This window comes from Microbacterium testaceum StLB037 (assembly GCF_008763945.1).
GTDB lineage: Bacteria > Actinomycetota > Actinomycetes > Actinomycetales > Microbacteriaceae > Microbacterium > Microbacterium testaceum_G.
Genome location: NZ_VTQH01000003.1, coordinates 165,996 through 220,736, shown reverse-complemented (window position 1 = coordinate 220,736; position 54,741 = coordinate 165,996). Strand labels below are relative to the sequence as shown.

Genomic DNA, 54,741 nt, shown 5'->3' with positions numbered 1-54,741 from the left:
ATCGTCGGCATGAAGGCCGTCGAGGTCAACGTGACCGTGGTCGACGTCTTCATCCCGGGCGACGACGAGGACGAAGAGGCCCGCGTCCACTGACGCCCGCCCGGCCCGCGGGGTTCACCCCCGCGGGCCCTTCTCTGTGGCGGCTCGCCGACGCCAAGGGTCAACCCGTCCGCCGGATGTCGGTGGCCGCCGCTATCGTCGGCTCATCCCCGACCGAAGGACTCCCATGCGCATCGCCCTCACCGGTTCGTCCGGAAAACTCGGTACCGTTGTCGCCCGTGAACTGCGTGCCGCCGGTCACGACGTCTTCGGCCTCGACGTCCGCGGCGAACGCGGCCCCGGCTTCGTGCAGGTCGACCTCACCGACTACGGCCAGGTGGTCGACGCCCTGACCGCGGTGAACGACCAACACGACGGCTTCGACGCGCTCGTGCATCTCGCCGCGATCCCGGCGCCCGGCATCCGTTCCGACATCGCCACCTTCCACAACAACATGGCGAGCACCTTCAACGTCTTCTGGGCGGCCACGCGTCTCGGCATCCGCAGGATCGTCTACGCCTCGAGCGAGACGGTGCTGGGCCTGCCCTTCGACGTGCCGCCGCCGTACATCCCCGTCGACGAGGAGTACGCGCCGCGACCCGAGTCGGTCTACTCGCTCGTGAAGACCCTCGAGGAACGGTTGGCAGTCGAGCTGGTGCAGTGGAATCCTGAGCTGTCGATCACGGCGCTGCGATTCTCGAACGTGATGGTTCCCGAGGACTACGCGGACTTCCCCTTCGATGACGACGCCCGCGCCCGCAAGTGGAACCTGTGGGGCTACATCGACGCCCGGGACGGCGCTCAGGCGGTGCAGCGCGCCCTCGAGACGGCCCCGGCCGGGTTCGACGCGTTCATCATCGCGGCGGCCGACACCGTCATGACCCGGCCGAACGCCGAGCTGGTGGCCGAGGTGTTCCCGGGCGTCGCGACGCACGGCGACCTCGGCGAGAACACGACGCTGCTGTCGATCGACAAGGCCCGCCGCCTGCTCGGCTATGAGCCGGAGCACTCCTGGCGCGACGGGCGCTGAGGTATCGGCCCGGGTTCCGCAGAGCCCGGGCCATCGGCGCGTGACAGACTCGGCGGATGGACGCCGACGCACAGAACCCCGCTCCCTCACCGACGTCCGCACCCGACGAACCGGTCATCCCGCTTCCGAACGCCCGTGAGAAAGAGGTCAGTTTCGTCGCGCGCAGCGGCGCGGTCGTCACGCTCCGCCTCATCGACACGGGGCGCTTCGAACTCAAGCTCGACACGCGGGGCGACTACACGGCCGTCCTTCTGCACGACGGACACACCTTCGAGCTGCACCCCGCTCCCGGCGTCCACGCCCTCGGCGGTACCGGCCTCACCCCCACCCAGATCTACGAGGGGTTCTGACCCCCGGCGCAAGCCCCGCGGCGAGGTCGATCGCGCGGGATTGACTGGGGATCTCGACCCGGGAGGATCACCGTGACCCACGACGCCGACAGTTACGACATCGCCGTGATCGGAGCCGGGCCCGCCGGAACCGCCGCGGCCCTCCGCGCAGCCGAGCTCGGCGCGTCCGTGGTGGTTCTCGAGGCGGGCCGGGTCGGGGGCACCTGCGTCAACACCGGATGCGTCCCGACGCGCGTGCTCGCGAAAGCGGCTCGTCTCATGCGCGAGACCCGCTCGGCCGACGACTACGGCATCGTCGTCGACGAGCCCCGCGTCGACTGGTCGGCCGTGGTGTCGAGGGTTCACGAGCGGGTGGATGCCGTGCGCTCCATCAAGAGAGAGGCTGAGCGCTTCGCTGAGGCCGGGGTGGATCTCGTGCAGGAGGGGCGCGCGCGCTTCGCCGACGACCACACCCTCGTGCTCGACAGCGGGCGGCGGATCCGCGCGGAGTCGATCCTCGTGTGCGTCGGCGGTCACTCGCGACGCCTGCCGATCCCCGGGGCGGAACTCGCCACGGTCCCCGAGGACGTGCTCACCCTGACCGAACTCCCCCGCCGCGTCGTCGTCATCGGAGCGGGCAACACCGGTGCTCAGCTGGTGACGGTGTTCCGCTCCTTCGGGTCGGAGGTCACCCTCCTCGACGTCGCGCCGCGCGTGCTGATGGCATCCGACGCCTCCATCTCGCGCGTGATCGAGGAGTCGCTCACGGAGCACGGGGTTCAGGTGCGCACCGGCATCGAGACGGTGGAGCGCATCGACCGTACCGACGACGGGTCGCTCACCCTCACCTGGCGCGAGGACGGCTCGTCGCGCGCCGTCGACGCCGACGTCGTGATCACGGCGACCGGGTGGCCCGCCGACGTCGAGGACCTCGGCCTTGACAACGCCGGGGTCGCGGTCGAACGCTCGGCGATCCCCGTCGACCGGTATTTCCGCACGATCGTGCCGCACATCCTCGCCGTCGGCGACGCGAACGGGCGCGACATGCTCGTGCAGGCGGCGCAGTTCGAGGGCGAAGCAGCCGCCGAGAACGCGGTGCTCGGGGCGAATCGACGCACGCCGCACCACCTGCTCCCCGCGGGCGGGTTCACCGACCCCGACTACGCCGGCGTGGGCCTCACCGAGGAGCAGGCGCGCGACCGCGATCCCTCGTGCGTCGTGGCGACGGTGCGCTTCGCCGACCTCGACCGCGCGGTCATCGACGATCGGGAGCGCGGATTCCTCATGCTCATCGCCGACCGTCGCCGCGAGCTCGTGCTGGGCGCCCACGCGGTGGGCGAGAACGCCGTCGAGGTGATCCAGTCGGTCACCACCGCGATGGCGGCCGGCATCGACGTCTCGACCCTGGCCGGGGTGCGCTTCGCCTACCCCACCTACAGCGCGGTCATCGGCAACGCGGCGCGGGCCCTGCTGCACGCCGATGCCCCCGCCCTGTTGGAGTGACACACTGATTCCGTGACCGCCGATTCCGTGACGACACCTCGAACCGCCGTCGACACCGACGCCGCGGGAGACGCGCCCGCTCGCCGCGGGCGGCCGGGGTACGACCGCGAGGGGCTCCTCTCCGTCGCGGTGCAGCTGTTCAACGAGCAGGGGTACGACGCCACGAGCGTGGCCGATCTCGCCAAACGGCTCGGACTGACCAAGTCCGCGCTCTACCACCACTTCTCCTCGAAGGAGGAGCTGCTGGCCGTCGCCCTCGACGCCGCTCTCGACGGCCTCGAGGCTGTGCTCGATCAGCCCGGCGCCCGCGAGGGCGCGGCATCCGATCGCCTCCGCTTCGTGCTCACCGGGGCGACCGACGTGCTCGTGGCCCAGCTCCCGGCGGTCACGCTGCTGCTGCGCGTACGCGGCAACAGCGCGGTCGAGCAGGCCGCGCTCGAACGCCGCCGCGTCTTCGATCACCGGGTGACCAGCCTCGTCGCCGAAGCCCAGGCCGAGGGGAGCGTCCGCGACGACGTCGACGCCGCGGTCGCCGCGCGCCTGCTGTTCGGCATGATCAACTCGGTCGTGGAGTGGTACCGCCCCGGGGGCGGGGTCGACGGAGACCGCCTCGGCTCCGACATCGTGCGCATCGCCATCGACGGCCTCCGCACCGCCTGACCCGGCGGCGGTGCCCCGCGCCCCGCGCCCCGCGCCCCGCCGACATCACACGATCCGGCCGAGCGCACCCGATCCGGGGCCGGCGCACCGTGTGACCTCGAACCGTTCGTGTGTTCTCGCGCGCGAAGAAGGGGCCCGCGCCTGCGCAGGGGCCCCTTCTCGGCATCCGGGATCAGGCGTGCAGGTCGACGCCCTTCGTCTCTTTGATGAGCGAGACCGCGCCGAGCGACACGAGGGCGGCGATCGCGATGTACAGACCGATCGTCCACGAGGCGCCCGTCGAGCGCAGCAGCGCCTCGGCGATCATCGGCGCGAACGCCCCGCCCAGGATCGCGCCGAGCGCGTAGCCGATCGACACGCCCGAGTACCGCACGTTCGCGGGGAACATCTCGGCGTACAGCGCCGCCTGCGGGCCGTACGACAGGCCGAGACCGAGCGTCATGACGAACAGCGCGACGAAGTACCAGACGATGTTCGCAGTGTCGATGAGGAACCACATGGGCACGGCCCACACGGCCAGCAGCAGATAGCCGAGCTGGAAGGTGCGCACGCGTCCGAGTCGGTCCGAGAGCCGGCCGCCCCACAGGGTGAAGGCGAGCCAGCCGAAGGATGCCAGGGTCGTGGCCAACAGCACGGTCGGGCGCTCCATGCCGAGAGCCGACACGGCGTAGGTCGCGAAGAACGCGATGAGCAGGTAGCCCGCGGCGTTGTTGCCGATGAAGACGAAAGCCGTCAGCGCCACCTGGCGCCAGTTCTTGCGGAACAGCTGGCCCAGCGGAGCGGACGACTCCTTGCGACGGCGGACGAGGTCTTCGAAGACCGGGCTCTCCTCGACCGCGCGGCGGATGACGTACCCGACGACGATGAGCACGATCGAGAAGAGGAACGGCACGCGCCAGCCCCACGCGAGGAAGGCCTCGGCCGACATCGACGAGGTGAGGATCCACAGCGTCGCGGTGGCGAGGATCATGCCGACCGGCACGCCGATCTGCGGGTAGGCGCCGAAGTAGCCGCGACGGTGCACGGGCGCGTGCTCGACGGAGAGCAGCGCGGCACCGCCCCACTCGCCGCCCGCGGAGAAGCCCTGCAGCACCCGCAACAGGATCAGCAGGATGGGAGCGGCCACGCCGATCGCGGCGTAGGTCGGCAGCACGCCGATGAGCGCGGTCGACACGCCCATCATGATGAGGGTCAGCACGAGCATCTTCTTGCGCCCCAGGCGGTCGCCGAGCCAGCCGGCCACGACGGCGCCGAGGGGACGGAAGAGGAACGAGATGCCGATCGTGGCGAACGAGAGCACCTGGGCGATCGCCGGATCGCTCTGGGCGAGGGGTGCGAGGAACAGGGGCGCGAGCACGAGGCCCGCCGCCTGCGCGTAGATGAAGAAGTCGTACCACTCGATCGAGGTGCCCACGAGGGTCCCGGCGAGCACGCGCCGTTCCTCTCGTTTCATCCCGGTGGCAGGAGCGGATGCCGAGGTCAGCGAGGCCATGAGAACTCCGTCGTTCTGTGGGGCAGGGTGGATTCGCCGGGTCGGTGCTGTTACCGACCGAGCGTTCAGTAATAGTGTCAGAGGTGCGCGCCCACGACAAGAGGGCGGCGGAAGGAGACGCCATGGCGACCTGGACCATCACCCCCGGAGCCCTCGACGAACGCCTCGGCATCACGGTGACCGAGCAGTCCGCCGATCGCGTCTGCGCCTGGATGCCGGTGGCGGGGAACACGCAGTCCCTCGGCCGCCTGCACGGCGGCGCGACGGCGGCGCTCTCCGAGGCCGTGGGATCGTGGGCGGCCATGATCCACGCCTCCGCCTACGGCAAGGTGTGCGTCGGGGTCGATCTCAACATCACGCACCACCGCGGGGCGGAGAACGGCCGCATTCACGCCGTCGCTACGCCGGCGCACCGGGGCCGCCGCCTGGCCACGTACGACGTCCGCGTCGTAGACGACGAGGACCGACTGATCGCGACCGCGCGCATCACCAACCTCCTGGTCGATCCCTCCTGACGACGGTCGCCGTGTCACGGCATCCACCGACTCTGACAAGGTGGATCGCATGCAGAAGATCCGAGGGGTTGCGCCGCCCCCACGCGGCGCAACCCCTCGCCCGTCACCTTCTGACCCGAACATCGGACGACGGGCGTATGGGTACCTTCTCGAAGCCGGAGTCGGTACCCACCCCCGCATGTGCCGTGTTCGTCGGTCGCGATTCCTTACAGGCCCACCGGAAAATCTTTTCTTCCCCGCCCGCGTAAGGTTCGGCGACGCGGCGACACAATCCGGGTATACGCACGAGGAACGACAGCGGTGACGGACGACGCGGATTTCGCGGCGCTGTTCCGTGAGCACTACAACACCGTTCGGCGATTCATCGAACGGCGGGTGTCCGATCGCGAGGCCGCAGACGACCTCGCGATGGAATGCTTCGAAATCGCGTGGCGCAAGCGCGATCCGCGAGAGCCGTTCGGATTGCCGTGGCTGTACCGCACGGCGCGCAACCTCATCGCGAACGAGTACCGACGACGAGACCGTGAGGGGGCACTGTGGACGCACATCGAGGACCAGGTGCGCACCCTCTCGACCGAGTCGGGAAGCGAGATGATCGAACGGCTCGTGGAGGCGATCCGCGGGCTCTCGGACAAGGACCGCGAGATCCTCTGGCTCACCTACTGGGAGGATCTCTCGGCCGCCGAGGTCGGCGTGGTCGTCGGAGCGAGCGCCGGAACGGTGTGGACGCGCTTGAACCGCGTGCGCGTCAGACTCCGGCCGCTGCTGTCCGACACGGCACGCTCGAGCGAGGAGGTGTTCGATGAACGACGATGACCTCGCCCGTGCCCTGCGCCGACTCGACCCGGCGCGAACGCCCCTCGACGCCCCGATCCCCCTCGCCGCCGAACGCCGGGCTCGCGCGTTCGCGCAGACCGCTCAGCGACCGCGCCGTCGACCCGTCTACGCCGCCTGGGGCTCGGCCGCCGCGGTCGTCGTCCTGGTCCTCGCGATCGTCACCGGAGTCTTCTGGATGCCGAATACCCCGGCATCCGCCCTCACTCCTCAACCGCTGGTGTTCACCGCCGTCAGCGACGATGCGTCGCAGGTGATCGCGCAGGCGCAACGACGATTGACCGACGGTTCCGACCCCTCCGAACCCGAGCGACGATCACTGTCGCTCGGGTGGTACTTCAGCGGATCGCCCGACGAGGCCGAGGCGACGGTGTTCCGCCGCGAGTGGGTCGACGTGCGCTGGAACGAAGACCTGTCCGGATCCGTCGTGACGACCGTCGCCGAGGCGACCAACGCCGCGGGAGACGAGGTGCCCACGGGCGAGCCCACTCCCGGGACCGTGGTCGGTGACCTGCAGTTCGTGCGGAACCAGTTCTCCCCGCTCTCCCCCACCGCCCCCGAGCCCACCGTCGACGCGATGCGGGCCCTCGTGCTCACCTCGACCGGCGCCGGCGACCAGCTCACGGCGGGCGATGCGATGCTCGGCGCGCGGTCGCTGCTGGGCGAGTGGACCCTCACCGGTCCGCAGCAGGCGGCGTTGCTCGAGGTCGTCGCGAAGGCTCCGGGTCTGCGCGTCGTGGGGACCGCGTTCGATCGGGTGGGGCGTCCGGTGATCGGTCTGGCCGCCGTGCCCTCGGGGCTGACGACCTCCGAGGCGACGCTGCTGCTCTCGGCCGACACGGGGCGCATCGTCGGATACGAGTCGAAGCTGCTCGCCGACAATCCCAGCCTGAGGCTTCCCGCGGGCTCCATCACCGACTACACCCTCTGGGACGTCTCCGACAGAAAGGCGGACGCCGAATGACCACGACCGACGAACTGCACCCCGACATCGCCGCGGCCCTCGCCGAGATCCCCGGCGGGGTCGTCATCGACTCGCATCACGCGGAATGGCCCGAGCTCGGCATGACCGTCGACGTGCCCTCCGGCACCGAGCGCGCCGTCGGCAGCTGCGCCGACGGGAACGTGTGCGCCTTCAGCGGGTCGAGCCTGTCGGGAACGCGGGTGTCGTTCGCGTACTGCGGCACGTACTCCCCCGGCATCTCCGTGCGCTCGATCGCGAACGCGCGCTCCGCCGGCTACGTGCAGGCCCGCTCCTCGTCGGGGTCGGTGCTCGCGACCGCGATCGCGACGTCGTGGTCGAACGTCTCGGGCACCGTCGCCACCCTGAACTGCGTCCCCTGAGCCGGGCTCACCGCCAGGGGCGTTCCGACCGGCGGCGCCAGTAGTCGACCGGGTCGGTCGCAAGTTCCCCCGCGGTGGCGACCGGTCGCGCGCTCGCGCCACGGCGCAGGTGCGCGAGGGTGGTCGCGCCGCTGAGCACGATGTCGGCCCAGGGCTGCGCGAGCGCGGCGCCGAGAGCGAACACGTCGGAGGGCATTCCGGATGCCAGGGCCTCGAGGTGACTGCCCGATTCGGCGCGAGCGAGCTCGCCGTTGGCGAGCGCCTCTTTGACGACCACTATCCAGCCGGCGTCGTGGGCGTCCTGCAGGGCGGGGGCGACGGAGGGTTCGAGCAGGTTCCACGTCGACTGCACGACCGAGAACGGGGACTCCTCGACCGCGAGAGCGGCGCGGATCACCTCTGCCTGGTGCGGCCCGCTGGTCGAGAGACCGATGCGCACGCCCTCGTCTCGGAGGCCGCGCAACCGCGCCAGCAGGACCGCGTCGCCGAGCGCGGTGCTCTCGGGGGTCACGGAGTGGATCAGGTAGAAGTCCGGGGCCGAGCCCAGCGCCTCGAGCGTCTCGGGCCACTGCCGGTCGAACATGGCGACCGAGTGTTCCTTGCGCTCGTGCTCAGCGGCATCCATCCTCCACGCCCCGACGTAGGCGTAGCCCCACTTCGACCCCACGGTGAGGTGCTCGCGACGGCCCGGGTGAGCGGCGAGCCACGTCCCCAGGAACTCCTCGGCGAGACCGTACGAGCGGGCGGCGTCGATGTACCGGATGCCGAGAGCCCACGCCTCGTCGAGCAGCTTGTGCGCGCGCTCGCGCATCGCGTCGACCGAGCGCTCGGCGGGGTCGCCCAGGTCGCTGTCGCGCGCGGTCGTGATGTAGGCGGGGCGACCGACGGCGGCGAGGCCGAGCCCGAGGCGGGCGGAGGTGGCATGCATCCCTCGACGCTAGCGTCCGGGCGGACGGCTCGCGTCAGCTGCGCCGGTGCCGACGCACCTCGACGGCGCTGAGGACGATGGCCGACCCCGAGAACACCACGGACACCGCGAGGGCGAGGGTGAGAGCGTCGGCGAAAGCGCCGGGTTCCGGCGCGGGAGATCCGGGGGCCGCCGACCCGGCTGCACCCGCGATCGCGAGCGCGAAGGCGGTGCCCAGCACCGTCTGTCCGATCGACGACCCCACCCGCTGGGCCGTCTGCACGACTCCGCCGGCAACGCCTCCTCGGCGGGGATCGACGTCGGCGAGGGTGAGCGTCTGGTTGGGGGTGACGATCGCACCGCCCGCGATCCCGAGCACGAAGAGGGGCACGCACAGCCGCAGGATGACCCCCACCGGGTCGGTCGCTTCGGCTCCCGCCTGCACGAGAAGACCGAGGACGACCGTGACGCCGGTGAACACCGCGACCGCTCCGACGAGCAGCGGACGGCCCACCCGCGACACGAAGCGCCCCGCCACCGGGGCCCCGACGACCGAGCCGATCGCGTAGGCCGTGACGCCGAGGCCGGACTGCAGCGCCGAGAAGCCGAGGCCGTTCTGGTAGTACAGCGCGAGCACGAGCGGAATGCCGGTGTTGCTGCAGAAGAAGACGACCGCGAAGACGACACCCGTGACGAAGGAGCGGACGCGGAACAGGCGCAGGTCGAGAAGGGGCCCGGCATCCGCTCTCGTCAGTCGTGCCTCGTGGCGGACGAGGGCGAACAGGAATCCCGCGGCGGGAACGAGCAGGAGCAGCGTGAGAGGCCCGCCGCTCTGACCCGTCTCGACGATGGGGAACAGCAGGCACAGCACGCCCGCCCCGAGCAGCAGCGCGCCGAGGACGTCGATGTGGCGCGAGGATCCCGTCGAGGACGGTCCGTCTGCCGGGACCCACCTGCGGGCGAGCAGGACCGCGGCGATCCCGACGGGCACGTTGACGAAGAACACCAGGCGCCAGCCGATCTCGGGGCCGCCCGCAGCGATGAGCAGACCCGCGATCACCGGACCCAAGGCCGTGCCGGCGCCGACGGTCAGGCCCAACCGCCCGAAGGCGCGACCCCGTTCCCACGCGGGGAAGGCGTTCTGGATGAACCCCGAGACCTGCGGCCCCATCATTCCGCCGAACAGTCCCTGGACGACGCGCGCAGCGATCAGCAGCCCGGCGTTCGGGGCGAGGCCGACGGCGGCGCTCGCGCTCACGAAGCCGAGCACGGCGACCGTGAAGATGCGTCGGCGCCCCCGCTGGTCTCCCAGCCGCCCGCCGATCACCGGCACCAGGGCGAAGGCGAGCACGTACCCCGTCACGATCCACTGCAGCTCACTCGCCCCCGCGCCGGTGGATCGCCCGATCGAGGGCAGCGCGACGTTCGTGACGCTCACGTCGAGCAGGGCGGCGAACTGCCCCATCAACATCACCGAGAGCGCCCGCCACCGACGCGGGTCGGGAGCGGGGGCGGATGCCGTCATGCGGCGTCCCGTGCGGGAGCGGAGCCCGCAGCGGTCCAGGGGATCGGCATGCGCCGAGCCTATGCCTGCGGGGAGGGCCGGGCTCCGATGCAGGGTGGGGAACACCGCGACGGTGGATCGGGTTGATCCCCTGGACCGAAGACGAGCGGAACGGCTATGACCTACACAGACTCCTACGACGACACGGCGCAGCCGATCTGCCCCTCGTGCGGCGTGACGATGCACCCCCTGCTCGAGCAGGGCGGCGGCGCCGACGAGTGCCGCGAGTGCGGGTTCCAGCTGGAATGGTCGACGCCCGGGCCCCGCCGCGACCTTGACGACGACGACCGTCCGCGGGACCGCTGGGCCGACGAGTCATAGCCGCCGGGGCGGCGGGAGCGTCACGAGAACAGGAGGCGCGACGAGAACAGGCCGATCCGCGCCGGATCGGCCTGTTCTCGTGGCATCCCCTGTTCTGGGCGCGGGCGGGCCGGGCTCAGCGCTCGAGCACCACCGCGAGGCCCTGGCCCACGCCGATGCAGATCGCCGCGACCGCGACTCCGCCGCCTCGGCGCTTCAGCTCGTGAGCGGCGCGGGCGATGATGCGACCGCCCGAGGCACCGAGCGGGTGGCCGATGGCGATCGCGCCGCCGTTCTCGTTCAGGTTCGAGGGGTCGAGCTCGGTCCACAGCTTCGCGCACGCGAGGGTCTGCGAGGCGAAGGCCTCGTTGAGCTCGACGAAGGTCACGTCGTCCCACGTGCGGCCGGCACGCGCGAGGGCCCGATTCGCGGCTTCGACCGGGGCGACGCCGAACACGTCGGGGTCGTTGCCGAAGGCGGCCCGACCGGCGATGCGGGCGAGCGGCTCGGCGTCGAGCACTCCTTCCGCGCCCAGCAGCACCACCGAGGCCCCGTCGTTGATGGGCGAGGAGTTGCCGGCGGTGACCGTGCCGTCCTTCTGGAACGCGGGGCGAAGGCCCGCCAGCACCTCGGCGGTGGAGTCGTCGCGAATGCCCTCGTCACGGGTCAGCGCGTGCCCCTCGACCTGCACGATCTCGTCGTCGAAGCGTCCCTCGGCCCACGCGGCGGCGGCCAGGCGGTGGCTGCGGGCGGCGAAGGCGTCCTGCTCCTCGCGCGAGATGGCGTAGATCTGGGCGAGCTTCTCGGCGCTCTCGCCGTTCGAGATGGTCCAGTCCTTCCGCAGCCGCGGGTTGGTCATGCGCCAGCCGATCGAGGTGTTCCACATCGTCTGGTTCGCTGCGGGAAAGGGCCGCGGGCTCTTCTCCACGACGAAGGGGGCGCGGGTCATCGACTCGACACCGCCGGCGAGGATCACGTCGGCATCTCCGGCCTCGATCGCGCGCGAGCCCTGGATCACGGCATCCAGCGAGGATCCGCACAGGCGGTTGATCGTCGTCCCCGGTACCGAGGAGGGGAAGCCCGCGAGCAGCGCCCCGAAGCGCGCGACGTTGCGGTTGTCTTCTCCGGCCTGGTTCGCGTCGCCGAAGAGGACGTCTTCGATGCGGGCGGGGTCGATCCCGGTACGCTCGACGACGGATGCCATGACCGTGGCGGCCAGATCGTCGGGGCGGACGTCGGCGAAGGCTTTGCCGTGTCGCGCGAAGGGGGTGCGGACGGCGTCGTAGACGAAGGAAGCGGGCATGGGTCAGACCTCCAGTTCGAGACCGAGCAGCGCCTCGATCTCCGCGTGCGTGTTGTCGCCGAACAGCTCGCGCACGCGGAAGCCGGAGGCGGTGACGTCGAAGACGCCGTGGTCGGTGTACACCCGCGAGACGCAGCCGACGCCGGTGAGCGGGTAGGTGCAGGCGGCGACGAGCTTGGGCTCTCCGCCCTTGGTGAGCAGGTCGGTCATGACGTAGACGTCCTTCGCGCCGATGGCGAGGTCCATCGCGCCGCCGACCGCGGGGATCGCGCCGGGCTCGCCGGTCGACCAGTTCGCGAGGTCGCCGCCCTCCGACACCTGGAACGCGCCGAGCACGCACACGTCGAGGTGGCCGCCGCGCATCATCGCGAACGAGTCGGCGTGGTGGAAGTAGGCCGCGCCCGCGAGGGCGGTGACCGGCTGCTTGCCGGCGTTGATGAGGTCGGGGTCGATCCGGCCGCGCTCGGGCGCCGGGCCCATGCCGAGCATGCCGTTCTCGGTGTGCAGCACGATCTCGAGCCCCGCGGGCAGGTAGTCGGCGACCAGCGTCGGCGCTCCGATGCCGAGGTTCACCACGGCACCCTCGGGGATGTCGGATGCCACGCGGGCGGCGAGATCCGTGCGGGAGATGCGCGTGGTCACTGGGCTGCTCCTTCTTCGGCGAGGGCGCGGCCCTCGATGTCGACGCCGCCGACGAATTCCCCGTCGCGGAGCCACCGGCGCTCCCCCACCGCGATCACGCGATCGACGTAGAGGCCCGGGGTGACGATCGCCTCGGGATCGAGCGCGCCGAGCTCGACGATCTCGTCGACCTGCACGATCGTGGTGGCCGCGGCAGCGGCCATGATGGGCCCGAAGTTGCGCGCCGTCTCGCGGTAGACGAGGTTGCCCCAGCGGTCGGCCGCGCGAGCGCTGACGAGGGCGACGTCGGCGTGGATGGGGTACTCGAGCACGTAGTCGCGGCCGTCGATGCGCCGCGTCTCTTTGCCCTCGGCGAGCTGCGTGCCGAAGCCGGTGGGGGTGAAGAACCCGCCGATGCCGGCGCCGGCGGCGCGGATGCGCTCGGCGAGGTTGCCCTGCGGCACCAGCTCGAGCTCGAGCTCGCCCGCACGGTAGAGGCGGTCGAACACCCACGAGTCGCTCTGGCGAGGGAAGGAGCAGATCATCTTGCGCACCTGGCCTGCCGCCAGAAGAGCCGCCAGCCCCGTGTCGCCATTGCCGGCGTTGTTGTTGACGACGGTGAGGTCACCGGCGCCGTGCGCGATGAGCGCGTCGATGAGCTCGACGGGCTGACCGGCTCGGCCGAAGCCGCCGATCATCACGGTCGCGCCGTCGGCAATGCCCGCGATGGCCGCCTCGAGGTCGGGAACGGTCTTGTCGATCATGCGGAGGATCCCCCGTTGTTCGCTGTGCGTACACACGTACGATGTGCGAACAGAATACTCCCGTGAGGTCGCGCCGACAAGAGTCCCGGGCACACCGAACGTGCGGTCGCGCCGGGTCCCGGCATCCGGTCTCGGAAAAACCTGTCGACGCGTCAGACGAGCCGGATGTCGGCGTCGATCTCGGCGGTCGCGGCACGGAGGGCGGGAAGGCAGTCCCCGCGCCACGCATCGGCGTCACCGCGGGCACTCGCCGAGATGTTCACGGCCGCCACGACCGTCCCCTGCCGGTCGTGGAGGGGGGCCGCCAGGGAACGCAGGCCCTCTTCGAGCTCCCCATCCACGAGGGCCCACCCCTGTGCGCGCACTGCGTCGAGTTCGGCGACGATCGCGTCGACGTCGGTCCGCGTGCGCGGCGTCAGAGATGCCGGATGCGAGGCCTCGACGATCTCGCGCGCCCGATCCACCGGAAGGGCGGCGAGCAGCACCCGCCCCATACTGGTGGCGTAGGCGGGAAAGCGCGTGCCGATCGTGATGCCCACGCTCATGATGCGCCGGGTGGGAACGCGCGCGACGTAGACGATGTCGGCCCCGTCGAGCACGGCCGCCGAGACGCTCTCGCCGACCTCGCGCGACAGGCGCTCGAGGTGAGGCTGGGCGAGGGCTGGCAGCGACAGGGCCGAGAGGTAGCTGAAGCCGAGCTCCAGCACCCGCGGGGTGAGCGAGAACACGCGACCGTCGGCGCGCACGTACCCCAGCGTCTCGAGCGTCTGGAGGAACCGGCGGGCCGCGGCCCGGGTGAGATCGGCGCGACGCGCGACGTCGCTGAGGGTCAGCGCCGGGTTCTCGGCGTCGAAGGCTTTGATCACCTCGAGACCGCGAGCGAGGGATTGGACGAACTCTCCCGATTCACTCACGCGGCTCACCCTACCGGGGCGTCGGGCCGGCCCCGGAGCTGCTCGCCGTCGCCACGGCGCCCGGTCCACGGATTTCCGAGGGTCACTACATGTGTAGTCTTACGCGTGTGCAGAGTAAACCCGCAACGACCACCACGGCCCGCATCGCAGCCACCGCGGGCCTCGCCGCGTTGGGGCTCCTGCACGGAGCGTGGGCGGCGGGGTCCTCGTGGCCGGCCGACTCCCCGGAGGCCCTGGCCGAAGCCGTCGTGGGTGCCCCGTCGGCACCCGCTCGCCTCCCCACGATCGTGGTGGCGGCGGGCCTGACGGGCGCAGCGGTTCTGGTCTCGGGGCGCGTGGGGCGATCCCCCCTCGCGCGTATCTGGCTGCGCGTTCTGCAGGTGGCCCTGTTGACCAGGGGAGCCCTGGGTGGAACCGTCGCGGCCGAGGTCATCACCGGGACACCCCCGTCGGCGACCTTCCGTCGCCTCGACCGCGTCCTCTACCGCCCCCTCTGCCTCACGCTCGGGGTGGCCGTCGCGCTCAGCCGGTGACGACGGCGGGCCGCCCGCTCAGACCGGCCGCGGCCCGGACGAGACGGGCGACCGCCCCCTGGTCGTGGGCGAGGAACCCCAGCTTCCGAGAGAGAAGCTGGGTGGCGCGCACGACACTGTGGCGACGACCCCGATAACGGCGGAGCAGGGTCGAGGGGTCGCCGAGCGCCCCGGCGAGCACGGCGGCGTCGCCGACCGCGAGCGCCGCCCCCAGGCCCAGGTTCGGAGTCAATGCATGAGCCGCGTCCCCCAGCAGCAGAATCCGCCCCCTGCCCCACGACGGCCGGGTCAGCTCGCGCAGCTCATGACGAAGGAGGCGATCCTCCGGGAGTCGGCGCAGCAGTGACAGCGCCTCGCGCTCGCGCGCGGGAAGAGCCGAACGCTCGACCAACTGCTCGTCGGGGGCCGGATGCGAGCGCACCACGTAGACGTAGGTCCGCCCGCCGAGCAGGGGCACGACGCCGACGCGTTCCACGCCGTTCCAGAGCTCGGTCCCTGCCGACCCGGCATCCATCTCGACAATCCCGCGCCAGCACACCTGTCCCGACTCGCGCACGCGAGCGACGGGATCGACGGCGGCTCGCACGGTGGACAGCAATCCGTCGGCACCCACCACGAGATCCGCCCGCATCGCCCGCCCCGCAACGGTGCACCGTACGCGATCCCCCTCGTCCACGACGTCCCGCACCGGCGAGGCCACGCGGACGTGCGCGACGGCTTCCGCGTCGCGCGCCAACGCGGCCACGAGTTCTTCCCGGGCGAACGACGAGCGCCCACGCACCGCCCCGCGGGTCGCTGCGGTCGACGTCGTGATCGACATCGCCGTCAGCGGTCGCCCCAGACCTTCCAGACCGAATCCCGCCGAGGCGAGCAGCGTCAGCGCCGCGCCATCGAGGAGGATCCCCGCGCCGTCCGCCCGCACGCGCGGGGCCTTCTCCGCCACGACGACCTCATGCCCCGCGACGGCGGCCATGCGCGCCACGGTCAGTCCGCCGATTCCCGCACCCACGATCAGGATCTTCACATCGCGATACTACACATGTAGTGCCGATACGGTGAGAACATGACCGACCGCGCCACCCACGTCCTCGCGGCTGCCGTGAGGGTGTTGGCGTCTCAGGGAGCGCGCGGACTGACCCACCGCGCGGTCGACGCCGCGGCGGCGCTTCCCCTGGGGTCCACGTCCAACCTCTTCCGCACTCGGCGCGACCTCGTCGCCGCCGTCGTGGACGCGATGCTCGAGAGCGACCGTGCTCGCCTGCACGCCGCCGCCGCCGAACATCCCGCATCACTCGGAACACTGGCGTCCATCTTCGTGTCGGCGACGCTTCGCGAAGCCGCAGACGATGTGCGGGCCCGTGCGGCGCTCGCCATGGACCCGGATGCGGGCGTGTTGCGCTCCGCTCGCGAGGACTTCCTCACTGACGGGGGCGATCACATGACGCGGCTCGTCTCGGGAGAGGCGCAGCGCTTGGCCGTCGCCTTCATCGACGGCATCCTGTTCGACGCGGCGGTGAACGGCGCGACGCATGACCCCGCGAGGCTCGCGCGCATGATCGACCTCGCACTACAGGCCGACCGGGCCTGACCCACCGCGTCTCGGCCGGTTGTCGAGGACGCAGCGTGGTCGAGGGCTGACCACTGTCCCGCTCATCCTCGACCTCGATGCTTCACGAGGGCGCAATGCGCACCCGGCGGCTCACCGCGAACGCCCTCCCGCTTTCACCGGCTCGCCGGCCCACGCCGAACGGAGAGCGACTCAGTCCAGGAGCGCGCGGGTGCGCTGCCGCAGGAGGGAAGCGGCATCCTCGCGCGAACGAGCGGAGCCACCCTCTTGCGCGAGCTGCATCGCGAGCTCAGCAAGAATCGCGGTTGCGAGGAAGAGATCCGCCGCCCCTTCGACGCGCACCTCCCCGTCGTCGTCGTGCAGGACGCGGACGGCCGTGGCGGGTGTCCCGAGCAAAGCCGCGAGAGCGGTCCGGTCCTGGGGAGCCATCTCCCAGAACGGGCGGTCCGTCGCCGCTACCCGGTCGACCAGGTCGAGCAGGAATAGGCGCGCATTCTCCTGAGCCATGTGTCATCTCCTCCTGTCCGGTGTGGTGCCGGGCATACCGTCCACCGCCCCGGCATCCTTCTCACCGCGTCTTTCCCATTCGCGCAGCGCTCTCCGCTCCGCGGCGTTCGCCGGCCAATCTGCGATGACCGCGTTGACGTACCAGATCAATCCGATGCGGTAAGCCCACGTCCGACAGGGGCGACCGATGCTCCGCGCCACGCGCTGCGCCGCCTGACACCACGCGTCTGCGGCTGCCTGGGTGGCGAGGGTCGCGAAGGCCCGACCGGAAGTTCTCAGGTCGTGCACGCTCATCACGGAGTCCACACTTACACCGTAAGCCTAGATCACACCGTAGAGCGCGGTTCTCTCATTGGTGGTGCGAACTCATTGACTGCGCACCGAATGGAGCCCCGAATCCGACACTGATCGGATCGATGGACGAGTGGCGAATGCGCGCCGACGCCCACGGCATCCCCCGAGGTGCCAGCTGGATCAGTCGCGCACGCCCATGCGCACCCACCTCTGTGCGCGCCAGATGACGTTGTAGAGATTCCACGGCGCGAGGTTTCACGTGTCCCATTCCTGGCCGACGCGTGCGGTCCAGGCCGGGATGCGTCCGCAGCAGACACGGTGTCCGAACAGGCTTGTAATTGAGCGCGCCTGGAACTCAACGGCTATACGGACGAATCCACGATTCCTGAATATCGGAAACTGCCCGGCGTCCCGATCACAGTCGACTCGATAAGCGGGAACACCTGGACGCGGGGGCAGAATCACGCGTTGGCAGCTACCCGAAGTTGCGCGCGAGTACGTACCCGAATTGCTGGATCTCACCCAGCCGATCGAGGAGCTTGAGCGCCAGGCGCAAGAGAAAACGCTGCGCTTCGAGCCGCCAGGGCTGGCGGCCGCACAGGGGCGTTTGCGCCCGGGGGCTGGGGCCGTTTCAGTCCATTGTGAATATGTCGTACATCCTATCGGGGACGTCTGTTTCAGGTCTCATCGGGCAGATTCGCACGAAGCTGGTCGATGTGATCGCTGATCTGACGGTAGCCACACCGCTGACCGACCTGCCTCGACGTGAGGACGTTGACGCCGAGGATCCCCCACGGGAAGCGCTCCCCGGTCCGGCGGCGCACGGCGACGTCGGGGAGGAACCGCAACGCCGCGCCGGCGCCGCCGGCGAGGGCGACGACAGCGAACACGAGGGGATTACGTCGGCCAATCTACGCGGCCCGGCTCCGACGCCGTCATGGCGCAACCCTTGTTCCGGAAGACCCGCCGGCTCATCGCGATGCCGACCGCGCGCACGAGGTATCGGCGGTCAGGCCTCGAGCGCCTCGACCCGGCGTCGGAGTTCTGCGGCCTTCTCCGCGCCGAGCTGCGCGGCCGCCAGTTGCAGGGCCGCGCTCGCGGTGAGCGTCTTCGCCACGAGGTACGTCGGGCTCTTCTTCAGGTCGGGGATGACGTCGAGGATGATCGCCTCGGCATCCGGGTCCGTCATGAGTTTGCCGAGCTTCACCTTGGCGAGGTCGTATCGAGCGGCCATCGTGTCTCCTGATCCGGGCGCACCGTCGTCGCCCTGACGAGATTCTTGCACATATGTACAGCTAAATCACGACGCGTGACGGATCACGGGCGATCTCACCGGTCAGCGCGAACGCCGCACGAGCCTCGGGCGTCCAGAACGCTCCGACATAGACGTGAAAGCCGTCGGGGGCCGCCACCAGCCGCACCGCGGAACCCGCCTCCCGCGCCCGCGCGGCGAAAGACACCGCGTCGTCGTAGAAGATGTCGCGGCCCCCCTGGAAGATCACCGTGGGCGGCAGGCCCGCCGGGTCGGCGTGGATCGGGTTGAGCGTGGCATCCCGAAGCGGCCGGCCACGCGCCCACGCGACCGCACCCGCGCGCAGCCCCGGCACGCGCAGAGACGGGTCCCGCCGAACGCGGCGTGCGATCGCCGGGTTCCCGAGCTCGAGATCGAGCCAGGGAGAGAACAGCACGAGCGCGTCGGGGCGTCGCTCGGCGCGAGCCGCGAGCCCCAGGGCGACCGTCCCGCCCGCCGAGTCGCCCGCGACGAGCAGCCGCGACGAGCCCGCGCGGCGAGCCAGGCGCGCGTACTCGGCATCGACGAAGGCCGCGGTCGCCTCGGCGTCGTGCTCGGGAGCGAGCGGGTAGGTGACCACGGTGATCGCCGCTCCCGTGCTCCGCGCGAGGCGTTCGACGATCCACCAGTGCTCGGCGACGAGCGGGTTCACGAGTCCCCCGCCCGGGAGGTACATGAGCTCGACGCCCGCGGTCCGGGTCGCTGGTTCGTAGCGGACGACGGGCAGTCCGCCGGGCCTCGACACGACGACGCGGCCCGAACGGCGCAGGCGCGTCGGCGGGTCGGCGGGTCGGCGGTCGGGCGACAGCGTGGCGAGGTAGTCGTCGCGCGCGAGGGCTCGACGGATACTCGTGGCGTTCACCCGCATCGCCGCCGCCGTGAGCCTCATCGCGATCGACACGCGCTCAGCCCTCGGCGGCCATGTCGGCGAGCGCGTTCGTCGTGACGAGTCGCACGACGGCGGGCAGCCCCGCCGCGATCTTGCGCCCGACCAGCGGCCCGAACACCGCGGCGAGGGGTCCGGTGATCTCCACCGCGTGCGTCACCGACAGACCGTTGGCGGTCCGCCGCATGCTGTGAGGGAACGACAGGACCGCCCCCGGCAGACCGATGCGGAAGTTCATCGCGACCCCCGGCTGCAGTTCGGTGAAGGTGAAGCGCTGCGCGGGAGTCCCGTGGTTGACGACCCGCCCGGTGGCGCCCACTCGAGGGGGAACGGCGAAGGTCGCCTCGCGCAGGTCCGGGTCGTCGACGGCCCAGTCCGCGGGGGTCGTCCATCGCTTCCACACGGCCTCCGGGGTCGCGGTGGTCAGGTGAGTGTATTCGCGGCGCCAGGTCATCGGACGGCTCCCGTCTGCTCGTGATCGGTCGAAGAGGAGGCGAGGATGCTCCGCGCCTGGAGGGCTGCTCGTTCACCGGCGCGGACGGCCCCGTCCATGAAGCCGGTCCACTGCTCCGCGGTCTCGGTTCCCGCCCAGAGGATCGGACCGACGGGAGCACCGACGGCGGCGGCATAGGGCACGACGGCCCCCGCTCCGGGGGCGGCCGTCGGTCCTCCGCCGACCCACGGCTCCGCTCCCCAGCGCTGGTCGATGTAGCCGACGGCATCCAGAGCCCGCGGGCCGAACAGGTCGGCGAACGACGACAGCGCGCGTGCCCGCCGCTCGGGCTCGGGAAGCTCGTCCCACTCGCGGGCGTAGACCCCGCCGATGAACCCGAGCAGGACACCGGGAGCGTCTGCGCCCACGGGGCCGGCGTCGAAGGTGATGAAGACCGGGCCGGTGTCGGAGATCCCCTGACCCGACAGATCACCGTCGCGCCAGAACGGGCGCTCGTAGACCGCGTACGCCTTCGACAGCACCCCGGCGGGCCAGCGCTGGGCCATCTGCCTGTGGACCGACGGCAGAGCGGGCGAGAAGTCGATCCGTCCCCGCTGCGACGGCGGAACGGCGACCACGACGGCTTGGGCCGTGACCTGCTCATCGGCGGTCGAGACGCGGACCCCCTCGTCGATGACCTCGATCGACCGCACGGGCGCGTTCAGACGCAGCGCGGGCCCGAGCACCGCGGCAAGACGCACCGCGATCTCGTGCGACCCTTCGACGAAGTGCTCGTCCTGTGCACCCCCCTCGGTGTCCAGCATCGACGACAGTCCGCCGGCCTGGTGGATGTAGTGCAAGGCGTGCAGGAACGACAGCTCGTCCGGCTCGCACCCCCACGTCGTCCGAGCCGCGATGGCGATGAGATCGCGGGCCGCCGCCGACGCGTGCGAGCGACGGAGCCACGACCCCAGGCTCTCGGCATCCCATTCCGCCGCGTGTGCAGCTGCGGACGGGTTGCCGCACGGAACGGTCCGCGCCAGACGGTCGAGAGTGAGCTGGATGCGGCCGACGTCGAGCAGACTCGCCCCCACGGGGGGCACGGTACCGCGGTAGCGCCGGCGCTCCCCGCGCCAGCGGATGACGTTGCGGCCCGCGGAGTAGGTGGGGTAGCGCGAGACGCCCACCTCTTCGGCGAGCGCGAGGATGCGGTCCTGCCCCGGGCCGACGAAGGTGCCACCCAGGTCGACGTGGACGCCGTCGACTTCGGCCGACGAGACGCGCCCCCCGACGCGAGCGGCGGCTTCGAACACCGCCACGGTGGACCCGAACTGGCGCAGGCGATGGGCGGTGGTCAGGCCCGATAAACCGGCACCGACGACGATCACGTCGACATCGACGACGGGGGCGCGATCCGTGACGTTCGAGGAAGCGGTCATAGGCTTGCTCCGTTTCTGGTGTGGCACCGACCGGCGCGGTCGGCGAGGAGGGCAGTGTGAGCGAGACGACGAGTCGATCGATGCGAGCCCGTGGCCGCGCACGACGCGAGCTGCTGCTGGACGCGACGCTCCGCATCATCGCGGAGGGCGGGATCGCGGCCGTCACGCACCGCGCGGTGGCCGCGGCGGCGGGCGTTCCGCACTCGTCGACGACCTACTTCTTCGACTCCCTCGACGACATGATCGGCGAGGCCGTCGCGCACGCGATGGCCGCCGAGATGGATCGTCTGCAGCAATTCCGCTCGCTGCTGGAAACCGGCGGGAACCACCCGGGCGCGGCGATCGACGAGTTCGTCGAGATCGTGCGCAACCAGTCGCAGGAGAACACCGTCGCGCAGTTCGAGATCTACCTGTTCGCCTCGCGCCACCCGGCTCTCCGGGCGCACGTGGAGCGCATCCTCGATGAGACGAGGGCGCTGGCCGCGGCGGTCCTGCGCAGCAACGGCGTGACCGACCCGCATGCTGCGGCCGCGGTCGTCGCCCTGATCGATGGTTTCGCCCTGCATCGCATCGCCCGTTCTGAGGAGGTCCAGTTCCAGTCGCTGGCGCACGCTCTGCGCGCCGTCATCGTCGGGTTCGTGACCCTTGCTACGACGTCGTCGTTGAGCGACGACCGCCCCCTCGATTAATTGGCACAAATGTACATGTTTAGGAAGCCCAGTTTGGGCGGTGCGCGCTGAATTCACATGACGGATACAGAAAACAGTACTTCTGTGCAATAAAGTAACCCGATAGTCGATCCCATCGCCGTGATCGACAGAAGGGTTCCTCGATGAGCCGTCCCCGCCCCCAGGACCACCTGCTCCGCTGGGGTGCCCGCACCCTGGGCTCCATGCCACCCGCGGTCCTCCGCTCCGTGAACGGCAGCCCCATCGTCATCGACGGCAACACGCTGCATCCAGCGGTGCAGACCTCGCTCCGGGTGATGAACGACTCCCCGGGCGCCCACTTCGAGCGCCTCCCGCTCGACGAGGCGCGCGCTCACATCGAGCTCGAAGCGTGGACGTTCGCCGGCTCCATCCGCCTCGCGCAGCGCGAGGACATCACGATTCCGACGCGCGCGGGCGGCGTCCGCGGGCGCGTCTACCAGGCTCGGCTCGACCGACCGTCCCCCGGCACGATCGTGTACTTCCACGGCGGTGGATGGGTACTGGGCTCGATCGACAGTGCGGATGCCGCCTGCCGCACGCTCGCGAAGAGCACCGGCATGACGGTGGTATCCGTCGAGTACCGCCTGGCCCCCGAGAACCCTTTCCCCGAGGGGCTCGAGGACTGCATCGACGCCTTCCGCTGGGTGCGCGACACCGCCTCGCGTCACGGCGGCATGGCGGCCACCGTGGGTGTGGGAGGCGAGAGCGCCGGCGGCAACGTCGCGGCGGTCACCTCGATCGTCACGCGCGATGACGCCGAGGGCGCGCCCGCGTTCCAGATCCTGTTCTGCCCCGTCACCGATCTCTCGCGCAAGCACCGCTCGTACGAGCTGTTCGCCGACGGCTTCTTCCTCACCGAGGCGCAGATGGACTGGTACGCCGCCCACTACCTCCGAGGCGGCGGACGAGCCGACGACCCGCTCGTCTCGCCCCTGCTCACCGAAGACCTCGCCGGGCTCGCCCCGGCCTACGTCGCCGTCTCGGGCTTCGACGTCCTCCGCGACGAGGGCATCGCCTACGCGCGACGCCTCGAAGACGCCGGGGTCGACACGACCCTCGTGACCCACACGGGCCAGATCCACGGCTTCTTCAACGCGTGCGGAGCTCTGAAAGATGCTCGGGATGCCGTGACCGAGGCCGGCACGTGGGCGCTGGGCCGCCTGTCCGCCCGCGCCGACGGAGCGCGTCGATGACGTCCGACGGCCGGACGGTCCCGGTCGCGGTGTACGCCGAACCCACCCGACCGGTCCGCGCCGGGTGGATCGCCGCCTTCGCCGGCGCGTGGCTCGGCCTCTGGATGGCGCAGCTCGTGCCGGTCCAGGTGCTCCTCCCCCTGCAGATCGCGGCCCAGCACTCCTCGGACGAGTGGCTCGCTTCGCTCGTCTCCTACGGTCTGGTCAGCGCTGTCGCCGGGGCGTTCGTCGTGGTGGCCTACCCGATCGTGGGGGCGCTCAGCGACCGCACTCGATCGCGCTCCGGGCGGCGGCGACCGTGGATCCTCGGCGGATCGCTGACGGCCGGCGTCGGCCTCGCGCTCCTCGGCATCCAGACCGGGACCGTCGGCACGATCGTGATGTGGACCGTCGTCATGCTGGGCTTCTGCATGGCCTCGGCCGCGCTGACCGCCGTGATGGCCGACCAGGTCCCGGAGAACCAGCGAGGGCTCGTGTCGGGGTGGATCTCGGCGCCGAACGCGCTGGGGATCCTGCTCGGGATCGTGCTGGTGACGGCGGTGTTCACCACGATCCCCTCCGGTTACCTCGCGCTCGCCGTGAGCGTGGTCGTGCTCGCCGTGCCGTTCGTGCTGCGCCTGCGCGACGCTCCGCTGAACCCCGTGGATGCCGCCCGCCTGGGGCCGCTTACGGCGCGGTCGGTGCTGGCATCCATCTGGGTGGACCCGCGTCGCCACCCCGACTTCGCCTGGACGGTAGCGAGCCGCGTGCTCATCAACCTCGGCAATGCGATCGCGACGACGATGCTGCTGTACTTCTTCACCTTCGCTCTCGGCGTGGCCGATCCCACCGGGTTCCTCGTGTTCACGACGGTGATCTACATGGTCGTCACGATCGTGGCATCCATCGCCCTCGGCAAGCTCAGCGACGTGCTGGGGCGACGGCGGGTGTTCGTCCTGGCATCCGGAGTCGCCCAGGCGCTGGCGGCGCTGCTGCTGGCCGTCGCTCCCGCCGAGAGCACCTCGATCGTGGGGGCCGTGCTGCTCGGGCTCGGGCAGGGGTGCTTCTTCGCCGTCGACCAGGCCCTGGCGACCCAGGTGCTCCCGTCCGCCGAGACGCGGGGCAAGGACGTCGGCATCATGAACATCGCGATGGCCGGCCCCCAGGCCTTCGGACCGCTCCTCGGCGCCGGGGCCGTCGTGGCCTTCGGGGGTTTCCCGGGCCTGTTCATCGCGAGCGGCGTGACCGGACTGCTCGGCGCGGCGGTCGTCATGCGGGTGCGCTCGGTGCGGTGAGGCGCGGGGCGCACGCAGGGCGCTGACGCTCCGAGGCGCCGCGCGCGCTCACCCGTACAGCAGGCGGATGATCCGCTGCACGAGCGCGTCGACGCGGGGCGTGCGCCGCATCGTCGTGAGCGTGAGCAGACGGAAGCGCTGCCGGGTGATGGCCTTGGCATACGCGAACTCGCGCAGGCCGTCCGCCCCGTGGATGCGCCCGAACCCGGAATCGCCCACACCCCCGAAGGGCAGCGACGGCACCGCGGCGAACGAGATGACCGAGTTGACCGCGATCATGCCTCCGCGCAGGCGCTCGGCCAATGCGCGCCCCCGCCGTCGCGAGAACACCGCGCCGGACAGCCCGTATCGCACGGCGTTCGCCTTCGCGACGGCTTCGTCCATGGATGCCACGCGGTTGACGACGAGCGTCGGGCCGAACGTCTCTTCACGCACCGCCAACGACGACTCGGGGACGTCGACCAGGAGGACCGGCGCGAGCGTCTGCCCGCTCTCGACGACCGCTCCCTCTCGGAGAACGCCCCCGGCCGCGAGGGCATCCGCGACGTGCTCGCGCACCACGTCGGCCTGGCGGGGCATCGTGAGCGGACCCAGCCCCGCCGCGTCGTCGGTTCCTGCGCGCAGCTCGCGCACGCGCTCGGCGATGGCGGCGACGACGCGGTCATACACGAGGGTGTGGGCGTAGACCCGTTCGATGCCGATGCACGTCTGACCGGCGTTTGAGAACGCGCCCCACACCGCCGCTTCCGCGGCGGCCTCGATGTCGGCATCTGCGTCCACGAGGAGGGCGTCCTTTCCGCCCGCCTCGATCACGACGGGAGTGAGGGTCTCGGCGCACGCGGCCATGACCCGCTTGCCGGTCGCGGTCGAACCGGTGAAAGCGACCTTGTCGACACCGGCCCGACACAGCGCCGCACCCGTGTCACCCAAGCCGGTCACGATCTCGAAGACCTCGGGCGGTCCCCCGGCCCGCACGAAGGAGCGGCGGAGCCAGTGACCCACGGCCGGGGTGTACTCGCTCGGCTTGAACACGACCGCGTTGCCCGCGGCGAGTGCGTACGCGAGGGAGCCCATCGGGGTGAAGACGGGGTAGTTCCAAGGACCGATGACGCCGACCACTCCGAAGGGGAGGTAGCCGAGGCTTGCGGACTGGTTGATCATGAGCAGTCCCGCGCGCACCCGTCGGCGCCGCAGCGTGCGTTCCGCGTTCGCTGCGGCCCAGGCCAGGTGGTCCAGGGCGAGCATGATCTCGAGACGTGCGTCGCCGGCGGGCTTGCCCGTCTCGGCCCGCACGACGGCGATCAGTTCGTCGAGGTGGGCGACGATGTCGCGCCGCCACGCGTCGAGAATGCGACGCCTGCCGCGGAACCCCTGGGTCCGCCATCCGCGCGCGCCTTGACGGGCGCGGGCCACGGCCGCACGGACGTCGTCGTCATCCACAGGGAACGTCCCGACGACACGACCGTCGAGCGGACTCAGGGAGTCAAACGTCATCTCAGGCCTCGCGCTTCTGTCCGTATCCGGTGGCAGCTGCCGCGGCGACCACGTCGGCCTGCTGCTCCGGGCTCAGCTCTGCGGGGTCGCCGGCGGAGCGGGCGCGCAAGTAGATGTCGCACGCCCACTCCAGCAGTGCGGTGTGGGCGACGGCGTCGGCGAGGTCGCGACCGGTCGTGACCGCACCGTGATGCGCGAGGATCACGGCATTCGCGCTCGAAAGTGCCTCGCCCGTGGTCTGGGCGAGCTCCGGCGAACCGAACACCGAGAACGGAACGACCTCGATCTCACCGCCCAGAGCGAGTTGCTGGTAATGCACACAGGGCAGACGGTCCGAAACGAGCGACAGGGCGATGGCGGCCGAAGCGTGCGTGTGCACCACGGCGCCCACCGCGTCGTCGGCGTACGCGGCGAAATGCAGTTCGAGCTCCGAGCTGGGGGCGAGCGCGCCGCACAGCAGGCGCCGGTCGTCGCTGACGATCACGACGTCGTCGTCCACCGCCTCGGCAAAGACCACGCCGGTCGCGGTGATGGCGATACCCCCGTCGACTCGCACGCTCACGTTGCCGGCGGTCCCCTTGACCAGCCCGTCTGCGGCCAGCGCGCGGCACACCGCTGCGACCCGAGTGCGGACGCCGGCAGCCGCGTGATCGAGCCCCGCAATGTCGGGCGTCGGGTCCATCTCGGGCCGACTCATTCCCACACCCGTCATCGCGTCACCGCCGCAAGGACAGCGTCGATGGATGCTGCGTCGTACGTGCCGTAGGAGGTACCGACGCCGGCGACCACCTGCGCGGCCGTCGCCGAGCCGAAGCGCGCCGCGTCGGCGGAGCTTCGCCCCAGGAGCTTCGCGAAGACGAAGCCGGCGGAGAACGCATCCCCGCCGCCGCTCGTGTCGACGGGTTCGGCCGGCACGATGGGGATCTCGCGAAGCTCCCCGCCTTCGACGAGCACGATGTCGCGCCCACCGTCGGTGATCGCCACGACGCGGGCACCCGCGGACGCCATCGCATGCGCCGCCGCGTGCAGATCTGCGGCTCCGGTCCATCCGAGCGCCTGTTCGGCGTTGGGCAATACGTAGTCGGTGTGCGCGAGCAACGGCTCGATGAGGGCGTAGAACGCCTGCTCGCCGCCGATGAGGAAGTCGAGCGAAGTCGTGGCACCGTGGTCGCGCGCGTAGTCGAGGATCTCGATGACGTTCTCGGGACCGAGCAGCTCCGGTGCCCCGACGTGGACGTGATCGGCCGCGGCGAGCGCGTCCCACGGAACGGCGTCGGCCGCGAGCGCGTTGGCGCCGACGACGTGCAGAGCGGGACGCGACCCGTCGGAGCGGATCGGCAACACGGAAGCCGAGGTCGGAAGCTCTCCCACGCGCAGATTCTCGACGTCGATGCCCTCGTCCTCGAGAAGACCCACCAGCACACGCCCGGTCACGTCCGGACCGACAGATCCACTCGTGACGACGCGGGCGCCAAGTCTCGAGAGCACGAGCGCGGTGCCCCCCGCGGGGCCGGCGGCCGACATGACGATCTCGTCGACGAGAAGGGAACCTTGCCCATCGGGAATCTCGTCGACTGGTTGCACGATCGTATCGAGGACGTGGGCACCGAGAGTGACGATGCGAGGAGCTGCGGTCATCGCGAACCTCCGGGTCGGGTCACCGCTCGGACGGCCCGCGCGGAGTAAGTGGCACATTTGTACCATTTTCTTGACCCGGCGACAAGGATGAGCTCCCTCAGGGTGTGCGAGAACCCCGGCGGCGACCGAGGACGACGCCACCGGATGCCGACGACGTGCCGACGACGGCCGTCGCCGCACCCCACCCGGTGACCGTTCCATCCTGCGCCCGCCCAGAAACCGGTCGGAAGGCAGTTGACTGGCGCTCACGATTCACCGGTCGGTGCGAGTCGGTGGCAACCGGCAACAACCGCGCCAGTAATCCCTACTTGCGGCGGGCGCGAGAATAAATGGTCAATAAGTGGCCAACGCGATCAGCTGGATGCAATCGACATTGCGGCGCCAGCGCCAGTTCATCGCGTGATTTTGCGCCGAACTGTCGAGCTATCGGTAGCGGGAGCGGGGCTTGAACCCGCGACCTCACGATTGCGGTCCGGAAGCTATTTGAATCGATAAATACCTGTTCAGAGGCAATTCATTACCGGTCATCTCCGGTCGTTACCGTCGCCAAACAGGACCGAAACGGCCCAACGTGGCCTTTTTCCGTCCACGAACAGACCCGTCTGGCGAAGGTATCGGTCTGCACCTGTGGGGCCGCGCCCAGGAAGATCGCCTCGCCGTCGCGCGAGTGTTGTGCGTCCTTGGTGATAAATCCAGGGGGCACTTCGGTTCCCGCCTGCAAGCCACTGTGTCGCCTTGCCGTCGCCGAGGACGCCCCTCAGCGCCAACTCGGCACCTGCCAAGCACGCGCGACACATGGGCGTCGGGCTCTGCTCGCCAAACAGTGCCGCGAGTCTGGCGGATAGGACCTCGGCGGTGGCGCGAACCTCAGACCATGGCGTCACCACGGGCCTTCCATTCACCGCCGACCAGATCCGTCACGCTTTCCTCGCGCCTGCGACTGAGCGAAAGGATCGCGGACCCCGCTTGACCGACACGGCCCAGCTCAAAGCGCAGGGCGAGCGGGTCGAAGCGGACCGTCGTCAGGAGCTTGCCCCATTCATACTCGTGAGATGACTGCACCTCTTGTTCTGGGCGTCACTCACTCCGGGCTTACCGTGGCTGATCTCGACGATGCAATAGCACTGTGGTGCTCTGAGCTCGGCTTCGCGCTTGAACGCACCTTCGCACTGGACACGCAGACCACGGTCGCGACCACCGGCGTGAGCGGGGCGACGATTCGAGGAGCGGTGGTCGACCTCGGAGGCCAGAAAATTGAGTTGCTGCAGTACGACCCGCCTCGGCCAGCACCAGAAAGCATCTCCCCTGCGCACATTGGCATGATTCACATTGCGCTCACGGTGTCGAATCTCGAACGATCCATCGGCCTCTTCGCAGAGCATGGGTGGGTTCCGGTCGGCACGCCCCATCAAATGGTCAGCGGCGTCCGGGAGGGAACGCGCATCGTCTATCTGAATCTTCAAAGTCGTGAGCTACAGCGTCGAGAGGCCTGATCGCTGCCGCACCCTTCATCCGCTTGGTGCAGCAGCAATCAGACTGTGTGCGGGGCGCGGTCACGCCTTAGCCTTTCTGGGAGAACGCGGCGTCGAACAGCTGGTGCGGAGGGGTGATCCCGCCGAGCGTGCGCACGAACGCGAGGGCCTCGGGGCCGCCGACGAGGCGATCCATCCCGGCGTCCTCCCACTCCACGCTGGTGGGTCCGTCGTAGCCGATCGCGTTCAGCGCGCGGAAGAGCGGCTCCCACGGCACGTCGCCGTGGCCGGTCGAGACGAAGGTCCAGCCGCGGCGGGGGTTGTCCCATGACAGGTGCGAGCCGAGCACGCCGTTGCGCCCGTCGAGGTTCGTGGTCGATTCCTTGCAGTGCACGTGAAAGATGTGGTCGGCGAAATCGAGCACGAAGGCGACGGAGTCCAGCTGCTGCCACACGAAGTGCGAGGGGTCGAAGTTGAACCCGAAGCTCTCGCGATGACCGATCGCCTCGAGCGTCTTCTTCGCGGTCCAGTAGTCGTACGCGATCTCGGACGGGTGCACCTCGAGCGCGAACCGCACGCCGACCTCTTCGAACACGTCGAGGATCGGATGCCACCGCTCGGCGAAATCCGCGTATCCCCGCTCGATCATGGCGTCGGAGGCGGGCGGGAACATCGCCACGTACTTCCAGATGCTCGACCCGGTGAACCCGGTGACGGTCTTCACGCCGAGCTTGGCCGCGAAGCGCGCCGTGTCCTTGAGGTCTTCGGCGGCGCGCCGGCGCACGCCCTCGGCATCCCCGTCGCCCCAGACCCGGGGCGGGACGATGTCGTGGTGGCGCTCGTCGATGGGGTCGTCGCACACGGCCTGGCCGACGAGGTGGTTCGAGATCGTCCACACCTTCAGGCCGTGGCGCTCGAGGATGTCCCGGCGCGACTGGACGTAGTCGGCGTCGTCCCAGCGCGAGACGTCGATGTGGTCGCCCCAACAGGCGATCTCGAGACCGTCGTAGCCCCACTCCCCGGCGAGGCGCGCGACCTCTTCGAAGGGCAGGTCGGCCCACTGGCCGGTGAACAGGGTGATCGGGCGGGCCATGATGCTCCTTCGCGTCAAACGACCGGGACGCCGGCGGCGACGCCGGTCCAGGCCGAATCATTGTCACTGCTGCGCTCGACCGCGTCGAGGACGCGCTGCACCGCCAGACCCTCGTCGAAAGAGGGGTGCGGGTCGCTGCCGGCGTGGATCGCCGCGACCAGGTCGACGACCTGGTGACTGAAGCCGTGCTCGTAGCCGAGCAGGTGACCCGCGGGCCACCACGCCGAGACGTACGGGTGCTGCGCCTCGGTCACGAGCACCTGCGTGAAGCCCTGGCGCCCTTCGGGGGCGGTGCGATCGTAGAAGCGCAGGCTGTTGAGGTCCTCGAGGTCGAAGGCCAGCGCGCCCCGATCGCCGGACACCTCGATGGTGAGGGCGTTCTTGCGGCCGGTCGCGAAACGCGTCGCCTCGAACGACGCCAGCGCGCCGTTCGAGAGGCGACCGGTGAACAGTGCGACGTCGTCGACGGTGACCGCGCCCGTCTCTCCGGCGCCGGCCCCCTTCGTCAGCCCCATCAAGCCGTCCGCCGGAAGGGGGCGTTCCTTCACGATCGTGTCGATCGTGCCCGAGACCCGCTCCACGCCGAGGCCCGTGACGAACTGGGTCATGTCGATGATGTGCGCCCCGATGTCGCCCAGCGCCCCCGAGCCCGCGTTCTCCTTCTGCAGACGCCACGCCAGCGGCATCCCGGGATCGACGAGCCAATCCTGCCGGTACGCCGCGCGCACCTGCTGCACCGTGCCGACCGCTCCCTCGGCGATCATGTCGCGCAGCAGCGTGACGGCCGGCACGCGCCGGTAGGTGAAGCCCACCATCGAACGGATGCCGCGATCCCGGGCCCGCGCGGCCGCCTCGGCCATCGCCTCGGCTTCAGCGACCGTGTTGGCCAGCGGCTTCTCGCACAACACGTGCTTGCCCGCCTCCAGCGCCGCGATCGCGATCTCGGCGTGCGAATCCCCCGGGGTCACGATGTCGACGACATCGATGTCGTCCCGCGCGATCACCTCCCGCCACTCGGTGGCCGACTCCGCCCAACCCCACTTCGCGGCAGCGGATGCCACGGCATCCGCGTTCCGACCCACCACGACCGTCATCTCGACCGGACGCGCCAGATCGAACATTCGCGGAGCCTGCCGCCACCCCACCGAGTGCGCCGCCCCCATGAAGCCGTACCCGATCATCGCCACGCGCAGGGGCCGGGTCACGCTCGCGCCCATTCCTGGATGGAGCGGACGGCGAGCGCGGACTCGGCCCGCGGGTAGAACTCCAGACCGACCGGCCCGTCGTACCCGGCGGCGTCGAGCAGACCGAGAGCGTGGGACCAGTCGATCGTCCCGGAACCCGGCTCTCCGCGGCCGGGAGAATCGGCGAACTGGACGTACCGGATGACGTCCGCGTACTCGGGGATCACCCGGTCGATGTCCTCCCCCTGGGCGACCGAATGGTAGAGGTCGTAGAGGATGCCGACCTGCGGCGAGCCGACGGCCCGCGCGATGGCGGCCGAGTCCGCCGTGTGGCTCAGGAACGAGCCGGGGTGGTCGACGCGCTCGTTCACGGCTTCGATGACCACCGTGACGTCGGAGCCCGCGACCCGCTCGGCGATTCTCGAGAAGACCTCGATCAACGCCGCGGTGGACGGCTCGCGCTTGATGCGGGAGACGCCCGGTCCCCCACCGACCACGAGGCGAGGGATGTCCAGCCGCGCCGCGACGGCGAGACAACGGTCCAGCCCTTCGAAGAAGGCGGCGTGCGTGTCGTCGGCATCGGCGAGGAACTGCGGCCTCGGTTCCACCAGCTGGGCGACGATACGGACGCCGGTCTCCCGGGTCGCCCGTTCGAGCGCGTCGAGATCCTTGTCGGTGTGCATCCACATCTCCACGGCGTCGAAGCCCGCGTCGGCGGCCGCGCGCACGCGGTCCTCCGGGGCGCCCGCTTCGGTAAAGACGAGATCGATATTGGGGGCGAGGGTGAGCATCATTCTCCTTCTGTCAGGGTGCGCCGCATGAGGTCGTGGTGGCGGCGGATCATGTCGGCGGTGGCCAGCTCGTCGTTCGGCGTCCACGAGTGCGCCTCCCATTCGCTGGAGATGGAACCGCGGAATCCCGCCCGCAGCAGAGGACCGAGATTGGCGGCGTAGCCGATGGAGGGCTCTTCACCCTCCGCATCGATCTCGTAGAACTTCGCGTGGATGTGCCGGACGCGCGGCATGAGCTCCGCCCACCCCGCGGGGTCCTCGTGCCCGTTCATCGTGAACGCCGCGGCGACGGTCTGCGCGGCCGCGTCGTCCACACCGGCATCCGAGGCGAGCGTGAGGAACTCCGAGAGCCGGCTCCCTTGGCTGCCATCCCCCGCCCAGATCCGTTGCAGATCGTCGAGGAGGTCGCGGGGCAGCCCGGCGTCGACGAACGTCTCGGCCAGCCCGTCGGTGATGCGATGCATGGTCGAGCTGAAGTCGGGGATGAACCCGAGCGCCTCGGAGTCGAGCCGGTCGTACAGCTCGCGGTAGCGCAGCACTTTGGGCGTCGCGGGACCCTCCGGCGCGTGGATCTCCATCCCCAGGTGCAGGCCGAGGCGTTCGGCCACCGGCACGAGGCGTTCCAGTGTCGCCGGGTCGGCACCGATCTGGACGCGCACGACGGGGAATCCGAGTTCGGCCGCGACCTCCAACTGCGGCACGGTGTACTCCACGCGCTCATCCGTCGTCAGATCGCGATCGGTCCGGATCGCGATGTCGATGTTGGATCCGAGGCTCGTGGGCACGAGCCCCAGCCGGTCGACCGCGTCGCGGAACTCGCGGACCGTCTCGCGATCGAGGTGGGGGTATCCGCGGAACGACTGGAATCCGACGACCTCCACGCCCGGGCCGATCCCCGAGGCGGCCACCTCTTCGAGGAGACCCGTGAGTGTGTAGCGGCCGATCACCCACTCGTTGGTGAACGAGTAGAGCGTGGTGCCCAGCATCGGCGCGGTCATCGGGTGCTCCTGTCGATGTGGACATCAGCGGTGGCCGTGGTTCGCCGGCGCAGCGGCCCCACGCCGTCGATGATGATGTACGGGAAGCGGAGCGTGAGGGCGACCTCGACGCGGGCCGACCCCGGCTCGAGCGCGACGGGCACGTCGACCTCCGCGGCATCCTGGATGAACCACACGGTGTCCCACCGCGCGGGAAGGTCGTCGAGGCCGTATTCCTCACCGGCCACCGTCATCCGGAGGGCGTCGCGGTCGACGCTCTGCCCGTCGACGGACACCTCCAGATCGACGACGCTCGAGAGCGGGAGGCTGCGGTACCAGGGCTGGCGAATGCTCAGCCGGAGCCCGCCGTCGGTCGTCGCGACCGCGTCGGGTCCGAGCAGCAGTTCGGGTCGGGTCATGCCGCCACCTCCAGACGCTGCACCGTCGCGGGGACGTGCGGTGTCGGCAGGTACGAGATGCGCAGGGTCTCGGAGAGTCCGAGCTCGTGCGTCCCGGGCGACAGCCGACACCCGAGCACCGTGACGGTCGCCGGCTCGCCGAACTCCCACGCCAGGCGGAACTCGCGCGCAAGGGCGTCCATCGTGAAGGTCTCACCGGCGACGGTCAGCCGGATGTTCTCGCGCGGCTGCGGCTCACCGTCGACGGTCACCTGCAGGTCTTCGACCATCGAGAGGATGAGCCGGCGGTAGTAGCCGCATCGCGCGTCGAACGCGAAGGCGTCGGTGCCGTCGTGATCGGTGTTGCGCAGCGAGTCGGGGACGATGATGTACGGATCGAACATGGGGTTCCTTCCTCACTCGCCGATCAGACGGGCGAGCATCTGCTGATGACGGCAGACCTGGTCGACGCTGTCCACGGGGAACGCGTCCTGGATGTGGCGGTTGCCCTCGTATTCGCTCGAGAGGTACCCGCGGTACCCGCCCTCGCGGAGGACGGCGATGATCTCGTCGTAGGGAATGCTGTACTCCTCGCCTTCGTCGGTCATCTCGTAGAACTTCGCGTGCACGTGGTGGATGTAGGGCATGTAGTCCAGGAGCCGACGCGGGTCCTCGAAGATGTAGCGGGTCGCGCTCACCGCGAGGTCGTGCTCGACCGGACCGACGTTCAGACGGTCCGCATCCTCCAGCAGGACTGCGGTGTCCTCGCCCCCGTCGTAGACCTCCACCACGCGGTGGACGAAGTCGGGGTCGGCGCCGTCGCGCAACGCGCGCTCCCACACGACCCGCGGCAGGCGCCGGACGAAGATGCCGAGGTCGGGGAGGAGCCCCACGACCTCGGGCCCGACGCGTTCGGCGACCTCGAAGTGACCGCGGAACCAGTCGCTGTCGAAGCGACGCGGAGCGTGCAGCTCGGTGAGGAGTCGGATGCCACGGTCGGCGGCGTACGGCGCGGCTCCCTCGACCACCTCGGGCGGCGTGGCCGCGAGGATGCGGATCACCGACGCCCCGATCCGGGCGGTGTGGTCGATGTCGCGTCGGAGGTCGGCGATGAGTTCGTCGGTGGGACGCTCGCGGTCGGGGTAGAGCTTGAGTTCGGCGAACATGTCGTGCGCGGTCGGGACGAAGCCGTACGTCTCCACCCACCCGTCCCACTGCCGGTAGAAGTCCTCGGACACGTCGGGGAACCCCGGCATCATCTGCTCGGCGATCGTCTCGATCCCCCGCGCGCCCATCGCCACCGAGGCGGCGATGCAGTCCTCCAGGGACATGGTCCGCAGGAAGTACTCCTCCTGGAAGGAATACAGGCTCACCCCGCGCTTGAGTTCTGCATCGGTCATACGTGGTCTCCTTCTGAGTGGCGCGACGCGGGGGTCCCCTCGACGCGATTGACGAGGACGCCGACGCCGTCGATCTCGGCGGACATCGTCTGCCCGTCGCGGAGGTAGGCGTTCGCGTGCGCGCGGGCCGTTCCGGCGGGCGTTCCGGTGAGGACGAGGTCGCCCGGATGAAGAGTGGTCCGGCGCGAGATGGCGGCGATCTGCTGCGCGACGGTGACGAGCATCCATGCGGATGACGAGTCCTGACGGACCTCGCCGTCGACCGTCAGCCGCATGGGCAGGTTCTGCGGGTCTGTCACATCGGCGGCGGGGACGAGAGCCGGACCGACGGCGGTGAGCCCGTCGGCGTTCTTCCCCGCGCCCCAGTCCATGCCGAAGATCGGGTGCATCGGATCCCCCCGGACCGACACATCGTTGCCGACCGTGAACGCCGCGATCGATGCGAGCGCTTCCTCCTCGTCGACGCGAGACGTCACCCGGCCGATGACGGCGACGAGCTCGACCTCCCAGTCCAGGCGCTCCGCGCCCTCGGGTCGGGGAATGGCCGCGCCGTGGGGGCTCAGCACAGTGGGCGGCGAGACGAAGTGGAACGCGCGGGTGATCGGCTCCTCGCCCATCTCGCGCACGTGGTCCGAGAAGTTGGCTCCGGCGCAGAACACGCTCGGGCGGAAGACGGTGGGGACCAGGAACGGATCGCCCTCACGATCGACCGGCTCCGCGCGCCCCTCCGCGAGGGCGGCCTCGATCGCGCTCACGAACCCGGGCATGTCGCCGATGACACCGCCGATGTCGACCGCGTGTCCGAGAAGCGCCTCGGCGTCCCACGTCCGGCTCTCCCGCTCGACGACGACGGTCGGCACTCCGGCCACCGACTGATGGCGGACCCGGATCACGCGGGCACCCCCGTCCGCAGCCGCGCGGTCGCGGTCCGGTCGACCTCGAGGCCACCCGGTCCGGACACGAGCTCGACGAGATACGTCTTGCGCGCGGCCTCGAGCGACACGTATCCGCGCGCGACGTCGTGGCGGACGCTTTCGGGGTCTCGTTCCGCGGGATCACCGAATCCGCCTCCCCCGCCGGTCTCGACGACGAAGCCCCCGCCGGCGGCGATCGGGACGAGGTCGGCCTTGCCCGAGGCAAGCCGGTTCAGTCGCCCCGCGTCGTCGCGGAGGGCGACGCCGTTCGGCGCGGCCGCCTCCCCGCCGTCCAGTCCCCACGCGGGCACGACGGTCCGCTCGACGAAGCTGTTGAATCGGGCCGGGGCGTTCACCGTCCACTCGAATCGCGTGCCCAGCCCTCCGCGCATGCGTCCCGCTCCCCCGGAATCGGTGCGCAGGGAGTAGCTGCGGGCGAGGAGGGCCGCGTGGCGCACCTCGTTGGCCTCGATGGGGGTGTTGTGGGTGTCGCCGTCGTTGATGCAGATCGTGGCGTTCTCGCCGTCCGCGTGGCGACGAGCGCCCCACCCGCCGCCCTGCGCGGCGTGGACGAAGACGAACAGTCGACCGGATTCGGGGTCGTTGCCCACGACGTTGGCGACGCCGATGTCGGCGTGGTGACCGGCGATCGCGTCGTCCGGGATCGCCGGGGCGAGCGCGCGGAAGATGCAGTCGACGACGCTCATCGGATACGTCATCCACCACCGCATCGCGGCCGGGGTCTCGGCGCTGACCACGGTGCCGGGGGGCAGGATCACCTCGGCCGGCCGGAACGATCCGGCGTTGACCGGCCACTCGGTGGGCGAGGTCAGCGCCTTGAAGGCGACCTGGACGGCGGAGCGGCCCGCGGTCTCGCCGGAGTTGTAGAAGCCCGCGACCTGGGGACTCATCTGAGAGAGGTCGACGGTGAAGGTCTCGCCCGCGACGATGACGCCCACCCGCACGCGCACGCGTTCCCCCCGGCGCACACCGTCGTCGTCCATCTCGGTCTCGGCCCAGTACTCACCGTCGGGAATGGCGGCGACCGCGGCACGCGCACGGCGCTCGCTCGAGTCGAACATCCCCGAGAAGGCCGCTTCCAGCACGTCGGCTCCGTACCGCGTCCCGAGGCCCGACAGCCGGTTTTGTCCCGTCCGGACCGCGGCGATCTGCGCGCGCAGGTCGCCCAGCGCGAGGTCGGCGAAGCGCACGTTGGTGCGCACGATGCTCAGCAGCTCGGCGTTCTCGACACCGTCGCGGACGAGCTTGACGATGGGGATCTGGATGCCTTCGGAGTAGATGTCGTGCGTCGTTCCGCCCAGAACTCCCCCCACGTCGGCCCAGTGCGCCATCGACGCGGAGAAGCCGATGATCCGCTCATCCGTGTAGACCGGAGCGACCACGACGATGTGGTTGAGGTGGCTGCCGGTGAGTTCGGGGGCGTTCGTCATCACGACGTCATCGGCGCCGATGCCCTCGTCGGCGTAGTGGGCGATGATCGCCTTGACCGCCTCGGAGAGACCGCCGACGAACATCGGCAGCCCCAGACCGATCGACACCGTCTCGCCGTGCGCATCGAAAAGACCGACCGTGAAGTCCTGGGCCTCGTAGATGATCTGGTTGTAGGCGGTGCGCATGAGGTTCGTCTTCATCTCGTCGGTGATGCCGACGAGGTTGCCGCGGATGATCTCCGCGGTGATGGGATCCAGGCCCGTGGTCATGCTCGTCCTCCGATCTCGATGAGCAGGCACCCGGTCGCGTCGACGACGAGGCGGTCCCCCTCACGCAGCAGGGTCGTCGTGGTGGTCTCCTCGATGACGGCCGGACCGATCACGACATCGCCCGCGCGCAGGCGGGTGCGGTCGTACACGGCGCACTCCGTCGGCTCCCCCTGGGCCGTCAGCCGTACACCGCGGCTGCCGCGGACGGCCTCCGGTGCCGGTGCACCGCCGGCGCCGGGTTCCAGCGTCTCGGTGGTGAAGGACGGCGAAGCCTGCAGAGCGGAGGCGCGCAGCCCCACGATCTCCACCGGCTCCCCCACGGCGGAGTGCCCGAAACGGCCCCGGTGTTCGGTGTGGAAGCGCGCGGTGAGTGCCTCGCGGTCGATGTCCGGTTCCACCTCGAGCGTGAGAACGTGCTCCTGTCCGACGTAGCGCATGTCCAGTCCGTACAGGTGGCGAGGAGCCTCGTCGACCGCCTCCAGGGCCGCGGCGCACTCGTGACCGAGCTGTTCCAGCCTGGCCCGAAGGTATCCGGCCGGGAGATCCTTCACCCGCAGCAGCTCGGTCTGCACGACGTCGTTGCGCAGGTCCGCGAGCAGCATCCCCACCGCCGAGAAGACAGAGGGCATCGTCGGGATGACGACGCGGCGGATCCCGAGCTCCCGTGCGACGAGAGTGGCGTGCACGGGGCCGTTCCCCCCGTAGGCGAACATCGCGAAGTCCTGTGGGTTGAGTCCCCGCTCGGTCGTGACCGCGCGCACCGCGTTGGCCATCGACGCCGCGGCGATCGCCACGATCCCGGCCGCGAGATCGATCGGATCCATGCCGAGGTCATCGGCGACGGAACCGACGGCGCGTCGAGCGGCTTCCCCGTCCAACTGCAGGCCGCCCGAGAGCACGCTGTTTCCGTCCAGGATGCCGAGCATGACGCAGGCGTCGGTCACCGTGGCATCCGTCCCGCCCCGGCCGTAGCACGCGGGACCCGGCTCGCTCCCGGCGCTGCGCGGGCCCACGCGGATCTCGCCGCCGGCGTCGACCGCGGCGATGCTGCCGCCGCCCGTCCCCACTTCGACGATGTCGAGGCAGGGCACCCGCAGCGCGAGCCCTTCGGCATAACCGCCCACGTAGTACTCGGCGGCGAGGGGGAACGAGAGATCGCGGATGACGGACGCCTTCGCCGTCGTGCCGCCCATGTCGAACGCGATGGCGTCGCGCAGGCCCAGGCGCTCGCACATCTGAATCGTCCCGACCACGCCGCCGGCGGGCCCGGACTCCACCATCTGAATGCTCTGGCGACGCACGCGGTCGAGGCCCGCGAGTCCGCCGTTCGACTGCATGATCCCGATCGACGCCTTCTCGCCTGAGAAGCTCTCGGCCAGATCGTCGAGATACTCCGACACGATGGGGCCGACGAAGGCGTTGGCGGCGACCGTCGATGTGCGCTCGTACTCGCGGTACTCCCGGCTGAGCTCGTGGGACAGCGTGAGAAACACCCCGGGGAGCTCGTCGCGGAGGATCTCCCCGACCCGGATCTCGTGGGAGGGGTCGCGGTAGGAGTGCAGCAGGACGACGCCGACCGCCTCGTAGGCGCGTTCGCGCAGGACTCCGGCGAGCGCTCGCACCGCGTCCTCGTCCAGCGGTGTGACGACGGTTCCGTCCGCGCGGAGACGCTCGGGGACCTCGTAGACGTGATCCCGCTCGATCAAAGGGCGGGGCCGACGGAAGGCGAGGTTGAAGGCATCCGGGCGGTTGACCCGTCCGATCTCGTACACGTCGCGGAAGCCCTCGGTGGTGACCAGGGCCGCGCGCGATCCGCGCCGTTCGATGAGGGCGTTGATCACGACGGTGCTGCCGTGGAGGAGGAGTTCCACATCGTCCGGCGCACCGCCGGCGTCGGCCAGGCCGTTCAGGATGCCGCGGAGGAGATCCCCCGGAGTGCTCAACGCCTTGCCGACGGCGACGGTTCCGCCCTCGTCCACCGTGACCACATCCGTGAAGGTTCCGCCGATGTCGGCGGCCGCGCGAAGTCCCATGTACGTCGTTCCTCTCGTCAGTGCTTTTCGTCCGGTGCGATGCGGATGACGCTTCTTTCTTCCGCGCTGCGCTGCGCCGCCTCGAGAACGACGAGGCCCGCGACGGCGTCCTCGACGGCCACGGGGGCTGCGGCATCCCCGTGCCGGAGCGCGACGACGCCGCGGTAGAAGGCGGCCCAGTCCCCCGGCGCGGTCGGGATTCGTTCGTCGGCTCCGTCGCCGGAGAGGATGCCGTGCGTGTCGACGTCCCTCCGCCCCCACCCCGCATCCCGCGGGGACCGGCCGGCGTTCAGCGCCTCCATCTGCGGGTCGTCGCCGTGGACGGTGAAGGCGGCGCGGCGTCCCTGCAGGACGAATCGCGGCAACCGGGCGGCCGAGACGGCGGAGAGGTGCAGATGCGTGACGACGCCCCCGCGGTGCTGCAGAGCGAGGAAGCCGTCGTCGTTGGCGGTGTCCGCACCCCGAACCGATCGCACTTCGGCGTAGACCTCGTCGACGGGCCCGAACAGGGCGAGCGCCTGGTCGACGAGGTGGGAACCGATGTCGCCGAGCTTGCCGTCGACCTGCCCGGGGCGAGGAGTGTCCCGCCACCACGCCCGCGCGGTCGGAGCCCACCGGGTGAGGCGTGACTCGAAGCGGAACGGTTCGCCCACACGGCCTTGGTGGCGCAGCGACCGCACGGTGAGGAAGTCTCCGTCCCACCGGCGATTGTGGAACGGGATCACTTGCCGTCCAGTCTTCGCGGCCAGCGAGGCGAGTCTTTCGGCCTCTGCCGCCGTCGCGGCGAGCGGTTTCTCCACGACCACGTCCGCACCCGCGTCCAGCGCCGCTTCGACGTACTCGCGGTGCGTGCCGTCGGGCGTCGCGACGACCGCGAGGTCGACGCCGTGCTCCCTCATCGCCTCGACCGAGTCGAGCGACGGGATGCCGGCATCCTTCGCGCGAGCCGCGGAGTGCGGGCTGCGGACCACGGCGGCGACCAGCTCGAGGCCGTCCACCGAACGGATCAGGGGCGTGTGGATGCTGCGCGCGCTCCCGCCGAACCCGACGAGGGCGACACGCGTGGCCGGAGAGGAGTGTGTCATGACCGACCTCGCGAGATGCGGTCCCACAGCTCCGCCGTGCGTCGCACGAAGTCGTCCTGCTGCGTCGACCACCGTTGCCGCTCGGTCTCGAGCTCGAGCATCTCGGCGTGGGAGAGCGTCTGCTCGGCGGCGCGGAGGGAGTCGATCATCCGTTCCACGAGCGGACGGTCCATCTCGGCGAGTCGGGCGGCGAGGTCGAACGCGGCCCGGGGGAGGTCCTCCGCCGGGTGGATCTCGGCGATCAGCCCCGCGGCGAGCGCGCCGTTGGCATCCAACGTCTCCCCGAACAGGGCCATGAGGGTGGCGCGCTGACGCCCGACGGCCCGCCCCAGCAGCCAGGTGTGACCACCGCCGGGGTGAAGCCGGAGGGCGGGGAAGCGGCTGTCGAAACGTGCGCGCGGAGAGGCGATCCGGACATCGCAGGCCAGGGCGAGGTTAAGCCCCGCACCGACCGCGGCTCCGTCGACGGCGGCGATGGTGGGAAGCGGGCTCCGCAGGACGCGGAGGAACCCGTCGTAGACGTGGGCGACCTCGCCGAAGGCTCCGTCGGCGGATGCCAGCAGCGTGTCGAGCACGGCACCGGCGCAGAACGCGCCTCCGGCTCCCGCGACGACGATGGCGCGCACCGACGCGTCCGCTTCGGCGGCGTCGAAGGCCGCCCCGATCGCGTCGACCATCTGCGCGTCCAGGGCGTTGCGACGGCCCGGACGGTTCAGCGTCACCGCCGCGACACCGCCGGAGACGTCGAGCGCCACGGGCGATTCCGTCTCATTCCTGTCCACGTCGCTGTGTCCTCCGCGTAGCAAACTACCGTAGTAAGTACTAGAATGGGACGACCATAACAGCTTTGGGGGATTCGTGACCACCGCCGTGATCGCAGACTCGACCCGGACGCCCATCGGGCGGGCCGGCAAGGGGTCGCTGCGCGATGTGCGCCCCGACGACCTCGCCGCGGGCGTCATTCGCGAGATCGTGGGCCGCTTGGGCGTCGACCCCCACCTCATCGAAGACGTCATCCTCGGGACCGCCTATCCGCAGGGCAAAGCCGGATCGAACATGGGGCGCCGCGTCGTCCCGCTCGCCGGATTGCCCCTCAGCGTGCCCGGAACGACGGTCAACCGATTCTGCGCGTCGAGCCTGCAAGCCATCCGCATGGCCGCGCACGCCGTGGTGGCGGGCGAGGCCGACGCCCTCATCGCCGCCGGCGTCGAATCGGTCAGTATGACCGGCCGCGGGACGGCCGCCGAAGATCAGCACCCCGCGCTCGTCATGCCCGGCGGCATCGCCGACATGTATATCTCGATGGGCGAGACCGCCGAGAACGTCGCCGATCGGTACGGCGTCACGCGCACCGACATGGATGCCTTCGCCCTCCGGTCCCACCGCCTGGCCATCGCCGCACAGGACGACGGCACGACCGCTCGCGAGATCACCCCCGTCCAGACCCCGGACGGCGAGGTCATCGACACCGACGACGGCCCTCGGCGGACGACCTCGGCCGAGATCCTCGCCTCCCTCGCTCCGGCCTTCCGCGTCGACGGGTCGGTCACCGCGGGGAACTCCTGCCCGCTCAACGACGGCGCCGCCGCCGTTCTCGTGACCAGCGAGGATCTCGCCCGCCGCGAGGGTCTCGGCATCCGCGCCCGGATCCTCGGCACGGCCGTGTCGGGCATCGCTCCCGAGATCATGGGGGTCGGGCCCATCGAAGCCGTCACGCGTCTCCTTAAACGCGCGGGCCGACGCATGGAAGACATCGACGCCGTCGAGTTCAACGAGGCCTTCGCCGCTCAGGTCCTGGCCACCGCCCGCGAGACGGGCATGGACATCGACCGACAGGTCAACCTCCGCGGGGGCTCGATCGCGCTGGGACACCCGTTCGGGATGAGCGGGGCCCGGCTGGTCACGACGCTGCTGACGACCCTGGAGACCATCGACGGATCCCTGGGCCTGGCTACGATGTGCGTCGGCGGTGGACAGGGGATGGCCCTGCTCGTCGAGCGGGTGTAAACCAAGACGAACGCGGAAGGACGATCACATGACTCCCATCGTCGGCGCCGACATGGCGCGGGACCAGTTGCGGGACGCGCTCGTGGAGCTGGGCTTCAGCCTCTACGAGGCCCGCTGCTACACGGGGCTGGTCGGCACGAACGGCCTCACCGGGTACGGCGTGTCGAAGGCCACGGGGGTGCCCCAGCCAAAGGTGTACGAGAACCTCCGGCGGCTCGTGCGCCGCGGCGCGGCCCAGGAGGTCGGCACCGACCCCGTCCTGTTCGTCGCGACTCCCCCGACCGAACTGCTCTCCCTTCTGGACGCGGAGTTCCGCGGCCGATACGGGGCGGCCAACGAGGCGGCGACGGTCATCGAGCGCGAGGGGCAGAGCGCGTCCGCCATCTCACTGACGGCCTTCACGTCGCGCGAGGCCGTGCTGCGCGCGGCGGAGGACATCCTGAGCCGCGCGGAACGCCGCGTGTACCTCTCCTGCTCCCCCGCCGAGCTCGACGAACTGCTTCCCGCCCTGCGCACCGCGGTAGGGCGCGGGGTCGACATCGTCCTGCTCGACTTCGGCCCCGAACGCGCCGACGAGGCGGGCATGCGGGTGTTCCGACACGCGAGCACCGAGCGCGCCCTCTTCCGCCACCACCAGGCGCGCCACCTCGCTCTCGTGGCCGATTCGAGCCAGGCGGTGAACGCCGTGGCCGTGGACGGGACCGCCTGGGAGGGCATTCAGACGAGCAACGCCTCGATCATCGCCGCCGTGAAGGGCATGATCCGCCACGACATCGACATCCAGCAGATCTACGCCGACTTCCGCACCGAGCTGATCCAGGCGTACGGCCCGGGCCTGCAGGCCCTCGAGTCGTACCGCGCGCCGGCATCGCTGGCATCCTCGGCCACAGAAGAGGCCGGAGCAGACTCCGCACCACGTCGACGCGCGTGACGCATTGACATGCCGCTGAGATACTTACTAGGGTAGGTATCACACCGTCACCGCTGACAGGAGATGCTTATGCCGTGGGATCGCTGGTCGTACATGGACCATTGGCTCACCCCCACACCGCAGGGTCTCCGGCATCCGTCCTTCAACAGGCGACACATGGATGCCTATGTCCGCCAGCTCGCAGCCCTCGGCTTCACCGGCTTCGACACGTTCGGCTTCACGCTCCCCCAGTACGCGACGCTCTACGGTTCCGTCCACGAGTTCGAGGCGTTCCTGCAGTCCGAGGGCTTCGTCGGGATCACCGGGGTCTTCGCCGCCTACCCGTACGCGACCGACTACCGGGCGCCGCACCGTCGCGAGACGCACGAACGCATCCTCGGCGACATCGAGGCGCTCGCGCGCATGGTGGAGGGCACGGCGGTCGAGAACGTCATCGTCATGCCGACGAACACCTACTTCCACGTCGAACCCGTGACACCGGACAAGACCCTCGCGACCGCGGAACTCTGGGACCGGGCAGGCGCCATGCTCCGCGAACGGGATCTTCGCCTCGCCTGCCACTTCGAGTTCTGGGGGGCCATCCGCACGGTCGACGAGCTCGACTTCTTCCTCGGCAACACCGCACCCGAGAACGTGGCCTTCTTCTGCGACACCGCTCAGCACACCATCGCGGGCGTCGACCCGATCGAGGTCTTCCGTCGCTACCGCGACCGGTGCGCGGGCTTCCACTTCAAAGACACCCGCGCCATCGACACCGCCGAGGCCTATAAGACACCCCCGGATGCCGAGCTCCTGGCGACGGGCGTCCCCCGCTGGTTCGTCGAGATGGGTCGCCCCGACGGCATCGTCGACTTCCCCGCGCTCATGGCCGAGATCACGGCATCCGGGTGGGAGGGCTGGCTGACCGTCGAGCACGACAAGGTCGAGATCGAGGGCGGGGACTACGCGGAAGCCACCGCCGTGGCCAAGTGGTACATCGACAACGTGCTGAACGAGGTGACCGGACGATGAGCGCTTCGCTGCGATGGGCCTACGCCCTCAACCAATGGAACTCTCCCCCCACCGCTTTCGTGCGCCCCGAGCTGCAGACGCGGGCGCTGAAGACGATCAGCGTCACGGGCCTGGACGCCGTGGAGCTGCAGGGCGGATCGGGGCGATGGAACAACCTCGGGCGACCCGAACACATTCTTCTCGGGCACGGGTCCATCGAAGGGTTCCGCGCTTTCCTCGCCGATTCCGGGATCCGTCGGGTCTCGAGCATGACGTGGGATCCGACCGCTCCGGCCGAGGAGGAGGGCGGAGCACTCCGCTCGACGTCGAACGCCTCCGATCACGCCGCCATCGTCGAGGCCGCCGTTCCCTTCGTGGAGTTCCTCGAGGCGATCGGCGCGGAGACGTTCGTCGTCCGGGCCTCGGAGTCCGCGTGGCGTCTGCCCGACGGCCCGAGCGTCGCGGACGTCGCCACGATCATGAACGCACTGGGGCGCCTGTGCGCCGACCGGGGGGTGCGGCTCGCGGTCGACATCGACTGCCTCTCCGCCTTCCGTCCCGCCCCGCTCCGGGAGGCCCTGCTGGCCGAGACCGATCCCGCGACAGTGGGTCTCGCCGTAGACACGGCCGAGTACACCGTCGCCGGACACGATCCGGTGGAGGTGCTCCTCGCGCACGGCGAGCGCATCGCCCACGTGCAGCTGAAGGACGCGCGGGCGGTCGACTCGACCGAGACGTACCGCCACCCCTTCGCCGAGAGCGCGCTGCTCCAGGGCGCGGCCGACCCTGGCATCGAGCGCTGGTTCTTCGAGCTGGGGACCCCCGGCGGACTCGTCGACGTGCCGGCGGTCCTCGAGGCCCTCCGCACGATCGGATACACCGGCACCGTGGTCGTGGAGAGCGACCAGTCGCCTACGCCGGCGACGACGGCGCTCCTGAACGCCTGGTACCTGCGCTCCCTCGGGAACGCCGATTTCCCCGGAGGACGAGGACGATGACCCTCAAGTGGAGCTACATGGACCACTGGCGGAGCGACTCGCCCAGCGGTCCGGTCGACCAGTGGAACACCATCGGCACCATGGACCGGTTCCTCAAGCAGGTCGCGGCGGTGGGATACCAGGCGATCGACTGCTTCGACCACCGGTACTTCACGATCATGGACATGTTCGGCTCGGTGGGGAACTACCAGGAGTTCGTGCAGGAGCGCGGACTCGAACGCATCGTCAACACGTTCCATGCCGCCAACTACGACCCGCGCGTGTACGCGCCGCACATCCGGGAGACGCATCCGACGATCCTCGAGGACTTCCGGGTCACGCTCGACCGGTGGTCGGACATCGCGCTCGACAACATCATCGTCATGCCCGCGGCCCTGTACTACGACATGGAGCCGGTGACCGAGGACAAAATCAAGATCACGGGCGAGCTGTGGAACAAGGTCGGCGAGATCACGAAGGCCGCCGGAGTGAACCTCACCTGCCACCACGAGTTCTTCTGCGGCATCCAGTCGCGCTGGGAGCTGGACACCTTCTACGCGAACACCGACCCCGAGTACGTGAACCTGTTCGTCGACACCGCTCAGCACTGCATCGCCACCGTCGACCCGGTGGAGTTCTACGACGCCTACGCCGACCGGGTGACCGGGTTCCACTTCAAGGACACCCGCCACCAGGACCTCATCGGTGACCATCGACGACGTCCGGATTCCGAACTGATGTCGGAGACCACGCCGAAGTGGTTCCACGAGATGGGAGACGAGGGCGGCCTCGTCGACTTCGAGGCGTTCATCCGCGCGGTCGTGCGCAACGGCTACGACGGCTGGCTCTCGGTCGAGCACGACAAGGCGAACAAGCTCGGCGGCAACCACGCCGAGAGCACGGCGATCGCGCGCTGGTACGCGAAGAACGTTCTCGAGAAGATCGCCGCCGAGGAGGGGGCCCGATGATCCGCTGGGCGCACGCGATCAACCACTTCAAGCCGAATTTCGACGACTTCGCGCGGCGCCGCGACCACCTGCGCGCGCTCCGCATCGTGTCGATCTCGGGCTTCACGGGGATCGAGCTCACCGCCGGCACCGGCCGGTGGGAACCACTCGGCAACCCCGAGCAGATGGCCGCCAACTTCGGGGATCTGGGCGGTTTCGCGGCCTTCGTCCGCGAGGCGGGGCTCGACGGCGTCAGCAGCTGGTTCTGGGACCCGATGACGCCCTACCGCGAAGACCTGCTCCCCGGTTCCGATCCCGCCGACGCGGCGAGCCGCCCGGTCCTGATCGAGCGCGCGCGATGGTTCGCGAGCGCACTGGCCGAGCTCGGCGGCGACGTCCTCGTCGCGCGCCCCGCTGTGTCGGCGTGGCAGCGGCCGGATCTCGATGACGACGACATCGCCGTCCTGGCCGAGACATGGAACGCCGTCGGCGACGCGATCGCCGAGTCCGGCATCCGCCTCGGGCTGCACTTCGACTTCCTCTCGGCGCTGCGGGTCAGAGACGGACTGGAGAAGCTGGTGGCGGCGACCGATCCCGGCCGCGTGGGCCTCGCGCTCGACACCGGCGAACTCACCATCGCCGGTGTCGATCCGCACGACTTCTTCCACCGGCACGCCGACCGCGTGGTTCTGGTGCACCTTAAGAACGTGGGAGCCGTCGACGACATCGGGGAGTACACGGTGCGCAACGCCGAGCATCACGTGCGTCGGGCCGGCGGCAGCCGTGCCGTGCCGAGGTGGTACGTCGAGCTCGATGCCCCCTCCCCCCGGGTCGACAGCCGCCGCTTCGTCGCCGATCTCGCCCGCCGGGGCTACGACGGCTGGGTCGTGGTCGAGAGCGAGCTCAGCCCGCACCCGCCCACGACGACGATGCTGAACGGCTGGCAGCTGCAGCACGTCCTCGCCCCGGCGGTCGCGGCAGAACCGAACGAAGAGGACCCGCGATGAACGGCCCCGAGGTCCACGTCGTCGTCGTCGGCAGCGGTCCCGTCGGCGCGACATACGCCAGAGCCCTCCTCGAGGGTTCTCCACGGGTGCGCGTGACGATGTTCGAACGCGGGCCGGTGCTCACGGAGCCGGTCGGCATGAACGTGCGGAACATCGCCGACCCCGCGGCCAAGCAGGAGGCCCGGCGGCGTGCGCAGGGACCGCAGTCCCGGGACGGCGCACCCGTGGGTCTCGGCATCCCCATCACCAAAGTGGTAGAGGGCACCTACACCGCGCGCGGCGGAACCCACCTCATCGACTTCGGCGGTGAGGGCAGTGGGCATGCGGCGGAGTTCCCCGCCGCCGCGGTGTCGACCGCGGTCGGCGGACAGGGAGCGCAGTGGACGTGCGCCACGCCCCGACCCGGCTTCTCGGAACTCATACCCTTCATCCCCGGCGACGAATGGGACGCCCTGATCCTCGAGGCCGAGGCGCTGCTGCACACCACGCACCGCGCATTCGACCGCTCCCCCATCGCCTCCGCCCTCCAGGAAGCGATCTCGGCGGAGGTCGACGACGAGCTCCCCGAGGGCTACGGCGTCGGACCCCTCCCGGTCGCCGGCGACCTCGACGCCGATGGCCGGATGCGATGGGCCGGCACCGATGTCGTGTTCGGGTCTCTGATGGACCCCTCCTCCCCCGAGGCCGCGCGCTTCACATTGCGGTCGGAGACCGCGGTGACCCGCGTCGTGGTCGATGAGGGGCACACCACCGGCGTCCTGATCACCCCGGCGAGCGGCGGCGAAGAAACTTTCGTCGCGGCCGACATCGTGGTCGTCGCCGCGGATGCCATCCGTACGCCCCAGCTCCTGTGGGCCTCGGGCATTCGTCCGCGGGCCCTCGGACGCTACCTCAGCGACCACCCCGGCATCTTCAGCGTCGTCGCCATCGACCCCGAGAAGCTGGGCGGTCGTCTGAGCCTCGAGCAGATCGAACGGGAACGACGTCTCTCCGAGAGCGCCCCCGACCCGGTGACCGCGGTCCTGAGACTGCCGTTCTCCGAGCCGGACAACCCTTATTCGTGCCAGGTGCTGTACATGCACGACTCGCCGCTGCCGATCCCCGATGACCACCCGCTCGCCCACAACCCCTGGGGCTACGCGAACGTCGGCTTCGGCATCCGGAAGTTCGCACGCTACGAGGACTGGATCGAGTTCGACGACACCGACCTCGACTGGGCCGGGATGCCGAACGTGACGATCCACTACGAGTTCACCGACCGCGAAGAGGCCGAACTCGAGGGCGCCCGTCGCCGTCAACGGCAGGTCGCCGGCGCCATCGGCTCGTTCATCCCCGGCGGCGAGCCCGCCCCGCTCCCCTACGGCGCGAGCCTGCATTACAAGGGGACGATGCGCATCGGCGAGACCGACGACGGCACCAGCGTGTGCGACCCCTGGAGTCGCGTCTGGAGCATCGACAACCTCTACCTCGGCGGCAACGGCACCATCCCCACGAACACCGTGGTGAACCCGACCCTCACCAGCGTCGCGATCGCGCTGCGCGGGGCCCGAGGCATCCTGAACTCGATCGCGCGAGAGGAAGAAGCGGAATGATCGAGGAGTTCGATCTCGTCGTCGTCGGAAGCGGACCGGCGGGCGCGGCCTTCGCGCGGGAGTACCTCGAGCACCGGGCCGATGCCCGTGTCCTCATGCTCGAGCGCGGGCCGCAGACGACGACCGTCCCCGGGGAATCGGTGCGGAACCTCTCCGCGGACCGTCGCGCGGAGGCGGAGCGGCGGTCTCAGGGCCCGAATGCCGACGGTCACCAAGCGGTCTCGAACGACCGGGAGAAGCGCCCGACCGCGCGCCCCGGCACGTTCCTCGTCGCCCCCGGCCGCACCGACGACCCGCAACAGGACATGCCGGGCGCGCTCGCCACCGCATCGGTGGGAGGCATGGGCCAGCACTGGACCTGCGCGTGTCCCACCCCGGGCGAGGCCGAGCTTCCCCCGCAGGTGCCGCGGGACGAGATCGAGGAGCTTCTCGCTCGCGGTCGCGTACTGCTGCACGTCACGCAGGAGGCGTTCGCCGACACCGCCGTGCGCGCTGCCGTCGAACGTGAGCTCGGCGCCGTGTTCGACGATGGGCGGCCATCCGATCGTCGCGTGCAGGCGATGCCCCTCGCCGCGTTCCCCACCGCGTCCGGACGCCCGCGATGGTCGGGAACGAATGTCGTGCTCGGACCGCTCGTCGATGAGGATGCTGCGCCGGCGGGGTTCGAACTGCGCGCGGAGACCGTCGTCCGTCGGGTCCTCCGCGCCGACGACGGGGCCGTCCGCGGAGTCGAGATCGAGGATCGCCGCACCGGCACCGTCCAGGAGGTCGCGGCACGACAGGTGGTCGTCGCCGCCGACTCCTTCGGAACCCCGCAGGTCCTCTGGGCATCCGGCATCCGCCCCCGGGCCCTCGGCCACTACCTCAACGACCAGCCCCAGATCATGTGCTCGGTCTATCTAAAACACGAGATCGCGCGCGCGGAGAAGGACGACGGCGGTCCCGCCGCCTCCGAACGTGAGGCGATGACCGGGGTGAGCTGGATCCCGTTCTGGGGCCCCGAGTACCCGTTCCACGGGCAAATCATGCAGCGCGATGCCGCCCCGATGGTCGTGGGCGACGTCGTCTCCGATGAGAAGCACCCCATTGTCGGCCTCGGCTGCTTCGCCACGAAGGACATCCGCTTCGAGGACCGGGTGGAGTTCTCCGACGACGAGGTGGACTTCTTCGGGATGCCGGCCCCCACCATCCACTACTCCCTCACCGACCGTGACCGGGCCACGATCGCCCGCGGAATCGAGATCGTCAGCGGGCTCGTCGAGCGCATGGGAACACCCGTCCCCGGTGGAGCGCCGCGCCTTGTCCCTGCCGGAAGCTCCATCCATTACCAGGGCAGCGTCCGTATGGGCGCGACGGACGACGGCACCAGCGTGTGCGATCCCTGGGGTCGGGTCTGGGGAGTGCCCGGGCTCTTCGTGGCCGGCAACGGGGTCATCCCCACACCGACGGCATCCAACCCGACTCTCCTGAGCGTCTCGCTCGCCGTCCGAGCAGCACGGGCCGCCGTCGGCGCCTGATCGACCGCACGAAGAAGGGGCCAGACGAGAAATCGTCCGGCCCCTTCTTCGTGCCCTCAGACCCGTTCGGCGGCGAGCTCCGCGACCAGGTCCTTCTTCGACACCTTGCCGATCGGCGACAGCGGCAGCTCGTCGTAGACGCGCAACGCCTCGGGGAGTTTGAAGGTGGCGAGGTCGAAGCCGCGCAGAAAGTCCACCAGTTCCTCGAGGTCGAGGGTCGCACCCTCGCGGAGCACCACGCACGCGCACGTGCGCTCACCGAGGACCGGATCGGGCATGGGCACCGCCGCGGCGAGCACGACGGCCGGGTGAGCCAGGATGAGGTTCTCGATCTCTTCCGCCGAGATCTTCTCTCCCCCGCGGTTGATGAGGTCCTTGCGGCGGCCGGCCACGACGTAGTTGCCGGAGGGATGCCGGTACATCAGGTCACCGCTCATGTAGAACCCGTCGGGCGAGAACGCCGTGGCGTTGTGCTCGGGCGCACGGAAGTAGCCGCGGAGGGTGTACGGCCCTCGCGCCCAGAACTCGCCCACCTCGCCGTCGGCGACATCGTTCCCGTCCTCGTCGACGAGCCGCACGTCGTCGTCGGCGCAGATCGGGCGACCGACCGTTTCCAGACGCACGTCGTCGGGGTCGTCCAGACGCACGAACATCAGCAGGCCTTCGGCCATGCCGAAGTTCTCCTGCACGGTGGCGTTCGAGAAGAGCGCCGATGCCCGCGTACGCGTCTCGGGTTGGAGACGCTGGCCGCCGCTCTGGATGACCCGCATCGACGACACGTCCCGGGGACGGGCCGCGAGCGCCTCCGTCAGCTTGATCAGCAGGGCCGGAACGACGTGGATGTGCGTGGCCCGGTCGGACTCCACGCGGTCCAGAATGCCGTCGCTCCATGTCGAGGCGACCAGGCTGACCGTCGCTCCCCGGAAGAGGAAACCCTGCATTCCCGGGCACGCGAGCGGAAGATTGTGCGAGATCGGGAGGACGTCCAATAACACGTCACCATCGCGGATGTCGCAGACGGACGCCGCGAGGTGGGAGTTGAAGGCGTAGTCATTGTGCGATCGCGGGATGAGCTTGGGGATCCCCGTCGTCCCGCCCGAAAGCTGGAACACCGCGGGGTCCTCCGGGTCGAGACCCTCGTGGAGCGCACGGACATCGGCCTCGGTGGCCACCGGCTCGCGCTCGATGAGCTCGGAGATCGAGATCGCGTCCACGTCCGATCCGCCCTCGTCCTGCTCGACGAAGAGAAGGCGGAGCGAGGGGTGCTCGGCGGCGATCCGCGCGTAGATCTCGCGGTGATCGGCATCCTTGCTCCTAGCGGGCGCCGCGAGACCGATGGCGCCCGACAGGCGAACGAATTGCTCCAGCTCCCGGTAACGATGGACGGGCAGGGCCATGATCGGCACCGCGCCGAGGTACTGCAGTCCCAGATAGAACGGGGGAAACGCAGCAGTGTTACGCAACTGCACGACGACCCGATCGAGCGGCCGGATGCCGAGGTCGTACAGGTTGCGCGCCACGCGCAGCGCCCGCTCCTTCAGCTCCGCGTAGGTCAACGTCACCTCGCCGTCGGTGATGGCCACGCGGTCGGCGAAGGCGCGGAACGCGTCTTCGTAGTGGTCGATGAGCAACCGATCCTCCCAGTACCCCGCCGCACGATAGCGCCGGGCGTCCTCGGCCGGGAAGCGGACCATGCCGTCGAGAGTCATGGATCTCCTAGGTGGTGGCGGTGAAGCCGCCGTCGATCACGACGATCTCACCGGTGACGAACGGGTGCAGGGTGACGAGAGCCTCGACGGATGCCGCGACGTCGTCGAGCGTCACGTTGCGGCGGAGCGGCGTCTGCTTGGCGCGCCGTTCCATGAGACGGTCGTAGTCGTCGCCCAGGGTGCGCTCCATCCACTCCCCCGCGATCCACCCTGGGGCGACGGCGTTGACCCGCACCTCCGGAGCCATGACCCGGGAGAGTGTCTTGGTCAGGCTCACCACGGCGGCCTTGCTCGCGGCGTAGACGAGAGGCTGGGCGCCGGGGCGAAGGCCCACGATGCTCGCGATGTTCACGATCGACCCGCGCGCCTGCCGGAGCGGGCCGGCCGCCGCGCGAGTGACCTGGACGAGGCCCCGCACGTTCACGCGCATGACGCGGTCCCAGTCGTCGAGATCGATCCCCTCGAGGTCGTCGGGGGGAGTCTCGGCCGTCGTTCCGGCGTTGTTGACCAGCGCCGCGAGGTTTCCGTCGGCGTCGACCGCCTCGGCGACCAGAGCGCGGACGGCGTCGTCGTCGCTGACGTCCGCCTGGACCGCGCGGTGCGACCCGCCCAGCTCGTGCAGCTCGGCGAGGGTCTGGTCGGCCCGGTCGCGGGAGCGCGAGTAGTTGATCGTCACGTCGTAACCCGCTGCGGCCAGCCGCAGAGCGCTGGCCCGTCCGATTCCGCTGGCCGAGCCCGTGACGAGCGCGTGAGGGCGAGCAGCATCCATGTTTCCTCCTTGAAGATGGGTGAGCGAGAAGACCCGAGGGTCAGATGCCGAGCACGCGCTCGGCGTTCTCGTGGAAGACCTTGTTCATGACCGTCTCCGAGTACCCGAGCTCGTCCCATTCTCGCAACAGGCGATCGAACGGGATGCTGGGGTGGTCGGACCCGAACATGATCTTGTCCTGCAACCGGGCGCGGATGTCGACCTTGAGTTGCGGCGAGAAGTACTTGGGCGCCCAGCCGGACAGCTCCCAGAAGACGTTGCCCTTGTGAAGAGCGACGGCCGTCATCTCGTCGACCCAGGGCCAGCCCGGGTGCGACGCGATGATGGTGAGATCGGGAAACTCGGCCGCGAGGCGGTCGATGGCGAGGGGGTGAGCGTTCTCGATGAGCGAGCCCAGGCCCCCGGGGAGACCCGCACCCATGCCGGTCGTTCCCACATCGACCATCGCCACGAGTCCGAGATCGCGCATGAGGGCGAACAGCGGTTTGAGCTCGTCCGAGTCGACGCGGTAGCGCCCCATGATCGGGTGGAAGTGCAGCCCCAGGATGCTGTCTTCGCGGACGGCGCGCTCCACCTCGCGCAGAGCCTCCTCGCCTTTGAACGGATCGACCGCGCCCCACGCGCCGACGAACACGTCGGGGTGACGGTCGCGCATGGCAGCGACCTCTTGATTCGTCATCGGCGGAGAACCGTGAATGCTCTCGATGTCGAAGGCGACGAGGACGGCGTGGAGCCCGGCCGCACGGGCGTCCGCGACGACGTCCGCCTCCGGACGGCCGTCCCAGGGCTTGTTCCAGTATTCCGCCAGCGCCTTTGCGAACGGTCCCTGCGAACGCACCCACGTGGGCGTTCCGGGGTAGAAGTGCAAGTCAAGTCTTCTCACGGGATTATCCTAACTACTACGGTAGGTAATATGCCACTCATTAGTTCCGACCCACCCGCTTCCCTGCGGATCGATGCGGGAATCGCTCACGTCGCCCTCGCTCGAGCCGAGAACCGCAACGCTCTCACCGTCGAAATGCTCACGTCGGTGAGCGCACAGCTCGACGCCGCGGTGCAGGCGGGCGCGCGAGCCGTCGTCCTGTCCGGGGAGGGCCCGGCGTTCTGCGCCGGTCTCGATCTGCGCGAGGAGGATCCCGACCGACTGCGCCGATCGATCGAGCTGCTGCTCGCCGTCATGAGGCAGATACTGACTCTTCCGGTTCCCGTGGTCGCGCGGCTCGACGGCCCCGCGCGGGCGGGAGGACTCGGCCTCGTCACCGCCGCTGACTTCGCGATCGCCCGTACCGACGTGGACTTCTCTTTCACCGAGGTGCGGCTGGGCCTCGCGCCCGCCGCCATCTCCGTGTGCGTGCTGCCCCGGCTGCGTTCGCGTGATGCGACGCGCCTGTTTCTGACGGCCGAGCGCATCGACGCGCAGCGGGCTGCGCAGATCGGACTCATCGACGAAGCGGTCGACGCGTCCGACATGGACTCCCGCGTGGATGCCACCCTCGCCGCCCTGCGAGTCGCGCATCCGCAGGGCATGGCCGCGACGAAGCCTCTTATCACCGCCGGCATCGTCCGCGAGATCGACGCGAACGGCGCCGACCTCGTTGCGACCTCGTTCACGCTGTTCACGTCGCCGGCGGCCCGTGAGGCGATCGCCGCCGCTCGCCGTCGATGAGGTCACGGCGCCACCTCCGATACCGCCGGGGCGGGTGCCGCCGCCGCTCCTGACGCGCGCAACGAGCGCAAACGCAGACCGACGCCGACCGCGCACAGGGCCGCGACGCCGCCGCCCACGGCAAGAGCGACACGCGGCCCCGCCGCCTCGACCACCGCGCCGAACGACAGGGCACCGAGCGGG

The 54,741-nt window shown here is 70.1% G+C and carries 59 protein-coding genes (2 of these 59 running past the window's edge); 25 read left to right on the top strand and 34 right to left on the bottom strand.

Annotated elements, in window-relative coordinates:
• The 5 genes from F9B98_RS13385 to F9B98_RS13365 all read left to right on the top strand — a co-directional run.
• A protein-coding gene (locus F9B98_RS13385; protein ID WP_150958279.1) for an Asp23/Gls24 family envelope stress response protein crosses the window boundary here: on the top strand, positions 1–93 show its end. The gene continues 318 nt to the left of window position 1, outside the view; only the last 93 of its 411 coding nucleotides appear in the window; the start codon falls outside the window, past its left edge; it ends in the stop codon at positions 91–93.
• Positions 94–226: 133 nt separating this feature from the next.
• Positions 227–1,069 carry an NAD-dependent epimerase/dehydratase family protein gene (locus tag F9B98_RS13380; protein WP_150958277.1) on the top strand — a complete coding sequence of 281 codons (843 nt, stop codon included), beginning with the start codon at positions 227–229 and terminating at the stop codon, positions 1,067–1,069.
• 56 nt (positions 1,070–1,125) lie between these two features.
• A complete protein-coding gene (locus F9B98_RS13375) occupies positions 1,126–1,419 on the top strand; it encodes a hypothetical protein (RefSeq protein WP_150958275.1) in 294 nt (97 codons plus the stop codon).
• Positions 1,420–1,491: 72 nt separating this feature from the next.
• Positions 1,492–2,901, top strand: a complete 1,410-nt coding sequence (locus tag F9B98_RS13370) for a dihydrolipoyl dehydrogenase family protein (protein ID WP_225310349.1) — start codon at positions 1,492–1,494, stop codon at positions 2,899–2,901.
• A gap of 27 nt (positions 2,902–2,928) precedes the next feature.
• A complete protein-coding gene (locus F9B98_RS13365) occupies positions 2,929–3,561 on the top strand; it encodes a TetR/AcrR family transcriptional regulator (RefSeq protein ID WP_150959072.1) in 633 nt (210 codons plus the stop codon).
• A 172-nt stretch (positions 3,562–3,733) separates the two neighbouring features.
• Here F9B98_RS13365 and F9B98_RS13360 read toward each other — a convergent pair whose 3' ends face one another.
• Positions 3,734–5,053 carry an MFS transporter gene (locus F9B98_RS13360; protein ID WP_150958271.1) on the bottom strand — a complete coding sequence of 440 codons (1,320 nt, stop codon included), beginning with the start codon at positions 5,051–5,053 and terminating at the stop codon, positions 3,734–3,736.
• 122 nt (positions 5,054–5,175) lie between these two features.
• On the opposite strand from F9B98_RS13360, the gene F9B98_RS13355 reads away from it, so the two are divergent.
• From F9B98_RS13355 to F9B98_RS13340, 4 genes are all read left to right on the top strand, one after another.
• Positions 5,176–5,568 (top strand): PaaI family thioesterase, encoded by a 393-nt coding sequence (locus tag F9B98_RS13355; protein WP_150958269.1) that lies wholly within the window; start codon positions 5,176–5,178, stop codon positions 5,566–5,568.
• A 300-nt stretch (positions 5,569–5,868) separates the two neighbouring features.
• Entirely contained in the window at positions 5,869–6,384 is a 516-nt protein-coding gene (locus tag F9B98_RS13350; protein WP_191966850.1) for an RNA polymerase sigma factor, read from the top strand.
• Positions 6,371–7,366, top strand: coding sequence for a hypothetical protein (locus F9B98_RS13345; RefSeq protein ID WP_150958265.1), 996 nt, complete (start codon positions 6,371–6,373; stop codon positions 7,364–7,366). The genes F9B98_RS13350 and F9B98_RS13345 overlap by 14 nt, the downstream gene beginning before the upstream one ends.
• Positions 7,363–7,746: a hypothetical protein gene (locus F9B98_RS13340; RefSeq protein WP_150958263.1), complete on the top strand. Its 384-nt coding sequence runs from the start codon at positions 7,363–7,365 to the stop codon at positions 7,744–7,746. The genes F9B98_RS13345 and F9B98_RS13340 overlap by 4 nt, the downstream gene beginning before the upstream one ends.
• A gap of 7 nt (positions 7,747–7,753) precedes the next feature.
• Here the strand turns inward: F9B98_RS13340 and F9B98_RS13335 are convergent, their stop codons facing one another.
• Together F9B98_RS13335 and F9B98_RS13330 are read right to left on the bottom strand one after the other, a co-directional pair.
• On the bottom strand, positions 7,754–8,674 hold the full coding sequence (locus F9B98_RS13335; protein ID WP_150958261.1) for an aldo/keto reductase: 921 nt from the start codon (positions 8,672–8,674) through the stop codon (positions 7,754–7,756).
• 34 nt (positions 8,675–8,708) lie between these two features.
• Positions 8,709–10,178, bottom strand: a complete 1,470-nt coding sequence (locus F9B98_RS13330; RefSeq protein ID WP_150958259.1) for an MFS transporter — start codon at positions 10,176–10,178, stop codon at positions 8,709–8,711.
• Positions 10,179–10,334: 156 nt separating this feature from the next.
• Between F9B98_RS13330 and F9B98_RS13325 the strand changes: the two genes are divergently transcribed.
• A complete protein-coding gene (locus F9B98_RS13325; RefSeq protein ID WP_150958257.1) occupies positions 10,335–10,538 on the top strand; it encodes a zf-TFIIB domain-containing protein in 204 nt (67 codons plus the stop codon).
• Positions 10,539–10,653: 115 nt separating this feature from the next.
• On the opposite strand, the gene F9B98_RS13320 is transcribed toward F9B98_RS13325, so the two are convergent.
• From F9B98_RS13320 to F9B98_RS13305, 4 genes are all read right to left on the bottom strand, one after another.
• Positions 10,654–11,820 carry a thiolase family protein gene (locus F9B98_RS13320; protein ID WP_150958255.1) on the bottom strand — a complete coding sequence of 389 codons (1,167 nt, stop codon included), beginning with the start codon at positions 11,818–11,820 and terminating at the stop codon, positions 10,654–10,656.
• 3 nt (positions 11,821–11,823) lie between these two features.
• Positions 11,824–12,462, bottom strand: a complete 639-nt coding sequence (locus tag F9B98_RS13315) for a 3-oxoacid CoA-transferase subunit B (protein WP_150958253.1) — start codon at positions 12,460–12,462, stop codon at positions 11,824–11,826.
• The gene (locus tag F9B98_RS13310; RefSeq protein WP_150958250.1) at positions 12,459–13,205 is read right to left on the bottom strand and encodes a 3-oxoacid CoA-transferase subunit A; all 747 of its coding nucleotides are present in this window, start codon (positions 13,203–13,205) and stop codon (positions 12,459–12,461) included. The genes F9B98_RS13315 and F9B98_RS13310 overlap by 4 nt, the downstream gene beginning before the upstream one ends.
• 152 nt (positions 13,206–13,357) lie before the next feature.
• On the bottom strand, positions 13,358–14,119 hold the full coding sequence (locus tag F9B98_RS13305; RefSeq protein ID WP_225310347.1) for an IclR family transcriptional regulator C-terminal domain-containing protein: 762 nt from the start codon (positions 14,117–14,119) through the stop codon (positions 13,358–13,360).
• 107 nt (positions 14,120–14,226) lie between these two features.
• On the opposite strand from F9B98_RS13305, the gene F9B98_RS13300 reads away from it, so the two are divergent.
• The gene (locus F9B98_RS13300; protein WP_191966848.1) at positions 14,227–14,652 is read left to right on the top strand and encodes a DUF3995 domain-containing protein; all 426 of its coding nucleotides are present in this window, start codon (positions 14,227–14,229) and stop codon (positions 14,650–14,652) included.
• Here the strand turns inward: F9B98_RS13300 and F9B98_RS13295 are convergent.
• The gene (locus tag F9B98_RS13295) at positions 14,642–15,676 is read right to left on the bottom strand and encodes an FAD-dependent monooxygenase (RefSeq protein ID WP_150958244.1); all 1,035 of its coding nucleotides are present in this window, start codon (positions 15,674–15,676) and stop codon (positions 14,642–14,644) included. The genes F9B98_RS13300 and F9B98_RS13295 overlap by 11 nt on opposite strands.
• A 39-nt stretch (positions 15,677–15,715) precedes the next feature.
• Between F9B98_RS13295 and F9B98_RS13290 the strand changes: the two genes are divergently transcribed.
• Complete coding sequence (locus tag F9B98_RS13290) at positions 15,716–16,240, top strand: TetR/AcrR family transcriptional regulator (protein WP_150958242.1); 525 nt, start codon at positions 15,716–15,718, stop codon at positions 16,238–16,240.
• A 171-nt stretch (positions 16,241–16,411) separates the two neighbouring features.
• Here the strand turns inward: F9B98_RS13290 and F9B98_RS13285 are convergent, their stop codons facing one another.
• The 7 genes from F9B98_RS13285 to F9B98_RS13255 form a co-directional block, all read right to left on the bottom strand.
• A complete protein-coding gene (locus tag F9B98_RS13285; RefSeq protein WP_150958240.1) occupies positions 16,412–16,726 on the bottom strand; it encodes a hypothetical protein in 315 nt (104 codons plus the stop codon).
• A 3-nt stretch (positions 16,727–16,729) separates the two neighbouring features.
• Positions 16,730–17,032 carry a hypothetical protein gene (locus tag F9B98_RS16195; RefSeq protein ID WP_225310346.1) on the bottom strand — a complete coding sequence of 101 codons (303 nt, stop codon included), beginning with the start codon at positions 17,030–17,032 and terminating at the stop codon, positions 16,730–16,732.
• 665 nt (positions 17,033–17,697) lie between these two features.
• On the bottom strand, positions 17,698–17,910 hold the full coding sequence (locus tag F9B98_RS13275) for a hypothetical protein (protein WP_150958238.1): 213 nt from the start codon (positions 17,908–17,910) through the stop codon (positions 17,698–17,700).
• A 119-nt stretch (positions 17,911–18,029) separates the two neighbouring features.
• Positions 18,030–18,254, bottom strand: a complete 225-nt coding sequence (locus F9B98_RS13270; protein ID WP_013584248.1) for a hypothetical protein — start codon at positions 18,252–18,254, stop codon at positions 18,030–18,032.
• Between the two features lie 61 nt (positions 18,255–18,315).
• Complete coding sequence (locus F9B98_RS13265; protein ID WP_150958235.1) at positions 18,316–19,212, bottom strand: alpha/beta hydrolase; 897 nt, start codon at positions 19,210–19,212, stop codon at positions 18,316–18,318.
• A 4-nt stretch (positions 19,213–19,216) separates the two neighbouring features.
• Positions 19,217–19,651 (bottom strand): hypothetical protein, encoded by a 435-nt coding sequence (locus F9B98_RS13260; RefSeq protein ID WP_150958233.1) that lies wholly within the window; start codon positions 19,649–19,651, stop codon positions 19,217–19,219.
• A complete protein-coding gene (locus tag F9B98_RS13255; protein ID WP_150958231.1) occupies positions 19,648–21,069 on the bottom strand; it encodes a flavin monoamine oxidase family protein in 1,422 nt (473 codons plus the stop codon). Before F9B98_RS13255 ends, F9B98_RS13260 begins: the two co-directional genes overlap by 4 nt.
• Positions 21,070–21,125: 56 nt before the next feature.
• Here F9B98_RS13255 and F9B98_RS13250 point away from each other — a divergent pair, with 56 nt between their 5' ends.
• The 3 genes from F9B98_RS13250 to F9B98_RS13240 all read left to right on the top strand — a co-directional run bounded on the left by F9B98_RS13250 (position 21,126) and on the right by F9B98_RS13240 (position 24,246).
• Entirely contained in the window at positions 21,126–21,758 is a 633-nt protein-coding gene (locus F9B98_RS13250) for a TetR/AcrR family transcriptional regulator (protein WP_225310345.1), read from the top strand.
• A 143-nt stretch (positions 21,759–21,901) separates the two neighbouring features.
• Positions 21,902–22,972 carry an alpha/beta hydrolase gene (locus tag F9B98_RS13245; protein WP_150958229.1) on the top strand — a complete coding sequence of 357 codons (1,071 nt, stop codon included), beginning with the start codon at positions 21,902–21,904 and terminating at the stop codon, positions 22,970–22,972.
• Positions 22,969–24,246, top strand: a complete 1,278-nt coding sequence (locus tag F9B98_RS13240; protein ID WP_150958227.1) for an MFS transporter — start codon at positions 22,969–22,971, stop codon at positions 24,244–24,246. Before F9B98_RS13245 ends, F9B98_RS13240 begins: the two co-directional genes overlap by 4 nt.
• A 48-nt stretch (positions 24,247–24,294) precedes the next feature.
• On the opposite strand, the gene F9B98_RS13235 is transcribed toward F9B98_RS13240, so the two are convergent.
• From F9B98_RS13235 to F9B98_RS13225, 3 genes are read right to left on the bottom strand one after another with little or no spacing between them, the layout of a single operon-like run.
• Complete coding sequence (locus tag F9B98_RS13235) at positions 24,295–25,740, bottom strand: aldehyde dehydrogenase family protein (RefSeq protein ID WP_150958225.1); 1,446 nt, start codon at positions 25,738–25,740, stop codon at positions 24,295–24,297.
• A 1-nt stretch (position 25,741) separates the two neighbouring features.
• On the bottom strand, positions 25,742–26,437 hold the full coding sequence (locus tag F9B98_RS13230; protein WP_225310344.1) for a class II aldolase/adducin family protein: 696 nt from the start codon (positions 26,435–26,437) through the stop codon (positions 25,742–25,744).
• 11 nt (positions 26,438–26,448) lie between these two features.
• Positions 26,449–27,378, bottom strand: coding sequence for a carbohydrate kinase family protein (locus tag F9B98_RS13225; RefSeq protein ID WP_150958222.1), 930 nt, complete (start codon positions 27,376–27,378; stop codon positions 26,449–26,451).
• 1,052 nt (positions 27,379–28,430) lie between these two features.
• Here F9B98_RS13225 and F9B98_RS13220 point away from each other — a divergent pair.
• Positions 28,431–28,871 (top strand): VOC family protein, encoded by a 441-nt coding sequence (locus tag F9B98_RS13220; RefSeq protein ID WP_150958220.1) that lies wholly within the window; start codon positions 28,431–28,433, stop codon positions 28,869–28,871.
• A gap of 67 nt (positions 28,872–28,938) precedes the next feature.
• Here F9B98_RS13220 and F9B98_RS13215 read toward each other — a convergent pair whose 3' ends face one another.
• From F9B98_RS13215 to F9B98_RS13160, 12 genes are read right to left on the bottom strand one after another with little or no spacing between them, the layout of a single operon-like run.
• The gene (locus tag F9B98_RS13215; protein WP_150958218.1) at positions 28,939–29,943 is read right to left on the bottom strand and encodes a sugar phosphate isomerase/epimerase family protein; all 1,005 of its coding nucleotides are present in this window, start codon (positions 29,941–29,943) and stop codon (positions 28,939–28,941) included.
• 14 nt (positions 29,944–29,957) lie between these two features.
• Positions 29,958–31,124, bottom strand: a complete 1,167-nt coding sequence (locus F9B98_RS13210) for a Gfo/Idh/MocA family protein (RefSeq protein ID WP_150959066.1) — start codon at positions 31,122–31,124, stop codon at positions 29,958–29,960.
• A 20-nt stretch (positions 31,125–31,144) separates the two neighbouring features.
• Positions 31,145–31,921 (bottom strand): TIM barrel protein, encoded by a 777-nt coding sequence (locus F9B98_RS13205; RefSeq protein WP_318527709.1) that lies wholly within the window; start codon positions 31,919–31,921, stop codon positions 31,145–31,147.
• Positions 31,918–32,916 (bottom strand): sugar phosphate isomerase/epimerase family protein, encoded by a 999-nt coding sequence (locus F9B98_RS13200; RefSeq protein WP_150958216.1) that lies wholly within the window; start codon positions 32,914–32,916, stop codon positions 31,918–31,920. Before F9B98_RS13200 ends, F9B98_RS13205 begins: the two co-directional genes overlap by 4 nt.
• The gene (locus F9B98_RS13195; RefSeq protein ID WP_150958214.1) at positions 32,913–33,314 is read right to left on the bottom strand and encodes a DUF6379 domain-containing protein; all 402 of its coding nucleotides are present in this window, start codon (positions 33,312–33,314) and stop codon (positions 32,913–32,915) included. The genes F9B98_RS13200 and F9B98_RS13195 overlap by 4 nt, the downstream gene beginning before the upstream one ends.
• Complete coding sequence (locus tag F9B98_RS13190; protein ID WP_150958212.1) at positions 33,311–33,697, bottom strand: DUF6379 domain-containing protein; 387 nt, start codon at positions 33,695–33,697, stop codon at positions 33,311–33,313. The genes F9B98_RS13195 and F9B98_RS13190 overlap by 4 nt, the downstream gene beginning before the upstream one ends.
• A gap of 12 nt (positions 33,698–33,709) precedes the next feature.
• Positions 33,710–34,693 carry a sugar phosphate isomerase/epimerase family protein gene (locus F9B98_RS13185; protein ID WP_150958210.1) on the bottom strand — a complete coding sequence of 328 codons (984 nt, stop codon included), beginning with the start codon at positions 34,691–34,693 and terminating at the stop codon, positions 33,710–33,712.
• Entirely contained in the window at positions 34,690–35,586 is an 897-nt protein-coding gene (locus F9B98_RS13180) for a fumarylacetoacetate hydrolase family protein (RefSeq protein ID WP_150958208.1), read from the bottom strand. The genes F9B98_RS13185 and F9B98_RS13180 overlap by 4 nt, the downstream gene beginning before the upstream one ends.
• Positions 35,583–37,328, bottom strand: coding sequence for a hydantoinase B/oxoprolinase family protein (locus F9B98_RS13175; RefSeq protein ID WP_150958206.1), 1,746 nt, complete (start codon positions 37,326–37,328; stop codon positions 35,583–35,585). The genes F9B98_RS13180 and F9B98_RS13175 overlap by 4 nt, the downstream gene beginning before the upstream one ends.
• A complete protein-coding gene (locus tag F9B98_RS13170; RefSeq protein ID WP_150958204.1) occupies positions 37,325–39,361 on the bottom strand; it encodes a hydantoinase/oxoprolinase family protein in 2,037 nt (678 codons plus the stop codon). The genes F9B98_RS13175 and F9B98_RS13170 overlap by 4 nt, the downstream gene beginning before the upstream one ends.
• Positions 39,362–39,378: 17 nt before the next feature.
• The gene (locus tag F9B98_RS13165) at positions 39,379–40,446 is read right to left on the bottom strand and encodes a Gfo/Idh/MocA family oxidoreductase (protein WP_150958202.1); all 1,068 of its coding nucleotides are present in this window, start codon (positions 40,444–40,446) and stop codon (positions 39,379–39,381) included.
• Positions 40,443–41,201, bottom strand: coding sequence for an enoyl-CoA hydratase-related protein (locus F9B98_RS13160; protein ID WP_191966846.1), 759 nt, complete (start codon positions 41,199–41,201; stop codon positions 40,443–40,445). Before F9B98_RS13160 ends, F9B98_RS13165 begins: the two co-directional genes overlap by 4 nt.
• A gap of 103 nt (positions 41,202–41,304) precedes the next feature.
• On the opposite strand from F9B98_RS13160, the gene F9B98_RS13155 reads away from it, so the two are divergent.
• From F9B98_RS13155 to F9B98_RS13120, 8 genes are all read left to right on the top strand, one after another.
• Entirely contained in the window at positions 41,305–42,453 is a 1,149-nt protein-coding gene (locus F9B98_RS13155) for a thiolase family protein (RefSeq protein ID WP_150958198.1), read from the top strand.
• Between the two features lie 28 nt (positions 42,454–42,481).
• The gene (locus F9B98_RS13150) at positions 42,482–43,384 is read left to right on the top strand and encodes a TrmB family transcriptional regulator (protein WP_150958196.1); all 903 of its coding nucleotides are present in this window, start codon (positions 42,482–42,484) and stop codon (positions 43,382–43,384) included.
• Positions 43,385–43,453: 69 nt separating this feature from the next.
• On the top strand, positions 43,454–44,395 hold the full coding sequence (locus F9B98_RS13145) for a sugar phosphate isomerase/epimerase family protein (protein ID WP_191966844.1): 942 nt from the start codon (positions 43,454–43,456) through the stop codon (positions 44,393–44,395).
• On the top strand, positions 44,392–45,372 hold the full coding sequence (locus tag F9B98_RS13140) for a sugar phosphate isomerase/epimerase family protein (protein ID WP_150958192.1): 981 nt from the start codon (positions 44,392–44,394) through the stop codon (positions 45,370–45,372). Before F9B98_RS13145 ends, F9B98_RS13140 begins: the two co-directional genes overlap by 4 nt.
• Complete coding sequence (locus F9B98_RS13135) at positions 45,369–46,319, top strand: sugar phosphate isomerase/epimerase family protein (RefSeq protein ID WP_150958190.1); 951 nt, start codon at positions 45,369–45,371, stop codon at positions 46,317–46,319. The genes F9B98_RS13140 and F9B98_RS13135 overlap by 4 nt, the downstream gene beginning before the upstream one ends.
• Entirely contained in the window at positions 46,316–47,305 is a 990-nt protein-coding gene (locus tag F9B98_RS13130; RefSeq protein ID WP_150958188.1) for a sugar phosphate isomerase/epimerase family protein, read from the top strand. Before F9B98_RS13135 ends, F9B98_RS13130 begins: the two co-directional genes overlap by 4 nt.
• Positions 47,302–48,897: a GMC oxidoreductase gene (locus F9B98_RS13125; RefSeq protein WP_150958186.1), complete on the top strand. Its 1,596-nt coding sequence runs from the start codon at positions 47,302–47,304 to the stop codon at positions 48,895–48,897. The genes F9B98_RS13130 and F9B98_RS13125 overlap by 4 nt, the downstream gene beginning before the upstream one ends.
• The gene (locus tag F9B98_RS13120) at positions 48,894–50,414 is read left to right on the top strand and encodes a GMC oxidoreductase (protein WP_150958184.1); all 1,521 of its coding nucleotides are present in this window, start codon (positions 48,894–48,896) and stop codon (positions 50,412–50,414) included. Before F9B98_RS13125 ends, F9B98_RS13120 begins: the two co-directional genes overlap by 4 nt.
• Positions 50,415–50,470: 56 nt before the next feature.
• Here F9B98_RS13120 and F9B98_RS13115 read toward each other — a convergent pair whose 3' ends face one another.
• Genes F9B98_RS13115 through F9B98_RS13105 form a run of 3 tightly spaced genes read right to left on the bottom strand, consistent with a single transcriptional unit; the run spans position 50,471 to position 53,775 of the window.
• Complete coding sequence (locus tag F9B98_RS13115; protein ID WP_150958182.1) at positions 50,471–52,123, bottom strand: (2,3-dihydroxybenzoyl)adenylate synthase; 1,653 nt, start codon at positions 52,121–52,123, stop codon at positions 50,471–50,473.
• A gap of 7 nt (positions 52,124–52,130) precedes the next feature.
• On the bottom strand, positions 52,131–52,892 hold the full coding sequence (locus tag F9B98_RS13110) for an SDR family NAD(P)-dependent oxidoreductase (RefSeq protein ID WP_150958180.1): 762 nt from the start codon (positions 52,890–52,892) through the stop codon (positions 52,131–52,133).
• A 40-nt stretch (positions 52,893–52,932) separates the two neighbouring features.
• Entirely contained in the window at positions 52,933–53,775 is an 843-nt protein-coding gene (locus tag F9B98_RS13105; RefSeq protein ID WP_150958178.1) for an amidohydrolase family protein, read from the bottom strand.
• Between the two features lie 30 nt (positions 53,776–53,805).
• On the opposite strand from F9B98_RS13105, the gene F9B98_RS13100 reads away from it, so the two are divergent.
• Positions 53,806–54,558, top strand: a complete 753-nt coding sequence (locus tag F9B98_RS13100; RefSeq protein ID WP_150958176.1) for an enoyl-CoA hydratase-related protein — start codon at positions 53,806–53,808, stop codon at positions 54,556–54,558.
• Positions 54,559–54,560: 2 nt separating this feature from the next.
• On the opposite strand, the gene F9B98_RS13095 is transcribed toward F9B98_RS13100, so the two are convergent.
• On the bottom strand, positions 54,561–54,741 hold the 3' portion of the coding sequence (locus tag F9B98_RS13095; RefSeq protein ID WP_150958174.1) for an MFS transporter. 1,073 nt of this gene lie beyond the right edge of the window; the window shows 181 of its 1,254 coding nt (coding positions 1,074–1,254); the start codon falls outside the window, past its right edge — the gene reads right to left on this strand; it ends in the stop codon at positions 54,561–54,563.

Excerpts from the sequence above, each read along its gene's own strand:
- F9B98_RS13380 (WP_150958277.1), top strand. The coding sequence starts at position 227 with ATGCGCATCGCCCTCACCGGTTCGTCCGGAAAACTCGGTACCGTTGTC.
- F9B98_RS13375 (WP_150958275.1), top strand. The coding sequence starts at position 1,126 with ATGGACGCCGACGCACAGAACCCCGCTCCCTCACCGACGTCCGCACCC.
- F9B98_RS13360 (WP_150958271.1), bottom strand. The coding sequence starts at position 5,053 with ATGGCCTCGCTGACCTCGGCATCCGCTCCTGCCACCGGGATGAAACGA.
- F9B98_RS13355 (WP_150958269.1), top strand. The coding sequence starts at position 5,176 with ATGGCGACCTGGACCATCACCCCCGGAGCCCTCGACGAACGCCTCGGC.
- F9B98_RS13345 (WP_150958265.1), top strand. The coding sequence starts at position 6,371 with ATGAACGACGATGACCTCGCCCGTGCCCTGCGCCGACTCGACCCGGCG.
- F9B98_RS13340 (WP_150958263.1), top strand. The coding sequence starts at position 7,363 with ATGACCACGACCGACGAACTGCACCCCGACATCGCCGCGGCCCTCGCC.
- F9B98_RS13335 (WP_150958261.1), bottom strand. The coding sequence starts at position 8,674 with ATGCATGCCACCTCCGCCCGCCTCGGGCTCGGCCTCGCCGCCGTCGGT.
- F9B98_RS13330 (WP_150958259.1), bottom strand. The coding sequence starts at position 10,178 with ATGACGGCATCCGCCCCCGCTCCCGACCCGCGTCGGTGGCGGGCGCTC.
- F9B98_RS13325 (WP_150958257.1), top strand. The coding sequence starts at position 10,335 with ATGACCTACACAGACTCCTACGACGACACGGCGCAGCCGATCTGCCCC.
- F9B98_RS13320 (WP_150958255.1), bottom strand. The coding sequence starts at position 11,820 with ATGCCCGCTTCCTTCGTCTACGACGCCGTCCGCACCCCCTTCGCGCGA.
- F9B98_RS13310 (WP_150958250.1), bottom strand. The coding sequence starts at position 13,205 with ATGATCGACAAGACCGTTCCCGACCTCGAGGCGGCCATCGCGGGCATT.
- F9B98_RS13290 (WP_150958242.1), top strand. The coding sequence starts at position 15,716 with ATGACCGACCGCGCCACCCACGTCCTCGCGGCTGCCGTGAGGGTGTTG.
- F9B98_RS13285 (WP_150958240.1), bottom strand. The coding sequence starts at position 16,726 with ATGGCTCAGGAGAATGCGCGCCTATTCCTGCTCGACCTGGTCGACCGG.
- F9B98_RS13270 (WP_013584248.1), bottom strand. The coding sequence starts at position 18,254 with ATGGCCGCTCGATACGACCTCGCCAAGGTGAAGCTCGGCAAACTCATG.
- F9B98_RS13260 (WP_150958233.1), bottom strand. The coding sequence starts at position 19,651 with ATGACCTGGCGCCGCGAATACACTCACCTGACCACCGCGACCCCGGAG.
- F9B98_RS13255 (WP_150958231.1), bottom strand. The coding sequence starts at position 21,069 with ATGACCGCTTCCTCGAACGTCACGGATCGCGCCCCCGTCGTCGATGTC.
- F9B98_RS13245 (WP_150958229.1), top strand. The coding sequence starts at position 21,902 with ATGAGCCGTCCCCGCCCCCAGGACCACCTGCTCCGCTGGGGTGCCCGC.
- F9B98_RS13240 (WP_150958227.1), top strand. The coding sequence starts at position 22,969 with ATGACGTCCGACGGCCGGACGGTCCCGGTCGCGGTGTACGCCGAACCC.
- F9B98_RS13235 (WP_150958225.1), bottom strand. The coding sequence starts at position 25,740 with ATGACGTTTGACTCCCTGAGTCCGCTCGACGGTCGTGTCGTCGGGACG.
- F9B98_RS13230 (WP_225310344.1), bottom strand. The coding sequence starts at position 26,437 with ATGAGTCGGCCCGAGATGGACCCGACGCCCGACATTGCGGGGCTCGAT.
- F9B98_RS13225 (WP_150958222.1), bottom strand. The coding sequence starts at position 27,378 with ATGACCGCAGCTCCTCGCATCGTCACTCTCGGTGCCCACGTCCTCGAT.
- F9B98_RS13220 (WP_150958220.1), top strand. The coding sequence starts at position 28,431 with ATGACTGCACCTCTTGTTCTGGGCGTCACTCACTCCGGGCTTACCGTG.
- F9B98_RS13215 (WP_150958218.1), bottom strand. The coding sequence starts at position 29,943 with ATGGCCCGCCCGATCACCCTGTTCACCGGCCAGTGGGCCGACCTGCCC.
- F9B98_RS13210 (WP_150959066.1), bottom strand. The coding sequence starts at position 31,124 with ATGATCGGGTACGGCTTCATGGGGGCGGCGCACTCGGTGGGGTGGCGG.
- F9B98_RS13205 (WP_318527709.1), bottom strand. The coding sequence starts at position 31,921 with ATGATGCTCACCCTCGCCCCCAATATCGATCTCGTCTTTACCGAAGCG.
- F9B98_RS13200 (WP_150958216.1), bottom strand. The coding sequence starts at position 32,916 with ATGACCGCGCCGATGCTGGGCACCACGCTCTACTCGTTCACCAACGAG.
- F9B98_RS13195 (WP_150958214.1), bottom strand. The coding sequence starts at position 33,314 with ATGACCCGACCCGAACTGCTGCTCGGACCCGACGCGGTCGCGACGACC.
- F9B98_RS13190 (WP_150958212.1), bottom strand. The coding sequence starts at position 33,697 with ATGTTCGATCCGTACATCATCGTCCCCGACTCGCTGCGCAACACCGAT.
- F9B98_RS13185 (WP_150958210.1), bottom strand. The coding sequence starts at position 34,693 with ATGACCGATGCAGAACTCAAGCGCGGGGTGAGCCTGTATTCCTTCCAG.
- F9B98_RS13175 (WP_150958206.1), bottom strand. The coding sequence starts at position 37,328 with ATGACCACGGGCCTGGATCCCATCACCGCGGAGATCATCCGCGGCAAC.
- F9B98_RS13170 (WP_150958204.1), bottom strand. The coding sequence starts at position 39,361 with ATGGGACTTCGCGCGGCCGCCGACATCGGCGGAACCTTCACGGATGTG.
- F9B98_RS13165 (WP_150958202.1), bottom strand. The coding sequence starts at position 40,446 with ATGACACACTCCTCTCCGGCCACGCGTGTCGCCCTCGTCGGGTTCGGC.
- F9B98_RS13150 (WP_150958196.1), top strand. The coding sequence starts at position 42,482 with ATGACTCCCATCGTCGGCGCCGACATGGCGCGGGACCAGTTGCGGGAC.
- F9B98_RS13145 (WP_191966844.1), top strand. The coding sequence starts at position 43,454 with ATGCCGTGGGATCGCTGGTCGTACATGGACCATTGGCTCACCCCCACA.
- F9B98_RS13140 (WP_150958192.1), top strand. The coding sequence starts at position 44,392 with ATGAGCGCTTCGCTGCGATGGGCCTACGCCCTCAACCAATGGAACTCT.
- F9B98_RS13135 (WP_150958190.1), top strand. The coding sequence starts at position 45,369 with ATGACCCTCAAGTGGAGCTACATGGACCACTGGCGGAGCGACTCGCCC.
- F9B98_RS13130 (WP_150958188.1), top strand. The coding sequence starts at position 46,316 with ATGATCCGCTGGGCGCACGCGATCAACCACTTCAAGCCGAATTTCGAC.
- F9B98_RS13125 (WP_150958186.1), top strand. The coding sequence starts at position 47,302 with ATGAACGGCCCCGAGGTCCACGTCGTCGTCGTCGGCAGCGGTCCCGTC.
- F9B98_RS13120 (WP_150958184.1), top strand. The coding sequence starts at position 48,894 with ATGATCGAGGAGTTCGATCTCGTCGTCGTCGGAAGCGGACCGGCGGGC.
- F9B98_RS13115 (WP_150958182.1), bottom strand. The coding sequence starts at position 52,123 with ATGACTCTCGACGGCATGGTCCGCTTCCCGGCCGAGGACGCCCGGCGC.
- F9B98_RS13110 (WP_150958180.1), bottom strand. The coding sequence starts at position 52,892 with ATGGATGCTGCTCGCCCTCACGCGCTCGTCACGGGCTCGGCCAGCGGA.
- F9B98_RS13100 (WP_150958176.1), top strand. The coding sequence starts at position 53,806 with ATGCCACTCATTAGTTCCGACCCACCCGCTTCCCTGCGGATCGATGCG.